At 69.2% G+C, this 47,243-nt stretch carries 42 protein-coding genes and 10 pseudogenes; 21 read left to right on the top strand and 31 right to left on the bottom strand.

Going from position 1 to position 47,243, the window contains the following annotated elements; genetic code table 11:
* Window positions 1-213: 213 nt before the first annotated feature.
* Both ACFV8T_RS30340 and ACFV8T_RS30335 read right to left on the bottom strand, forming a co-directional pair.
* A complete protein-coding gene (locus ACFV8T_RS30340; protein ID WP_385333762.1) occupies window positions 214-1,107 on the bottom strand; it encodes an oxygenase MpaB family protein in 894 nt (297 codons plus the stop codon).
* Between the two features lie 24 nt (window positions 1,108-1,131).
* Complete coding sequence (locus tag ACFV8T_RS30335) at window positions 1,132-1,983, bottom strand: 4-hydroxybenzoate octaprenyltransferase (RefSeq protein ID WP_385333759.1); 852 nt, start codon at window positions 1,981-1,983, stop codon at window positions 1,132-1,134.
* Window positions 1,984-2,152: 169 nt separating this feature from the next.
* Here ACFV8T_RS30335 and ACFV8T_RS30330 point away from each other — a divergent pair, with 169 nt between their 5' ends.
* Complete coding sequence (locus ACFV8T_RS30330) at window positions 2,153-2,551, top strand: transposase (RefSeq protein ID WP_385333757.1); 399 nt, start codon at window positions 2,153-2,155, stop codon at window positions 2,549-2,551.
* Window positions 2,552-2,867: 316 nt separating this feature from the next.
* Here the strand turns inward: ACFV8T_RS30330 and ACFV8T_RS30325 are convergent, their stop codons facing one another.
* Together ACFV8T_RS30325 and ACFV8T_RS30320 are read right to left on the bottom strand one after the other, a co-directional pair.
* Window positions 2,868-3,923, bottom strand: a complete 1,056-nt coding sequence (locus ACFV8T_RS30325; RefSeq protein WP_385333754.1) for an IS4 family transposase — start codon at window positions 3,921-3,923, stop codon at window positions 2,868-2,870.
* A pseudogene (locus ACFV8T_RS30320) lies at window positions 3,881-4,180 on the bottom strand (helix-turn-helix domain-containing protein); the annotation flags it as partial. The gene ACFV8T_RS30325 and the pseudogene ACFV8T_RS30320, both read right to left, overlap by 43 nt.
* A 217-nt stretch (window positions 4,181-4,397) precedes the next feature.
* On the opposite strand from ACFV8T_RS30320, the gene ACFV8T_RS30315 reads away from it, so the two are divergent.
* Window positions 4,398-4,655: a hypothetical protein gene (locus ACFV8T_RS30315; RefSeq protein WP_385333751.1), complete on the top strand. Its 258-nt coding sequence runs from the start codon at window positions 4,398-4,400 to the stop codon at window positions 4,653-4,655.
* A gap of 729 nt (window positions 4,656-5,384) precedes the next feature.
* Here ACFV8T_RS30315 and ACFV8T_RS30310 read toward each other — a convergent pair.
* Together ACFV8T_RS30310 and ACFV8T_RS30305 are read right to left on the bottom strand one after the other, a co-directional pair.
* Window positions 5,385-5,987 (bottom strand): annotated as a pseudogene (locus tag ACFV8T_RS30310) (transposase); the annotation flags it as partial.
* A 79-nt stretch (window positions 5,988-6,066) separates the two neighbouring features.
* The gene (locus ACFV8T_RS30305; protein ID WP_385333748.1) at window positions 6,067-6,432 is read right to left on the bottom strand and encodes an iron chaperone; all 366 of its coding nucleotides are present in this window, start codon (window positions 6,430-6,432) and stop codon (window positions 6,067-6,069) included.
* A gap of 136 nt (window positions 6,433-6,568) precedes the next feature.
* Here ACFV8T_RS30305 and ACFV8T_RS30300 point away from each other — a divergent pair.
* Window positions 6,569-7,697 (top strand): annotated as a pseudogene (locus ACFV8T_RS30300) (IS630 family transposase).
* 12 nt (window positions 7,698-7,709) lie between these two features.
* Here the strand turns inward: ACFV8T_RS30300 and ACFV8T_RS30295 are convergent.
* The gene (locus ACFV8T_RS30295; RefSeq protein ID WP_385333745.1) at window positions 7,710-8,243 is read right to left on the bottom strand and encodes a GNAT family N-acetyltransferase; all 534 of its coding nucleotides are present in this window, start codon (window positions 8,241-8,243) and stop codon (window positions 7,710-7,712) included.
* Window positions 8,244-8,644: 401 nt separating this feature from the next.
* The gene (locus ACFV8T_RS30290) at window positions 8,645-9,199 is read right to left on the bottom strand and encodes a MarR family winged helix-turn-helix transcriptional regulator (RefSeq protein WP_385333742.1); all 555 of its coding nucleotides are present in this window, start codon (window positions 9,197-9,199) and stop codon (window positions 8,645-8,647) included.
* A gap of 66 nt (window positions 9,200-9,265) precedes the next feature.
* Between ACFV8T_RS30290 and ACFV8T_RS30285 the strand changes: the two genes are divergently transcribed.
* Window positions 9,266-10,294 (top strand): alpha/beta hydrolase, encoded by a 1,029-nt coding sequence (locus ACFV8T_RS30285; protein ID WP_385333739.1) that lies wholly within the window; start codon window positions 9,266-9,268, stop codon window positions 10,292-10,294.
* A 429-nt stretch (window positions 10,295-10,723) separates the two neighbouring features.
* Window positions 10,724-10,986 (top strand): annotated as a pseudogene (locus tag ACFV8T_RS30280) (DUF664 domain-containing protein); the annotation flags it as partial.
* 1 nt (window position 10,987) lies between these two features.
* Here the strand turns inward: ACFV8T_RS30280 and ACFV8T_RS30275 are convergent.
* Window positions 10,988-11,333, bottom strand: a pseudogene (locus tag ACFV8T_RS30275) (IS1380 family transposase); the annotation flags it as partial.
* A gap of 167 nt (window positions 11,334-11,500) precedes the next feature.
* Here ACFV8T_RS30275 and ACFV8T_RS30270 point away from each other — a divergent pair.
* Together ACFV8T_RS30270 and ACFV8T_RS30265 are read left to right on the top strand one after the other, a co-directional pair.
* A complete protein-coding gene (locus ACFV8T_RS30270; protein ID WP_385333736.1) occupies window positions 11,501-12,349 on the top strand; it encodes an alpha/beta fold hydrolase in 849 nt (282 codons plus the stop codon).
* Window positions 12,350-12,485: 136 nt separating this feature from the next.
* Complete coding sequence (locus ACFV8T_RS30265) at window positions 12,486-12,623, top strand: hypothetical protein (RefSeq protein ID WP_385333733.1); 138 nt, start codon at window positions 12,486-12,488, stop codon at window positions 12,621-12,623.
* A gap of 43 nt (window positions 12,624-12,666) precedes the next feature.
* On the opposite strand, the gene ACFV8T_RS30260 is transcribed toward ACFV8T_RS30265, so the two are convergent.
* The 3 genes and pseudogenes from ACFV8T_RS30260 to ACFV8T_RS30250 all read right to left on the bottom strand — a co-directional run bounded on the left by ACFV8T_RS30260 (window position 12,667) and on the right by ACFV8T_RS30250 (window position 13,714).
* The gene (locus ACFV8T_RS30260; protein ID WP_385333829.1) at window positions 12,667-12,861 is read right to left on the bottom strand and encodes a hypothetical protein; all 195 of its coding nucleotides are present in this window, start codon (window positions 12,859-12,861) and stop codon (window positions 12,667-12,669) included.
* Window positions 12,862-12,935: 74 nt separating this feature from the next.
* A pseudogene (locus tag ACFV8T_RS30255) lies at window positions 12,936-13,160 on the bottom strand (transposase family protein); the annotation flags it as partial.
* Window positions 13,161-13,180: 20 nt separating this feature from the next.
* Entirely contained in the window at window positions 13,181-13,714 is a 534-nt protein-coding gene (locus ACFV8T_RS30250) for a GrpB family protein (protein WP_385333730.1), read from the bottom strand.
* A gap of 333 nt (window positions 13,715-14,047) precedes the next feature.
* Between ACFV8T_RS30250 and ACFV8T_RS30245 the strand changes: the two are divergent.
* From ACFV8T_RS30245 to ACFV8T_RS30230, 4 genes and pseudogenes are all read left to right on the top strand, one after another.
* Window positions 14,048-15,238: pseudogene (locus ACFV8T_RS30245) on the top strand (IS4 family transposase); the annotation flags it as partial.
* 254 nt (window positions 15,239-15,492) lie between these two features.
* Complete coding sequence (locus ACFV8T_RS30240) at window positions 15,493-15,933, top strand: hypothetical protein (RefSeq protein WP_385333727.1); 441 nt, start codon at window positions 15,493-15,495, stop codon at window positions 15,931-15,933.
* A gap of 522 nt (window positions 15,934-16,455) precedes the next feature.
* Entirely contained in the window at window positions 16,456-17,043 is a 588-nt protein-coding gene (locus ACFV8T_RS30235; protein WP_385333725.1) for a hypothetical protein, read from the top strand.
* A 283-nt stretch (window positions 17,044-17,326) separates the two neighbouring features.
* On the top strand, window positions 17,327-17,503 hold the full coding sequence (locus ACFV8T_RS30230; protein WP_385333826.1) for a hypothetical protein: 177 nt from the start codon (window positions 17,327-17,329) through the stop codon (window positions 17,501-17,503).
* A 28-nt stretch (window positions 17,504-17,531) separates the two neighbouring features.
* Here the strand turns inward: ACFV8T_RS30230 and ACFV8T_RS30225 are convergent.
* The 9 genes and pseudogenes from ACFV8T_RS30225 to abc-f all read right to left on the bottom strand — a co-directional run.
* A pseudogene (locus ACFV8T_RS30225) lies at window positions 17,532-17,810 on the bottom strand (DegT/DnrJ/EryC1/StrS family aminotransferase); the annotation flags it as partial.
* Between the two features lie 54 nt (window positions 17,811-17,864).
* Window positions 17,865-18,374, bottom strand: coding sequence for an NUDIX domain-containing protein (locus ACFV8T_RS30220; RefSeq protein WP_385333722.1), 510 nt, complete (start codon window positions 18,372-18,374; stop codon window positions 17,865-17,867).
* Window positions 18,375-18,385: 11 nt separating this feature from the next.
* Window positions 18,386-18,715: a hypothetical protein gene (locus ACFV8T_RS30215; protein ID WP_385333719.1), complete on the bottom strand. Its 330-nt coding sequence runs from the start codon at window positions 18,713-18,715 to the stop codon at window positions 18,386-18,388.
* Window positions 18,716-19,210: 495 nt separating this feature from the next.
* Entirely contained in the window at window positions 19,211-19,747 is a 537-nt protein-coding gene (locus tag ACFV8T_RS30210) for a phosphotransferase (protein ID WP_385333716.1), read from the bottom strand.
* 118 nt (window positions 19,748-19,865) lie between these two features.
* Window positions 19,866-21,158, bottom strand: a complete 1,293-nt coding sequence (locus ACFV8T_RS30205; RefSeq protein ID WP_385333713.1) for a cytochrome P450 — start codon at window positions 21,156-21,158, stop codon at window positions 19,866-19,868.
* Between the two features lie 395 nt (window positions 21,159-21,553).
* Complete coding sequence (locus ACFV8T_RS30200; protein ID WP_385333710.1) at window positions 21,554-21,718, bottom strand: hypothetical protein; 165 nt, start codon at window positions 21,716-21,718, stop codon at window positions 21,554-21,556.
* 498 nt (window positions 21,719-22,216) lie between these two features.
* Window positions 22,217-23,506 carry an erythromycin esterase family protein gene (locus tag ACFV8T_RS30195; RefSeq protein WP_385333707.1) on the bottom strand — a complete coding sequence of 430 codons (1,290 nt, stop codon included), beginning with the start codon at window positions 23,504-23,506 and terminating at the stop codon, window positions 22,217-22,219.
* Between the two features lie 126 nt (window positions 23,507-23,632).
* Window positions 23,633-24,304: a CatB-related O-acetyltransferase gene (locus ACFV8T_RS30190; protein ID WP_385333705.1), complete on the bottom strand. Its 672-nt coding sequence runs from the start codon at window positions 24,302-24,304 to the stop codon at window positions 23,633-23,635.
* 43 nt (window positions 24,305-24,347) lie between these two features.
* A complete protein-coding gene (gene abc-f, locus ACFV8T_RS30185) occupies window positions 24,348-25,967 on the bottom strand; it encodes a ribosomal protection-like ABC-F family protein (protein ID WP_385333703.1) in 1,620 nt (539 codons plus the stop codon).
* 153 nt (window positions 25,968-26,120) lie between these two features.
* Between abc-f and ACFV8T_RS30180 the strand changes: the two genes are divergently transcribed.
* A complete protein-coding gene (locus tag ACFV8T_RS30180) occupies window positions 26,121-26,768 on the top strand; it encodes a TetR/AcrR family transcriptional regulator (RefSeq protein ID WP_385333700.1) in 648 nt (215 codons plus the stop codon).
* Window positions 26,769-27,296: 528 nt separating this feature from the next.
* Window positions 27,297-27,905 carry a signal peptidase II gene (locus ACFV8T_RS30175; RefSeq protein ID WP_385333698.1) on the top strand — a complete coding sequence of 203 codons (609 nt, stop codon included), beginning with the start codon at window positions 27,297-27,299 and terminating at the stop codon, window positions 27,903-27,905.
* A 57-nt stretch (window positions 27,906-27,962) separates the two neighbouring features.
* Here the strand turns inward: ACFV8T_RS30175 and ACFV8T_RS30170 are convergent.
* Window positions 27,963-28,175, bottom strand: a pseudogene (locus ACFV8T_RS30170) (prolipoprotein diacylglyceryl transferase); the annotation flags it as partial.
* Between the two features lie 159 nt (window positions 28,176-28,334).
* Window positions 28,335-28,487 (bottom strand): annotated as a pseudogene (locus ACFV8T_RS30165) (transposase); the annotation flags it as partial.
* 1,094 nt (window positions 28,488-29,581) lie between these two features.
* On the opposite strand from ACFV8T_RS30165, the gene ACFV8T_RS30160 reads away from it, so the two are divergent.
* From ACFV8T_RS30160 to ACFV8T_RS30140, 5 genes are all read left to right on the top strand, one after another.
* On the top strand, window positions 29,582-31,162 hold the full coding sequence (locus ACFV8T_RS30160; protein ID WP_385333695.1) for an alpha/beta hydrolase: 1,581 nt from the start codon (window positions 29,582-29,584) through the stop codon (window positions 31,160-31,162).
* A gap of 469 nt (window positions 31,163-31,631) precedes the next feature.
* Window positions 31,632-32,837 (top strand): NAD(P)/FAD-dependent oxidoreductase, encoded by a 1,206-nt coding sequence (locus ACFV8T_RS30155; protein ID WP_385333693.1) that lies wholly within the window; start codon window positions 31,632-31,634, stop codon window positions 32,835-32,837.
* Window positions 32,838-32,985: 148 nt separating this feature from the next.
* Window positions 32,986-33,882: an RNA polymerase sigma-70 factor gene (locus tag ACFV8T_RS30150; RefSeq protein ID WP_385333690.1), complete on the top strand. Its 897-nt coding sequence runs from the start codon at window positions 32,986-32,988 to the stop codon at window positions 33,880-33,882.
* Between the two features lie 395 nt (window positions 33,883-34,277).
* Complete coding sequence (locus ACFV8T_RS30145; protein WP_385333687.1) at window positions 34,278-34,685, top strand: YciI family protein; 408 nt, start codon at window positions 34,278-34,280, stop codon at window positions 34,683-34,685.
* 6 nt (window positions 34,686-34,691) lie between these two features.
* The gene (locus ACFV8T_RS30140; RefSeq protein ID WP_385333685.1) at window positions 34,692-35,849 is read left to right on the top strand and encodes an RNA polymerase sigma factor; all 1,158 of its coding nucleotides are present in this window, start codon (window positions 34,692-34,694) and stop codon (window positions 35,847-35,849) included.
* Between the two features lie 271 nt (window positions 35,850-36,120).
* Here the strand turns inward: ACFV8T_RS30140 and ACFV8T_RS30135 are convergent, their stop codons facing one another.
* From ACFV8T_RS30135 to ACFV8T_RS30125, 3 genes are all read right to left on the bottom strand, one after another.
* Window positions 36,121-36,651: a DoxX family protein gene (locus tag ACFV8T_RS30135; RefSeq protein ID WP_385333818.1), complete on the bottom strand. Its 531-nt coding sequence runs from the start codon at window positions 36,649-36,651 to the stop codon at window positions 36,121-36,123.
* A gap of 484 nt (window positions 36,652-37,135) precedes the next feature.
* Window positions 37,136-37,990 carry an ABC transporter permease subunit gene (locus tag ACFV8T_RS30130; RefSeq protein WP_385333682.1) on the bottom strand — a complete coding sequence of 285 codons (855 nt, stop codon included), beginning with the start codon at window positions 37,988-37,990 and terminating at the stop codon, window positions 37,136-37,138.
* Entirely contained in the window at window positions 37,987-38,907 is a 921-nt protein-coding gene (locus ACFV8T_RS30125) for an ATP-binding cassette domain-containing protein (RefSeq protein ID WP_385333679.1), read from the bottom strand. Before ACFV8T_RS30125 ends, ACFV8T_RS30130 begins: the two co-directional genes overlap by 4 nt.
* A 225-nt stretch (window positions 38,908-39,132) precedes the next feature.
* On the opposite strand from ACFV8T_RS30125, the gene ACFV8T_RS30120 reads away from it, so the two are divergent.
* On the top strand, window positions 39,133-40,290 hold the full coding sequence (locus tag ACFV8T_RS30120) for a sensor histidine kinase (RefSeq protein WP_385333676.1): 1,158 nt from the start codon (window positions 39,133-39,135) through the stop codon (window positions 40,288-40,290).
* The gene (locus ACFV8T_RS30115) at window positions 40,287-40,949 is read left to right on the top strand and encodes a response regulator (RefSeq protein ID WP_385333674.1); all 663 of its coding nucleotides are present in this window, start codon (window positions 40,287-40,289) and stop codon (window positions 40,947-40,949) included. The genes ACFV8T_RS30120 and ACFV8T_RS30115 overlap by 4 nt, the downstream gene beginning before the upstream one ends.
* Before the next feature lie 393 nt (window positions 40,950-41,342).
* On the opposite strand, the gene ACFV8T_RS30110 is transcribed toward ACFV8T_RS30115, so the two are convergent.
* From ACFV8T_RS30110 to ACFV8T_RS30095, 4 genes are all read right to left on the bottom strand, one after another.
* Window positions 41,343-42,356: a hypothetical protein gene (locus ACFV8T_RS30110; protein ID WP_385333671.1), complete on the bottom strand. Its 1,014-nt coding sequence runs from the start codon at window positions 42,354-42,356 to the stop codon at window positions 41,343-41,345.
* Between the two features lie 217 nt (window positions 42,357-42,573).
* Window positions 42,574-42,723, bottom strand: a complete 150-nt coding sequence (locus ACFV8T_RS30105; RefSeq protein WP_385333668.1) for a hypothetical protein — start codon at window positions 42,721-42,723, stop codon at window positions 42,574-42,576.
* A 300-nt stretch (window positions 42,724-43,023) separates the two neighbouring features.
* Window positions 43,024-43,695, bottom strand: coding sequence for a response regulator transcription factor (locus tag ACFV8T_RS30100; protein WP_385333665.1), 672 nt, complete (start codon window positions 43,693-43,695; stop codon window positions 43,024-43,026).
* Complete coding sequence (locus ACFV8T_RS30095; protein ID WP_385333662.1) at window positions 43,692-44,855, bottom strand: sensor histidine kinase; 1,164 nt, start codon at window positions 44,853-44,855, stop codon at window positions 43,692-43,694. Before ACFV8T_RS30095 ends, ACFV8T_RS30100 begins: the two co-directional genes overlap by 4 nt.
* Window positions 44,856-44,967: 112 nt before the next feature.
* Here ACFV8T_RS30095 and ACFV8T_RS30090 point away from each other — a divergent pair, with 112 nt between their 5' ends.
* Window positions 44,968-46,500, top strand: coding sequence for a hypothetical protein (locus tag ACFV8T_RS30090; protein WP_385333660.1), 1,533 nt, complete (start codon window positions 44,968-44,970; stop codon window positions 46,498-46,500).
* Between the two features lie 147 nt (window positions 46,501-46,647).
* Here the strand turns inward: ACFV8T_RS30090 and ACFV8T_RS30085 are convergent, their stop codons facing one another.
* Window positions 46,648-47,064, bottom strand: a complete 417-nt coding sequence (locus ACFV8T_RS30085) for a hypothetical protein (protein ID WP_385333658.1) — start codon at window positions 47,062-47,064, stop codon at window positions 46,648-46,650.
* Window positions 47,065-47,243 lie beyond the last annotated feature (179 nt).

Genomic DNA, 47,243 nt, shown 5'->3' with positions numbered 1-47,243 from the left:
CTATTGCCCCCCTCTTGCACCGCAGCTCCCTCATATCTTTTTTTTGTGGGAGGCTTGGGGGGAGGGGGGGGGAGGGGGCGGCAGGGCCCCCTCCCCCAGGGACACTAGGGGGCGGAGGTGGAAGCCTGACCGCGCCCGGTCATGAAACCCGGTGAGCCGCCGGTTCCCCTCCACCGAAGCATGCTGCCGCCGGACGCCTCGAAGACCTCGACGTCATCCCTGCCGCGCCCCCGCCAGCCGCCCCCGTGCGGCGGCCTGGATCCGGGAGGGCCCGAGCCCCCACTGGAGGGTGCGTCCGACGGCCGTCGCCAGGGGCCGGTCCCAGCCGGTGCGGACGGGGGCCGGGCGGTGGATGCCGAGTTCGGTGCGGGCCCAGTCGGGGAGGAGTCCGACCGAGGCGTTCGTGAGCAGGCCTACGACCAGCCGCTCCCGTTGTGTGCGTCCGAAGCGGCGGAGGAACAGTACCGAGTCCAACGCGGCCGGAGTGGCGTGGAGTTGGGGGCGGAGGCGGGCCAGGTACCGCTCGGCTTCGAGGGACGTGCGCGGTATGTTCCGTGCGCCCAACGCCTCGGCCACGGGGGCGGCTTGGCGGTAGTAGGCGTCGCACTCGGCGGGGGTCAGTCGGAGCGGCCTGGGTGCGTAGGTCTGGTGGCCGGCGAGGAAACTGCGTACCTCGGCGGTGTGCACCCAGGTGAGCAGGTCGGGGTCGTCCGCGCGGTATGGCCGGCCGTCGGGGGCGGTGCCGTGCACCCGGGTGTGGATCCGCCGGACGAGGTCGATCACCTCGCGGGCGGCGGCCGAGGAGCCGAAGGTGGTCGTGGTGATGAACCGTACGGTTCCGTTCAGCCGCCCGACCGGATCGGCGCGGAAGTCGGAGTGCTGGTCGACCCCCGCCATGGCCAGCGGATGCAGCGACTGGAGCATGAGCGCGGCGAACCCGCCGGTGAGCATCCCGGTGGCCTGCCCGTGCACCCGCCACACCGGATCCCCCGGCGCGATCCCGAACAGCCCGGGATCACCGGGCGGCCCCGCGTACCGCTCCAGCTTGAGATCCCCGCCGTGCATGGTCGCCGTGAGTTCCGCCGCGATCCGTTCCCGCAGTCCCACCAGTACCTCCAGGATCCGTATCCCTCAGCCGAGGGTACCGACCCGCCCGGCGAGCACGGCCACGAGGATGAGCAGTCCGCACAGAGGATTGGTGCCGAACGCCCGCCCGCAGGCTCCGACATCCGCAGGGTCGGCCCGCCATACCTGCCATCCCAACTGCCCCGCGACTGCGCACAGTCCGGGCCAGTACAGCGGCCCGAGCCCGGCCACGATCCCGAACCAGGCGAGCAGCACCACACACCCCGCGTACACTCCGCCCACCACCACCCGGCTATGCCGCCCCAGCAGCACGGCGGCCGACCGCACCCCGGCCCGCACATCGGCCTCCCGGTCCTGGCACGCGTAGATCACGTCCGTCCCCACGGCCCAGCAGATCAGCGCCCCGTACAGCACCCCGCCCCCGAGCCCGAGCCCTCCGGTGAGCAGGCCGTACACCAGCGGCACCGTCCAGTTGATGGTGATCCCCAGCCACACATGCGGCCAGTGCGTGACCCGCTTCATATACGGATACACCGCCGCGAGGGGCGCCCCGGCCGCCGCCCACACCACGGCCTCCACACTCCAGAACCCCATCACCAGCGGAGCGACGGCCCCCACCACGACACACAGCACCAGTCCCCGCCCGGCCCCCAGCCGCCCGGAGGCGACGGGCCGCCCCGCCGTACGCGGCACCTGTGCGTCGAACCGTGCGTCCAGCACATCGTTGAGCCCGCAGGCGGCCCCTCTCGACAGCACCCCGTACACCAGGAGCAGCAGCCCGAGCAGGCCCCCGTCCCAGGGCCCGGCGATCGCTCCCAGGGCGATCCATCCGGGCACCACCAGCAACCAGGCCCCCACCGGCCGGTCCAGCCGCAGCAATTCCAGATACGGCCGCACCCCAACGGGGGTCCGCCCCACCAACCGGGCGGCACGGCCTTGGGTCGGGACTTGGGCCGGGGCTTGTGAGGCGACGGTCATACCGATTCATGTCCCTTTCCAGGGGGATTGCATGCCGATCGGTCCAACCTAGCCCCGGCCAGGTGGTGCCTTCAAATGATCTGGAGCGGTGGATCACGGTCGGGTGATACGTCGACATGAACTGTCGGGCGCCGAGGGGGAGTTCGTCCGGTCGCTGTTGCCCAAGTCGTTGCGGGGAAGGAAGCGGCTGGCTGACCGCACAGTGCTCAACGGGAACGTGTGGAAGTTCCGTACCGGGACGGCTTGGCGGGACGTCCCTGAGCCGTACGGTGCGTGGGCCACGCTCCACACTCGGTTTCGCCGGTGGGCCCTGGACGGCACGTTCGAGCGGATGCCTCAGGCCGCCCAGGCAAGGGTGGACTCGACCGGCGGCATTGACTGGCTTGTGTCGATCGACTCAACCGTGGTCCGTGCCCACCAGCACGCTGCCGGGGCCCGAAAAGAGGGCTCCGTAACCGAGGGCTCGGCAGGTCCCGAGGTAGCCTGACCAGCAAGATTCACCTGTCCTGCGATGCCCTGGAGCGCCCGCTCGCCTTCACTGTCACAGGCGGGAACACCAACGACTGCACCCAGTTCACCGCCGTGATGCATGCGATACAGGTGTCCCGCCCCGGTGCTGGCGATTTAGGTGCTTTTCTGGTGCTTGCTGGTTGGTTTGGTGGGTGACCAGTGTGATTGTTGCTGCGGGTGGTCGGGGTGGGTTGCGGTGGTGGGTGTGTTTGAGGCGCCAGTTGGCCATCTTGCGTTTGATGACAAGGGGGTTGGAACGTTGCCTGCGGGGTGGCAGGAGTCGTTCCAGCAGCTCACGGATGGTGTGAGTCAGGGCTCGACTGAGTCGTGAGGGGGGAAAGCGCCGCCTGGTCGGTGACGTGGCGGCGAGCGATGCGAAGGGTGCGGGTGAAGGACAGCCTGTCGGGGTCGAGGCCGGCTTGGTGAGCGGTGCGGTGCATGACGTCCCGGAGTGCGTGGTGGACAAGAAGGAAGCCGTAGATTTCCTGCTCGACGCCATCGGGGTACTGGGAGCGGAGGACGAGGTGGTGTCCGCCCTGAAAGGTCTTGATCTCGTCCAGGGTGTTCTCGATCTCCCAGCGTTGGTGGTAGAGGCCCGCCAGGTCGGCCGCAGAGGCCTCCTGCGGGTTGCAGATGGTCGTGATCAGCCGGTAGACCGTGTCGTCGTCCTCACGGCCGAGGGTGTACTCGATGACGCGGACCCGGACCGGATCCCGGCGCTTGCGGTCGCCTGCCGCAACGATCTCGGACAGGTAGGAGCCGTCGTCGAAGGCTTCGAGGGCCGGGAGCACGATGTTCTTGCGGACGCGCCACAACAGGTCCGCACCCGTGTCCGAGGCGGCCCGCCACAGCTCGAAGCCGGTGATGCCGCGGTCGGCCATCAGCAGCATTCCCGGCTCGAGCCGGCCCAGCAGGCCGGGAATCAACCGCCGTTCATGAACCGACAGCGGGCCGGTCACCGCGGCGAACACCGCGTGTGTCCCACACTCCACCAGTGCAGCAACCCTCACCTGCGGGTAGGCACCGCGCTGCTGTCCCCTGCCCGAGCCGGGCCGGCCGAAGAAACCGCTGTTCGCCCCGGTGTCCGGCACATCGAAGACCGTGCCGTCCACCGCAACCAGACGCCACCGCCGATACCAGGCACCAGCAGTGTCCGGGGCGGCCACCGGCCGACACACCCGCGCGAACAGCACCTTCAACGGCTCCGGCCCCAACCGTCGGCGGGCGCGGCCGATCGCCGCTTTCGTCGGCATCCGCCACGGCTTCTCCCACCGCCGCACCCGCTCCAGCCCCTGCGTCAGCAGCCGGGCCGCCTCCCGAGCAGGTGAGCGATGCGGGCAGGTCCCCACCGGCGTGCGAGGCGGACCTTGATGATCCGGCGTTCGGTGCGGGTCGGGGTGCGGCGCGGTCTGGTGTGAGGGCGCAAAGAGCGGTCGGCCATGCCCGCCTCGCCGAAACGGCGGTAGCGGGCGGCCCACCGCTGGGCCGTGGTCGGCGAGGCCTGGAAGCGTTCGGCGGCCCGGCACAGGGGCCAGTTGTCCTCGACGACACAGCGGGCCAGACACAGGCGTCCGGTCTCGGACAGGGCTGCATTGCAGTGTGGCACGAGGGCCTTTCAGTTCGTGTAGATGTCGCAATCCACACCGAACCGGAAGGCCCTCACCTGTTCAAGATCCCTCAACCGAGACCTGAATCACCCGTCCACAACCTCCCGAGACAGAACAACTGGCACGGGGGTTCCCGGGAGAGACGGTCTCCGCCGGCGCCGAGTACGGTGCGGCGCTCACACCTCGTCCGGGGCGCAGAGCGTGATCTTCCGCAACATGGACGGCAGTCCGGGCACCAAGACCGCCGCGACCAGCACCGTGACGCGGGACGACTCCGCCAAGAAGACGCACTACCGAATGACCCTGCCCTGGGCGGAGCTGGCACCGATCGCCGCGGACCAGCGCCTGCTGAGCGTCTCGGTCCTGGTGAACGATGACGACGGCGGGGGCCGCTCGTTCCTCGCATGGGGCGGCGGCAGCATCTCCAATGTCAAGGACTCGAGCCAGTACAACGCAGTGACTCTGATGGACTGACCATCCCCTTCGGCATTCCGCCGTCGCGGCTCCTGTTGCGGCGGCGGAATACTGTCGTTGGGGAGCATTCACGGAATCGAACCGGTCGCGGACCGAGGCGGCCTCGGAGCCGGTCCGCGAGGCACGTGAGCGAGTGTCACTGCTCGGCCCGGAGAACGTCGATCCGACGTGCTCCCAACTGGCCGACGCGCTGACCGGATCGGTCGAGGCCACACGTCTACCTGCGGGGCGACCGGGGGTGGCGCCTGCCAGAGGGGCCTGCGAAGAGGCTCGGGATCGGGCGGAGGCGGAGTACGCCGCCCCCGGGCCATGGAGCTCGGGCGGCCGGCCCCACTGGAAGCCGAGGTCCAGGAGGACGTCGGTGATCCGCGCGGCTTCGAGGTCCTGATGGTCGCCGGCGGCCCCAGGAACCGATTGCGCGGGTCCCAGCGGCGGACATTCATCGCGCGGTACTCCACCACCAGCTGGAGCAGCTGGGCAACCTGCGGCCGTTCAGCGGGTGTATCTCCACCCGCGTCCCGCCACCACTGTTGAGACGGCGCAGAAGGTGGGTGGCCACACTCTGGCGGCGCACAACCCGAGCCCGCCTCACTGCTCGACCTGCGGGCCGCGGTGCACGCGATGCTGCCCCGCGCCGACCTCCGAGGTCCTGCTGGAGGTGATCTCCTGGACCGGCGCCGACCAGGCGTTCACCTGTCCAGGCCCGGCGGCACACCCTTGACGACGGACGGCGCGGGAGGAGCACGCGCGGTCGGCGAGCACATGGTCGGGGCGGGTGCGGGGACGTCCACCACTGATCCGGGGCATCCGGATGCGGTCCATGACCTCGGTGAACGCCGGTGCATCGCCGCGCCGTCCGGCGGTGATGACGGCGGCCAGAACGTGGAAGGAGGCATCGACCGCGAGGTGAATCTTGGTGGTCAGGCCGCCGCGCGAACGGCCGAGCGCGCGGTCGTCCGGCTCGGCCGCCAGCCCGTCGGGATACGTCCGGCCCGTGCCGGGAGCCCGCTTTTTCAGGCCCCGGCTGCGTGCTGGTGGGCCCGGCAGACGGTCGAGTCCACCGAGACCTCCCACGCAATGTGCCCGGCGGCATCCGCTTCGACCTGCAGTTTCTTCAAGACCTTCGCCCAGGTCCCGTCGATCTGCCATCGCCGGAAGAGCGTGTACGGTCTCCCAGGGTCCGTACCGCTCGGGCACGTCCCGCCACGGCGAACCTGTCCGTGCTCGCCACCAGATCCCGTCGAAGCACTGCCGCCGATCCAGCAGCTTGCGCCCCGTCCTCGGCAGCGGCGGCAACACCGCCTTCAGCCACTCCCACTGTGTATTCGCCAGATCGCCACGAGATATCCGAAGATCGTTTCACGGCCTTGATCGATGCACGTGTCCGGGTGGCGGCCTTGCACCGCGGCAGTCAGCAGATCTTGCCCGTCCTGGCCGCCGTGGCCCGCAGCAGATCCCGGAGGAGCACGAAGTCGATCTTCTCCGGCTTGCGGAAGCGCAGGCAGCCCTTGCCCATGTCCTGACCCGCCAGCCGCTCAGCGAATGCCTCGCGGACATCGCTGCGCAGCAGATAGAAGGAGATGTACTGCTTCTGGCTCGCGAAGGCGATCTCCCCGATGCCGTCCCGCTCATAGGCGGGCATCCCGTACGCCATCACCTCGGTGAATCCCTGCAGCTCGGCACGGCACAGCTCACACAGCCGAGTCAGAGCCTCTTTGCGTTCCTCGGGCACCTCGGCGAGATAGCCGTCGACATCTTCCGCCTGGCTTTGCACCATGCTCCGAGCGTAAGCGACACGAGACATTGATCCACATCTCAAACACGTCCCAGTGCCGCATCAGGCAACGTTCGCCGTGCCGTGACTCGCCGTCCAGGGGCAGGTCCGGGCGGCGTGGATCCGCCACTCTGTCCTGGTGGCTGAGCGGGTACGGGTACGGGTACGGAGATCGATGACGACGAGGGCGCGCGGCTGCTGCGGATTATCCGCGGAGCACCGGGTCGGTGGTGACCTGGCAAAGGGCTCAGATGGTGCTGCTTTCCGCGCAGGGCATGCCGGTGGCGAAGATCGCCGGGGTGTCGTTCACCAGTGACGACCGAGACCGGGACGTGATCCACAACTTCAACGCCGACGGCTTCGACTCTCTGCACCCGAGATATTCCGGTGGCCGGCCGAAGACGTTCACGTTGCCGGAGCGCCGTGAGATCGCGAAGTCCAAGCCCACCGAGCACGACCTGCCGTTCTCGACCTGGAGCCTGTCCAAGCCGGCGGACTCCCTGGTCGCCGAGGGGGTGGTCGACGACATCAGCCACGAGGGCCTGCGCATCCTGCTCCGCGAGGAGGGCGTCTCCTTTCAATGCCTGAAGACCTGGAAGACCTCCCGCGATCCGGACTACGCGGCCAAGAAGGCGCGCGTCGAACACTTGTACGCGATCACCGACGGCGAGGTCATACCCGAGGATGGCGAACCCGAAGTCATCTTCTGCATGGACGAGTTCGGGCCGCTCAACCTGATGCCCCACCTGAGCCGGCAGTGGGCCGAGCGAGGCGGCAAGCGCAAAGACCCAGATCGCGAACCGCGCCGGCGGCGGCGAGCGACCTACAACCGTTACGGCGGGGTGCGGCACCTGTTCGCTGCTTTGGATCTCTCCAAGGACAAGCTCTACGGCCACGTCAAACCGGTCAAGCGGCGCACCCAGTTCCTGGAGTTCTGCCGCTGTCTGCGCAGCCTCTACCCGACCGACGTCAGGATCGCGATCGTGGCCGACAACTTTTCCCCGCATCTGACCACGAAAAGGTGTCAACGGGTCGGCATCTGGGCTGCCGCGAACAACGTCGAGATCGCCTACACACCGACCAACAGTTCCTGGCTCAACCGCATCGAGGCCCAGTTCACGGCCCTGCGCTACTTCACCCTGGACGGCACGGACCACGCCGACCACAAGGAGCAGGGCAGCGTGATCAGCCGCTACATCATCTGGCGGAACAAGCACGCCACCGACGAGCGCCTGCGGAGAGTTGTGCGCAGGGCGAATGTCGCCTGACGTGCAAGACCATCACGTGGTTGCAACTCGTGGCTCGTCGTTGACGAAGCCGAGCCGTCGGTTCATGCCGATGGCCGCTGCGTTGTCAGGGTGGTGGAAGGTCCGCAGCCACTGCATGCCGTGAGAACGCGCGAAACCGATGGCCAGGAGCTTCATGGCCAGCGAGATTCCCCTTCCCCGGTGGCTGGCCAGCAGCCCGGTCATCTCGCTGAGGGCGTGCCCTTCGGGTTGGAGCGACGTGGTTGCCATGCCGACCCACGACCCGCCGTCCAGGGCGAGAACGACGCCTTGGGGATCGTAGGTCGGAGTCTCGATGCGCTGAGCGAGGTACTCGTCGAACGTGTAGAACTCCCCCCGCTCCGGGATGTCGGCGGAGCACGTCTTGTTCAGGTCGTACAGCGCACGCCGATGTTCAACCGTGTCGCCGGCAGCTGCCATGGTCGTAAACTCGATACCAGTCTGCTGGCAGCGTCGGAGGTAAGGCTCGAATCGGGCATCGTCGAACGCATCCAGATCCAGCTTGAGTCGAACCCACTCGATGGCCATGAGGGTACCTCCAGTATCACTGGCCTGAACACGTTCTCGAAGCCTATCGATCAAGGGCACGTCACATCACAGCAGGGCGAACGTCGTCTGATGCGGCACTAGTTGACCAGTGGCTCTTCCGCTGTCTCAGGTCGATGGCACGGCCGCCGTGTCTCACGAACGTGGCATTTCCTCACGATCTCGGCAGGCCCGCCGCAATCGGCGGGCCGCTTGTCCCGTCGCACTGCATCTGGCAGAGCGTGAGCTGCTTTCGCGAAAGTGCCCCGGCGGTGGGCAACGGCCGTGGGACCGAGTGGCTCATCGGTGAACTGGCTGAGGGCGATCGTGGCGTCCCGCCCGCCGATCTCCTTCGGGCTGGAGGAACTCGTCGAAGGGTCCGGCTGAGTGGTGGTGCTGGAGTTTCAGTCGACGTGCGGCATGAGGGGCGGGCCGTCCTCCTCGACGGCGAGAGCCACGACCCGCAGAAGGGCGGCCAGGTGCCCCAACTCCTTCTCGCCCAGGGGCGCAAGCAGTGTGGCCTCGGCCTCCCGTTGGTCGTCGATCACCGCCGCCCACGTTGCGGCCCCCTGGGGAGTCAGGCCGACGAGAAGGCTGCGGCGATCCTCAGGCGCGTGCTCGCGAGTGATCAGCCCCGCCAACTGCAGGCGGTCGAGGCGGTTGGTGAGGGTCGCGGGGTGGACGCCGAGTCCCTGAGCGAGACGTGTAGGTGTCATGCGGTAGGGCTCTCCCGCGGAGCGCAGGCGCCATAGGATCTCGTACTCCCACAGCTTCAGGCCGTGCCGTGCCAGGGCGGCCTCCTTCTTTTGCTGCAGGTGCCGCACGAGCTTCTGCATGCGGGTGACGGATCCCTCCAACTCCGGCACCAAGCCGGGGACTTCACGCCCCCAGCGGGCGATGTGCCGGTCGATCGAGTCCCGTGGCTGCGCTGATTCCGCCGCCGAGTGCCATGTTGTCACGGCGTCACCCTACCCTCCAGAAATTATGGATTCAGATATTTTGAAATCGTAGTACTGTCCCGAGGCATGTCGACCTTCACGCTCGCCGGACGCATAGACGAACACGTCATCGACAGCGCGCTGCTCCGCGGCAATCCCCTCAACGACCCAACACAACGACCGTTGTGGGTCTACACCCCGCCCGGCTACGACGATGCGCCCGAACGCCGCTACCCCGTCACGTATCTGCTACTCGGCTACGCGGGGACGCTCCCGGTCTGGCGCAACCGCACAGCCTTTCGGAAGCCAGTCCCCGAGCTCGCCGACGAGATCTTCGCCCGCGGGGAGGCACCCGGGATGCTGCTGGTATTCGTGGATGCCTGGACCACCTACGGCGGCAGCCAGTTCATCGACTCACCCGGCACCGGCTGCTACCACTCCTACCTGTGCGAGGAGGTCGTGCCATACGTCGACGCCCGCTACCGCACGCTTCCCGCGCGCGACCACCGGGCCATCGCGGGCAAGTCCAGCGGCGGACTCGGCGCCGCGGTCACCTCGATGCTCCGCCCGGATCTGTTCGGCGCCTTCGCCACCCACTCCGGCGACTCACTGTCCGAGGCCCAGTACCACCCGCACTTCCTCACCGCGGCCCGCCAACTGCGGCCCTACGGCGGCGACATCTTCCGCTGGTGGGATGATTTCCGCTCGCGGGTCGCCTTCACCAAGGAGGAGGACCTGAATCTTCTGGAGATTCTCGGCGTCTCCGCCTGCTTTTCTCCAGGCCCCGACGGCTCTCCCACCCTTCCCTTCAACCCCCGCACCGGGGCCCTGCGGGATAGCGAGTGGCAGCGGTGGCTGGCCTGGGATCCGGTACGAATGACCACCACGCACGCCGACGCCCTCCGTTCCCAGCGGGGGATCTGGATCGACGCCGGCATCCGCGACGAGTGGTTCCTCGACCTGGGCGCATTGGCCTTCCGGGATGCGCTTGCCGAAGTCGGAGTGGCCGACGACATCGTGCATTTCGAGCTGTTCGAGGGCGGCCACCACGCCGTCGAATACCGGATGCCGCCCGCCCTTGCCTGGCTGGCGCACCGCATCGCCGATCGGCCTTGACCTCCCGGGTTGGATCACCGCTGAACTGCGGTTTCCGTGCTCGGCGCCGCGGTCGACGCCAAGATCGTGAGCCCGTGCCACGAAATTTGAGACGCTACAGGAATGTGGGATCTCGTTGGCTCGTGGCACAGGCTGGGCTTCTGACCAGCGGCTTTCAGGCAGTCTCAGCGATGGCACACGGATCAGTCTCACGAAACGCGCATTTCCTCGGCTGCTTCGCGAGACCGACACCTCTTGACCTTCATGTCTCACGGAATTGCCGTCACGTGCCGCGATCAAACGAGATTTTGCCGCGAAATTTGAGACCCTACAAGGAAGTGGGAGGACCCGCCCCGTAGACGTCGTAACAAGATCTTGTAGGGATGGCCCGGTTGGGCGTGTGAGGGTTCCGGCACCGGTCCCTCGCCCGTCATGGCAGAGTGGTCTCGCATGATCGATAATTTCGCAAAAGAGTACCTGCACAGCGATCTGCGAGAGATGCGCGAGGCGGTCCTCTGGAAGCTCGACGGGCTCGTTGAGTACGACACCCGACGCCCCTGACCTCGACTGGAACCAACCTTCTCGGCCTGGTCAAGCACTTGTCGATCTGGGAGTCCAGGTACTTCGGCGAGGTCTTCGACCGACCGTTCCCCGGACCTCTCCCCCGGTGGGACAACACCGGAAAACGTGCCACCGACATGTGGGCGACCGAAAAAGTCGGAGGGCATGGCCGTGGGTGAACGCGCGCAGGAAAGTGCCGAGCGTGGAGGGGGCACGGATACCGCCGAACATAGTCGGCATCGCACCGTGCCGCAGGACGTCGAGGTCGTCGATGCTGTCTGCGCCTGCGGTCATGCCGCCCACGATGCTGGTGACCTTCGCGTCCGCCGCCGCACCCGCGCCGGTTCCTCACCCCGGTCAACTTGATCTTCTCCGTCACCAGTCGCGGCAGACCACACTGCTCGGCCAGCCGCATCACCGGGACCAGCCCGGCCTGCGCAATCAGATTCGGGTCATCGAACACGGCGAAGACCGCCGCCGGCGTATGGGAAACCTGCATCTCGGAAGTGCCCTGCTGATTGCGCGTGCTGGAAGCGTGAAGAACTCCCATCATCGCAGGCCACAAGACACTCCTCCATTCTCCCAAACGTCATCCACGGGCATCAGCCGTGGATCGAGGTTTAGTCTCACGGGAGTTGATGTTCCTCAGCTTCGGGAGGATGACCTATGGCAGCCGTGCACGTGACCGTGTGGGATGACCGCGATCGGGTCGGAGGAGGCCGGGCCCCGACAGCTTCGGGGGCCCCGGCGGCTGCTGCCGCCCCCGCCCTCTTCATCCACAACATCTTCACCTGGGGCAGCGACTCCACGTACGGGTTTGCCGGGCAGCGGCCCCTCGCGGACAGCCGGCGGCTCCTCATGACAGATCGCCGGGGCTACGGCGACAGCCCGGACACCCCGCGCAGCGACTTCGACGTCGACGCCGAGGACATCGTGGAGGTTCTCGGCGACGGGGCCTCCGCCGTGGGGCTCGGCGGCGCCCACCTCGTGGGGCACGGGAACGGCGCCGTCGCCGCGCTCATCGCCGCCGCGCGCCGACCCGACCTCGTCCGCTCCCTTGCCCTCATCCAGCCCTCCGCCTTCACCGCCGCCGCGCACCATCCAGTCGTCGCCGACCTCCTCGACCGGGTGCGCGACGGTGCCCCGGGCATCCCGGACGGCGTCACGCCGGAGCAGTATCTACGTGCGTCCACCGAGGGGTTGGGGATGGCTATGCCCGAGCCCACGTCGCGCCGGCTCCGTGCCGTTGCCACATCTATGAGGGAGCGGCCCATCTGGGAGGCGGAGATCCCGCTGGAGGTGGTCCGGGGCGCCGCCCTGCCGATTCTGGTGATCTGCGGAACCTGGGAGCGCGCGCCGGCCACGTACCGCGAGCACGTGGGGCTCCCCCTCATGGCCGTGGCCGAGTCCCTCACGGACTCCCTCGGGGGCCGCCTCCTGCGGGTGCCCGGTTACTACCCGCACACCCAGGAGCCCGCCGCCGTCAACGCCGCCCTGCGGGAGTTCTGGGGCTGACCCAGTGCCGCATCGGCTGCCAGTCCCGCGCGGCCCACCCTTGCCTGGCGGTCCGTCTCATCAGGTGCAAACCGCACGTGGAGCTTGGACTATCTGATGCCCGGACAGATTGCCTCGGTGAGAGGCTGGGATGCGGATGCCGCACAGGTTTCCGCCGGGGCGGCTGCTCTACGGGATGCAGCTGCCCACCCAGTCGCAGAGCTCCCCCTACGCGGAGGGTTGGGGGGCGGACGCCACCGCCGACGACCTCGCCGTGATCGCCCGCACCTGGTGACCTTCGCGTCTGCCGCCGCACCCGCGCCGGTTCCTCACCCCGGTCACTTGACCTTCTCCGTCACCAGTCGCGGCAGACCACACTGCTCGGCCAGCCGCATCACCGGGACCAGCCCGGCCTGCGCAATCAGATTCGGGTCATCGAACGCAGCGGAGACCGCCGCCGGCGTATGGGAAACCTGCATCTCGGAAGTGCCCTGCTGATTGCGCGTGCTGGAAGCGTGAAGAACTCCCATCATCGCAGGTCACAAGACACTCCTCCATTTTCCCAAACGTCATCCACAGGCATCAGCCGGTGGATCGAGGCTTACGACTCGGTGCGCATCGCGGTCTGGTCGTGCATTCTGCCGGGCCGGTCGGCCCCGGACCACAGCAGGCGTCCCGAGCCGTCGCTGATGGTGGTGGTCTTGGCGGTGTTCTGCTTCTTCTTGCCGGATACGAACGCCGTGCGGCCGGGACGGCCGGCCCGGGGGCGGCGGACCTGGGTCTCGGTGCCGTCGATGCGCAGCTCGACACCCTCGGCCTTGGCGTAGGCGAACCCGTGCGGCCACCGTCACGTCACGGTTCTCCGGCGGCCCGAGCGACGTAGGACTTCGCGACCAGTTCCTCCACCAGAGCGCTCTTCGCCCTCGAGTAGTCCCGTCTGCCCTGGCTGTCGGCACGGAACCGCTGTGCGAGGGCCACCTTCAACGCGCTGTAGCGCCGGACTTCATCGGGCCGCTGACGTAGGTAGTCACGGAGCAAGACGTGATCAAGGTGGGGTCTGGAGCCCGTGACCACGCTATACAAGTGATGTTCAGGAGCCGCAGGAGGGGCTTGAAAGGCCTCCCGCCCCGGAATCCCCAGATCGCCTTCGTGCCGGTAGCCCTGCTCGGTGAGCCGGGAGATCAGCTCGGGCATGGTGGCGTCCTCGGCCACCACAATGTCGAGGTCGATGATCGGCTTGGCGGCACATCCGGGCACGGCTGTGCTTCCGACATGCTCGATGGATACAGCCAGGTCCGCGATGTGAGGTGCAAGCCGCTGCCGCAGGTCCTCAAACCGCTCGGGCCATCGGAGGTCGTAGTCGCCGACCACGATCATGCCAGTCATGTCAGCAGTCTCGCAGGATCGCCAGGGCCCATCGAATCGCTCTGACGGCCCTGGCTATCGCGTACCAAGTCGTAGGCGGCTGCTGGTGGAGCGGGAAGCCACAGACCGGACGGATATTCGTCGCAGCGGCCTGACCTGCGCGGCTCACCGACGTCGACCTGCTGCAGCAGCGTGCGTCAGTAAGCGACCAGGTTCTCCACGATCTCCTGCTGCTGACGGCGGATCTCCTCCAACTCCTCCCGGGCGTGGGAGCTGCATCCTGCATGGTCAGCCAGGGAGTGGGGCTAGGCCCAATACCGGTGACTTTGGTGGTGATGTGTCGTTGGTTGTGGTGTGCCGAGGCCTGGACAGGTGAAGTCGTCGTGTGCGCGTTTGTCGGACCGGATTGCTCCGGGGGTGCTGACTCAGGTGTTTCCGCCGGGGCTGGTGGATGAGGCGGTTGCGGAGTGCGGGCGTGTGGAACAGCGGTCACGGCTGCTGCCGGCCCGGGTCGTGGTCTATTTCGTGCTCGCCATGTGCCTGTTCTCCGGGCAGGGCTATGAGGAAGTCGCGAGGCTGCTGACTCACGGTCTGGAACGGGTGCGGCAATGGGAGAAGCCGTGGAGGGTGCCGACCACGGCGGCGATCGGCCGGGCCCGTCGGCGGCTGGGGCCGGAGCCGTTGAAGGTGCTGTTCGAGCGGGTGTGCCGGCCGGTCGCGACCAGGGAGACGGCCGGTTCCTGGTACCGGCGGTGGAGGCTGGTCGCGGTGGACGGCACGGTCTTCGATGTCCCGGACACCGAAGCCAACGCCAACTTCTTCGGCCGGCCCGGCTCGGGCCGGGGACAGCAGCGGAGCGCGTATCCGCAGGTGAGAGTTGCCGCGTTGGTGGAGTGCGGGACACATGCGGTGTTCGCCGCGGCCACCGGTCCGCTCTCCGTGCACGAACAGCACCTCGTTCCCGGACTGCTGGACCGGCTCGGGCCCGGGATGCTGATGATGGCCGACCGGGGCATCACGGGCTTCGAACTGTGGCGGGCCTCGTCCGGCACGGGCGCCGACCTGCTGTGGCGGGTCCGCAAGAACATCGTGCTCCCGGTTCTCGAACAGCTCGGTGACGGCTCCTACCTGTCCCGGATCACGGCCGCCGATGACCGTGCCCACCGTGACCCGGCCCCGGTCCGGGTGATCGAGTACACCCTCGACGGAGACGACGGCACGGTCTACCGGCTCATCACCACCGTCTGCGATCCGGACCAGGCCCCGGCCGCAGAACTGGCAGCCCTCTACCACCAGCGGTGGGAGATCGAGAACACCCTCGACGAGATCAAAACCCACCAGGGCGGCCGCCAACTGGTCCTGCGCTCGCAACACCCGGACAGCATCGAGCAGGAGATCTACGGATTCCTCCTGGTCCACCACGCCCTCAGAAACGTCATCCACGACACCGCCCACCAAGCCGGTCTCGACCCGGACCGGATCTCCTTCACCCGCACCCTGAACGCCGCCCGCCGCCACGTCACCGACCAGGCGGCACTTTCCCCCCTCACGGCTGAAACGAGCCCTCTCCCACACCAGCAGCGAACTGCTGGAACGACTCCTGCCACCCCGCCGACCACGCGCCAACCCCCGCGTCATCAAACGCAAGATGTCCAGCTGGCACCTCAAACACCCCCATCACCACAACACACCAGCAGACGCCAGAAGAGTCCTTAAAGCAGCGATATTGCGGCTAGGCCCACCCCGTCGTGTGTCCAGGCCCGTACCGGGGCGAACGGGCGCCTCGTAGCGTCGTAGCCATGGAAACCAACGCGCACCCCACGACCGACGCAACGCCCCACCACACGCCCCAGACCCTGCGAGCCTTCGGCACAGCGATGAACAGCATCACGGTGTACGGCGCGCTTGGCGCCATCGCCTTCCTGGCGGTCGCCGTGGCAGCGAGCAGTGGTCATATGGTGAACACGTTCATGTGGGTCCGGGCAGTACTGCTCCCGGTGGTCGCCGTACTGATCTACCGGATGGCCATTTCCGCTTCCCAGGGGTCTCGACGGGCCTTCGAGCGCGTGGGTACCCTCGCCGTGATCATGCCGATTGCGATCATCGGCGTCGACCTGATCCCAGGTGTCTGCCCGCCGTGGTACGCCGCGATGCAGGCCGTCTGTATGCTGCCCGTCATCCACGTCGCCCTCATCACCCGCGGCTCCGCACTGCGCGCCGCTTTCCTCAGGGGACGCTGACCGGGAAAGCACCATGACCACGGTGCAGATCGTGACGGAGTAAACGCGGTCCAACGGCGCCAGGCCCTCCACCACCCGGGGGGAGCCCCATCTCCTTCGCGGCGACCCGGTATACAGCCGTCATCATCGCCAATTCGGTCTCCATCGGCGCCAGGGCCGCCACCGAGTCGAGCTTCCGCACCGACACGGACGGCTCCCCCAGCTCGCCTCGACACTCACGCTGCCGGGCGTGCGACGCGAGCGCCGGGGCCCCGTGCGGGGCCGCCCCGCTCTGCTCCCTCACCGCTTCGAATTGGGCGCAGTCGGTCCGGCGTGATGACCGGCGACGGCAGCCGGTGCCTGCTGTCCGTGACGCCATCGCTGCGGGCTCCGGCGTACCGTCGCCCTGGCAGGGATCGCTGACTGAATCGGGCCCGTGGCAGATTGCGGAACTCCGGCTGACGGACCGCGTACTCGATGTCAGTGCTCTGCGATAGACACTCCGGCAGTAGCGTAAGCGCGACCGCGGAAGAGAGACCCACCATGGCAGACAACGCAGTCTCAGACACCACGCCGGGAGACGGCGTAACAGATCCGGTGCCGGGGCTGACCGGGCGCATCGGCGTCGTCGGCGGTATCGAGTCGCTGGCCCTCGACGGCCGCCGCCTGTGGTTCGGCTTCGATTTCACCTCCGACCAGGTGCTCTCCCCTCTGATCGACGACGCAGGGGCCATGGCTCGGTACGCCGCACGGCACATGCGCCAGCGCACAGGTGCCCACGACGAGTCCTACTGGGCCCAGCTCGTCCAGGCCGCCGTGGAGAACTCAGATCTGGTGCGGTACGACGAGCAGCGCACCTTCACCACGCAATCACTGGAAGCAGGGGACGCCGGCCCCGCACACGGGCACCTGCTCTACCTCCTCGACGCGGCGACGGAGGACCCTGCTGACGGCGACCCCGTCCACACCGGGACCGGATCCCAGGAGCCGGCCACTCAGTCCGGCCTCCGGCCCGACGAAGTGACCCCCGACGACGAGGACGGGGAGTCGGGAACGGCACTGGCCCGGACCACGGTCGGCAACTGGTCGCTGCTGTTCGCGCCGTACGCCCGCAGCGCACAAACCGTCTGACCGCCGACCCGGACCCGCCGCTGTGTCGGCCTGCGGATGTCCGTAGAGGCAGTTTCGGCGTTCGACGCGCCACCACCAGTCGGCCGCCCGGCGCGCAACTGGCGCCGGGCGGCCCTGCCCCACCGGGCCGACATCTGGACGGAACAGCCGCTCCGTATACGTCGTACGTCAAGCCGGAGCACTCTGGATTTGGCCGTGGTCCGCCCTGGTACGCCGAGCGGCCCGGGGTCGGACCCGTTCGAGGCCGCGCGTCCGCTCGGGCGACGAGCGCACGCTGCCCGAGATGACCGACGAGCAGCTCGGCGCCGCGATCCGGCCCGGAGTGCACGACGAGCGCGACCTCGACCGCATCGGCACCGAAGGCGACGGGCGTGACGAGCAGGCCTGCTCAACCGCATCCGGCCGCACGGTCGGCTCGTCGACAACCTCGCCGAGTTCAGCGACGACGAGCTCGCCGTGATGTCGGCGAAGACCGGGGTGGCTCGGGTGGGGCGGACAGCGGCGGCCGTGGCGGCGAAGGTGAAGGAGGGCAGGATCACCTCGTCGCCGGGACCGATGCCCAGTGCGAGGAGGGTCAGCCACAAGGCGGAGGTCCCCGAGTTGATCGCGATGCAGGAGTGGCCGTCGACCAGGTCCGCGAACTCGTCCTCGAAGGCGGCGACCTCGGGCCCCTGGACGAGCCGGCCGGATTCGAGGACGTGGACCGCCGCGGCGATGTCGGCCGCGTCCAGGCGCGGTGCGGCGGCCGGGATCGGTGGTGTGTTCACGGCGGTGTTCCTTCCGGTGGACGCCTGGTCGCCGACCGGAAAGGTGGCGGGGCGTCAGGGATGGTGTCGGGTGGGGTCGAATCCGTGGTGCAGGTAGAGGGTGGTGTCGTGGGTCAGCGCGCGGGCGCAGGCGTGGAGGCGGCGGGCCATGTGGGGTGGGAGGAGGGTGTTCCACTCCTCGGGTGCCGCCAGCGTCCACTCGGTCAGTTCGTCGGTGTCGAGGTGCACCTGCCGCTGTGCCTCTTCCTGCGTGGTCAGACCGCCGTCGAAGATGAAGTTGCACAACGGGGGGCGGCCGTCGGGCTGCTCGGGTGCCCAGTCGACGACCAGCAGTCGGCCCGGGGTGAGGTCGAGGCCCAGCTCCTCCTTGATTTCGCGCTGAACCGCTCGCCTCGGGTCTTCGCCCTGGTCCAGCCCGCCGCCCGGGACCTCCCAGTAGTCGCGGTAGGACGGTTTCACCAGGAGGAACCGGCCGGCGGTGTCGCGGATGGCCGCTCCTGCCCCACCAATGATCTTGGGGAGGGCGGCGTAGTACTCGGCGGGAGGCAGATGTGCGGTGCTCATGGAGCGGGACGCTATCCGTGCCGCTCGTACGACTCGGAGAGCATTACTTGTCTGGCACAGAACAGTGACAAACTGGTGTGATTCTCACTCCAGTGACACGGGCTGGTGCCCGGCGGCCAGTCCGTCCCCGTCGTGCCGCGGTTGGTGCAGCGCAGTTCCGTGTCCAGGGAGTGGCCGCACCGGCATGCCCGGCCGACGTGTCGAGCGGGGTCTCCGATCACCAGGCCGTGCGCGGGGATGTCGCGGATGACGACTGCGCCGAGCGCGACCAGTGCGTGAGGGCCGACGGTGGCGCCGGGCGCGATGACGGCCACAGCCCCGATCGTGGCCCCGGTGCCCATGGTGACGGGGTGACGGGGTGACGGGTCCAGACCTCGGGGCCCTTGCGCCGCCCATCGCGCCGTCGGCGACCTGGGACTGATGCCGCAGACGTGTACCTTCTCCGAAGCTCGCTTCGGCGTCGAACCAGCCCAGTTCCGGAGTGTCGTAACGATGTTCCTGATGCACGGGAACACTCCTGTCGGTGGTGGGCGGGCGACTGGCCAGGTCGGCGGGAGCGGCGGCGTGGGAGAGAGCCGGGCAACACCGACTTCCGGCAGTTCGTCAACGAGCTGGAGCAGTGCCGGGGCGCAGTTCCATGCCTGCGGCGGCCAGGTCCATCCAGTGCTGGGTGACGACTCCCCGGACCGGGCGTACAGGAACACGGTTTCATCGGTGCGGCGCAGCACTGTTCTGTGGCCGTCGTTCTCCAGACTTCGGTATGTCCCATGAGAAACGAAGTGACCTTTTGGCGGGTGGCGTTGGGCGGTGAGGGAGTACGCCGGCGTCGGGCCGGGTCACGCGAAGCGCTCGTGGTCGGCCAGCACCGCGTCGATCACATCGAGATGGATGGCGACTCGCCCGTCCCTGGGATCGGGGCACTGGGTCAATGTCAGCAGGGACTTCCACAGTGCCCAGCCTCTGGCCCTGGCCCAGGTGCCGTCATCCTGGCCGACTGTGTGCCGGAATACCTCGCGGCTTTCCTCACAGAGCATCGTCCAGGCGATCACGAGATCGCAGGCGGGATCGCCGATGCCCGAGGTGACGAAGTCGATGACGGCCGACAGCTTGCCGTCGGTGACAAGCAGGTTGTTGCCGCCGATGACGCCGTGGAACCACACCGGCGTTCCCCACCGTGGGGCCTCGAGTGCCGCTCGCCAGGTCTCGGTGGCCCTCATGGTGTCGATCCGGCCGCTCAGGGCGGTGATGCAGCGACGCGTCTCGTCGTCGTAGTGGGCGGGTGACGTGCCGCGATATCCGCTGTGCGCCCCGGCGAGAGGACTGCCCTCTGGAGAACCGTCGTTCCCCAGACTACGACATGCCTCATGAGACACGCGGGGAGGAGATTTCCCCCAGCGCCGGACTCCGGTGCTCCCGGGAACACTATTCATTCGGAAGCCCTCCTTCGGCTGTCGGGCTACGTGCCGTCTGCCGCACACCATGTCTGATCCATCAGACAGCCCCTGGCCAGGACTGGGGTTGCAGGCGTACAGGGAAGACTTTCAGGTGCCAGTTGACAGGGTTGGTGCCGCGTTGCAGGTGTTTCGGGTCGGTGGCGAGCTGTAGGTCGGGGACACGGTTGAACAGCGCGGTCAGAGCCACGGCGGTCTCTTCCTGGGCGAGGTGCGCGCCCAGGCAGCGGTGTGCGCCGTGCCCGAATCCAAGATGAGATTCCTTGCTGCGGCGGGTACGGCCGAGGTCGAGGCGGTCGGGGTCGGTGAAGGCGGCCGGGTCGCGGTTGGCCGCGGAAACGATCGGGAGAACAGCTTCCCCGGTACGCACGGGGGTGCTGCCGACAGTGGTGTCGCAGGTGGCGTAGCGGGGCAGCGCGCGCACGACGGGGCCGCAGTAGCGCATGAGTTCATTGACGGCGTGCGGCATGAGGGTGGCGTCTTCACGCAGCAGGGCGAGCTGGTCCGGGTGGGTGAGGAGTGCTTCGGTGCTGTTGGCGATGAGGTTGACGGTGGTGATGTGCCCGGCGACGACGAGGTTGGTGATGAGTGCAACCAACTCGTCGGTGCTCAGCGGGTCATGGTGATGGGGCGCGAGCAGTTCGGAGATGAGGTCGCTCCCGGGGCGGTCGGCATGGTGGTCGACGAGGGCGTGCGCGTCCTCGACCATGCCGGCGAGCGCGGCTCCCAGTTCGTCACCGCAGATACCGGCGGTCAGTGTGGCGCTCCGTGCGCGCCAGCGGTCCCGGTCGGCTTCAGGGACGGCGATGAGCTCACAGATGACGGTAATGGGCAACGGCCGGGCGAAGTGCTCGATGAGGTCGACGACTCCGTTCTCCGCGTGGCCCGGCAGGCGGTCGAGCAGTTGGTCAGCGATTGCCTCGATCCTGGGGCGCAAAGCGGCCACACGGCCTGGGGAGAACGCGGCGGTGACCAGGCCGCGGAGACGTCGGTGATCGGCTCCATCCGTGTCGAAGATTCCAGCACGCAGGTATTTCTCGTGCCCTGGGCACATGCCGCGGGCCTGCCAGGTCTGCTCGGTGCGATGGGCCACCGGCGCGCCGGGAACGGTCGCGGCGTCAATGGTGAAGCGGGAGTCGCTCATGATCGTACGGATGTCGTCGTGGCGGGTGGCCACCCACATCGGGTCGACTCCTTGCACGCGTCCCCGCACCATCTGTTCCCGTTCACGGACGGGCGCGTAGGCGGTGAACGGGTCACGAACCAGCTCTTGATCGGCCAGGTCCAGCGGTTCGCCGTCAGGCTCGGTGGTGCCATGGTCCTGCGCAGTCACTTCGGAGCCTCCAAAACAGGTGATCGTTCAGTGACGGCATCATGCGCAAAGGCCGCCGTCCCCATCCCTCTGGGGGCGCCAATCCCCCCGAACGAACGCAATTGCGGCAAGCGCGCCATCATCAATGCCGCAAGAGGAAACCTGGGTGACTCAAAGGGACTTGCTTCCACATCAGGTGGAGGTGATCGACGCGTCTACCGGGCCGGCTCGTCGTACGTAGGTCGCGCACGGGCTCCAGGGCGGGTCGGCGCGTGAGCCGGGCGCGGCGGTATGGGCTGGATGCGATCGATCCGGGGCGGTACCAGGCCTGGGGCACCGGGTGGCAGCGCTGCTTCCGCCACGTCCAGAACCACGTCCAGGCCGGTGGCCCGGTGCCGGCGCCCATGGGCGGAAGTTCAGGCCTGGCGCTGGGGAGCGAGCGCATCGGTCAACATGGTCACTTCGGTGAGCAGCTGCTGGAGTGTCGTTTCGTGGTGCTCGGTGGGCCAAAAGGTCGTGCATGCCTCGAAGTCGGTCTTCAGCGACAGGTGGAGCTGGGTGTGCACGGCAGCCAGTTGCACCGCTCCGGCGATGTGTCGCAGGGGGTCAAGGGGTAGTCGGCGATGTCGACGAGTTCGAAATCCGCGTCCCGGCGTGAGCGGGCGGTCTTGTCGATCCATTCGGCTATCTGCGGACACGGCCGGGACGGGTAGAACCGACGATGATGCCGATGTTGGTCATGGCTGTCTCCGGTGTGCGCTGCGAGTCAAGGAAGGGCAGAAGCAACGTGGTTGAGCACGGTAGAACCCACCGTGCCCAGATCCGGCCGGTGACGATGTCGCATCGGGTGAAGGCGCCCGCTACGGGCCTCGGTCGGCGGCGATGGACCCGGCAGCGCCGTCCGCGAGGCTCACCCACTGCCGTTCATGAGGCGCACTGGATGCTCGACGGACCCGCCGTTCGCCCCGCGCCGCAGCACGGCGTGCAGCACGGCGTGCAGCACGGCGTGCAGCATGACGTCGGTGATGGCCGGCGGCCGCCCACGGTGGCGTCCGTGCGAGAGGCGGAGGCCGGGATCCTCAGATCTGGATGTGCCCGGCGACGGTGGAGGCCGGGGTGTTGAGGATGGCGTCGAACGCGTCGAGGACGGGAGTGTGTACGTAGGCGCTCTGTATCCGGATGCGGTCGGGCCCCGGAGCGTGGCCGGCGTCGTCATGGGCCTCCGCCTGGCGGAGATCGGCGATGGCGAGCCCGAGTCCGGCGTCGGCGAAGGCGGCTTCGACGCTCCCCGGCTCGGGCGGCTCCAGCGCGGTGGTGTCGATGGTGAAACCGAAGCGTGCGTTCTCGTCGCGGCTCATGTCCGCGGTGTGTCCAGTGACGCTCGTCAGGCCGAGGGCGACGTACTCGTCGCCGAGTACGCGGTGCAGGTGCTGTCCCATCGGGAGCCCCGTGAGGTGGCCGTCGAAGGAGACCGGTGTTTTCTGGATGTGGGCGTTGTGAGCCGCCAGCACGATGCGGGTGCCGGGTTCGAAGCGCTCCAGGTGCCAGCGGACCGACTCGGCCATGTAGACGTCCCGGGCCGAGGTGTCGGCGGTCAGCCCTTTGCCGGCGAACAGGTCGGCCATGGCGCGGAAGGTGTAGTCGCCGTGGCAGGCGCCTTCGAGGCGTCGCAGGGCGATGTCGTAGCTGTGCTGGTCGCCGCGGGAGACGTAGAGCGGTTCCACGGAGCGGAACCGGATGAGCAGGCGCGTCAGGATCGCGCTGAGGGCGTCCTGTTCGGCGGTGGCCAGGCGTGCCCACGCGGGCGCGGCGTCGGCACCGGAGCCACCGGCGAACGATTCGGCGATCCGTATCGCGGTCCTGACCGCGGGCAGGGCTTCGGGATCGATGTGCCGCAGGTAGTCGGCGACCGGGGTCAGGGCGGGAAGCAAGGACCCACCGGCCGCCGGGATGTCGATGCCGGCGAAACGCACCGGTGGGGAAGCGGTGCGGTTATGTCGGCGCATCCAGCGCAGCGGCTCGTCTACTCCCACGGGGATCGATGTGGCGAGGTGGGCCGACAGGTCATTGTCCGTCTCCTCACCCTGGGCCCATGCGTCGAGGGAGAAGCCTTCGCTGAAGCCGTATTCGAAGGCCAGGACGGTGAAGCCACAGCGTTCGACCAGGAACCGCAGGATGCGCTCCCGCATGGCTGCGAACTCGTCGATGAAGTGGGAGTTCTCACCGATCGCGACGACGCGGGCTTCGCCGATGATGGTGCGGAGCGGCTCCAGGTCATCCAGCGGCGCCTCACGGTCGAGGTGGGTGAGGGGGACGGCATGGGCTCGAAGCCAGTCGGCGAACGGGTTGTGAGGAGACGGAGCAGGCATGCTGACAGCTCGATTCTCGGTGTTGGAATGTGTATGGATCGCCGGTACGACGGCAGGGCACAGCGCGATGCGGATGATCTCTGCGGGGCACTGGCCGGCCGTTCAATGGCCCGTGGTGGTGCGGGTCTATGGCTCTTGACGTGGCCTTTCCGGGTGCCCGGCCGCGGCGTTCTCCAGGTCGTCGATGCTGCCGGACATGATCGTGCGCATGTGTTCGGTGATGTGCTGGAGCGGCCAGTCCCACCAGGCCAGGGCCAGGAGGCGGTCGACGTCCGCGTCGCTGTAGCGGCGGCGGAGGAGACGGGCGGGGTTGCCGCCGACGATGGAGTAGTCGGGGACGTCGTCGACGACGACGGAACCGGAAGCGATGACCGCTCCGTGTCCGATGCGGACGCCGGGCATCACCAGGGACCGGTAGCCGAGCCAGACGTCGTTACCCACCACGGTGTCCCCCCGCCCGGTCAGGCCGGTGATGAGGTCGAAGTGCTGGGCCCAGGAACCGCCCATGATCGGAAAGGGGAACGTCGAGGGGCCGTCCATGCGGTGGTTGGCACCGTTCATGATGAACCGCACGCCCTCGCCCAGGGCGCAGAACTTCCCGATAACCAGCTTTTCCGGCCCGTAGTGGTACAGCACATTGCGGGTCTCGAAGGCGATCGGATCATCTGGATCGTCGTAGTAGGAGAACTCTCCGACCTCGATCAGCGGCGAGGTGACCAGCGGCTTCAGCAGTACCACCCGCGGCTGCTCGGGCATGGGATGTACCACGGTCGGATCGGCGGGAACAGGCAGCGTCATGTATTGCGTCCTTTCTGCATGGGTGTTCGAGATCTCGGGGGCGTCAGGCCCTGGCGGCGGACGACTCGGTCGCCCGCATGGCCAGGCGGGCGCCCCGCCAGCGTCGGCGCAGCCGTCGATCGTGGCTGACGATGACGAGGGCGCCGTCGTAGTCGGCCAGGGCGGTTTCCAGTTCCTCGACGAGAGCGGGCGACAGATGGTTGGTGGGTTCGTCGAGCAGCAGGACCTCGGACGGCTCGCTGAGCAAACGTGCCAGGGCGAGACGCTGCGCCTGCCCGGTGGACAGTCGGCCGACCGGCACCGTGAGCTGGTCGCGGTCGAACAGGCCGAGGGACAGCAGCCGTTCGGCGTGCCCGGCGGCGTCCCCGGCCCGGCCGCGGGCGAACGCGGCCAGCACCGTCTCGTCCGGCTCCCCGGGCTGCGGCTCCTGGGGGAGGTAGCCGATCCTGCCGCGCCGGGTGACGCTCCCGCTGTGGGGAGCGATGTCCCCGGCCAGAGCGCGGAGCAGAGTGCTCTTGCCCGCTCCGTTCGGCCCCGTGATCAGCAGGCGTTCGCCCGCCGCGACGGTGAGGCTCGTACGGTCGAGTCGGCCCGTGACGGCGATGCCTGCGGCGTCGAGGACGGCACCCTCCAGGCGGCGGGTGCGCAGTACCGGGGTGAAGTGCAGCGGCTCCGGCGGAGGCGGGACCGGGTCGGCGAGCAGGCGGCGCAGCCGTTCCTCGGCGTTGCGAACCCGGCTGGCCAGGGACTGCTGCACTCGGCCGCCCGCCCGGTCGTAGGCCATCTTGTTACCGTCCTTCATCGGACGGCCGGGGGCCACCTGGCGGGCGGTGGTCGCGGCGGCCTCGCGAAGCCGGTCGGTGTCGGCCCGCCACTGGTCGTGTGCCTGGGCCCAGCGCTGCCGGGCGGCGGCTTTCTCAGCGAGGTAGCCGGTGTAGCCGTTGCCGTACCGGACGACGCGGCGCCGGTCGGCGTCCACCTCCAGCAAGCTGGTCGCGACACGTTCGAGGAAGACCCGGTCGTGGGAGACCGCCACCGTGGTGCCGCGGCGGGCGCGGAGATGTTCCTCCAGCCAGGTCAGGGCGCCGTCGTCGAGGTGATTGGTCGGCTCGTCCAGCAGCAGCACCTCCGGCGCGGCCGCCAGGACGGCCGCCAGCCGCAGCCTGACCCGCTCTCCGCCGGACAGGCTGCCCACGGTACGGTCACGGCCCACCAGCCCCAGGCCGAGGCCGTGCAGGGCACGTTCCACCCGGGCGTCGGCGTCGTAGCCGCCGCGCAGTTCGAAGACCGTCATCAGTTCGCCGTACTCGGCCAGGCCCGACGCGTCGCCGTCGGCCATCGCAGCCTCAAGACGCCGCATGCGCCGCTCGACGGCGCGCAGGTCACTCAGGGCGCGGTCGATGATCTGCTGGACGGTCGCCTGCGGGTCTGTCCGCTCGTCCTGGGCGAGATAGCCGACACCGCCGGCGGCCTGGACAACGACCTCACCCTCATCGGGCTGTTCGCGCCCGGCGAGCAGGCGCAACAGGGTGGTCTTGCCGGATCCGTTCTCTCCGACGATCCCGGTGCGCTCGCCGGCGGCGAGCGAGCAGGTCACCGCATCAAGGACGGGCCTGCCATTGAAGGACTTGCTGACGGCGAGCACGGTGATCTGGGTAGGCATGCGGAGACTCCAAAACATTCGAGAACGAGGCGGCCGTCAAGGGCCGCGCGGCCGGGCGAACGCTTCGGAAGAGCATCGATCACTCCACTAGTGCGACAACTGATGCTTTAAGATGTTGCCATAGCGTCGATCCCCTGAGCAAAGGGAATACCAGTGACTACTCCCACAGGCCCAGAACCGGAAGGCACCAGGTCGCCACCCCTGCGCCGCCCCGGGGGCCGCACCGCCCGTATCCGTACGCAGGTGCTCGACGCAGTCCTCGCGGAGCTCGGCGAACACGGTTATGACGGGCTCACCACGGACACCGTCGCCGCCCGCGCCGGCGTGCACCGCACAACGGTGTACCGGCGCTGGGGGGACGTCGGCGGGCTGCTCGCCGATGTCCTCGACGCGGCGAGCGACGACGACTGGCAACCACCGGACACCGGCTCACTGGAAGGCGACCTGGCAGCGCTGAACCAGGAGATCCAAGCAGCCCTGACTGCACAGCCACCGATCGTGGCAGCTCTGATCGCCGCCTCGTTCCGCTCCGAGAAGGCCGCCCACGCCCAACAGCGGCTCTGGGAGGACCGATACGCCCGCTGCGAGATCGTCGTCAGCCGGGCCGTCCGACGCGCCGAACTCCCACCGCACACCGCCGCTCGGCGACTGCTCATCGCCGCCACCGCGCCCCTGTACCACGAGCTGGTACTCCTCCGCACGCCAATCGACCCGCAACTGCCCGGCCATGCAGCCAGAACCGCCGCCCTCGCCGCAGCCGCCGGTGCCTTCGCCGAGCCCCCGTCAGCACGCGACACCTGAGTGAGAATTCACCACTGTCCCGAGCCAGAGGCTCTCTTGCAGTACGTGTCGACTTCGCCGAGGATCTCGTACTGGACGATCCTGCCTACAGGGGATCGGTCGCTCGCCGTACGCCCGGTATCCGACCCGCACCACGAACGTGCATGGCGAAGAGGCGTGCGTCAGCGACCTCGCCGAGTACTTCGATGAGACCGTCGATGCCTCGAATACCACCACGCCGACGTGCTCACCGCCCGGACCTCACCTGGAGCAACGGCCGCTGGATCGCCCACCCCGACCAATATCTACCGCGTCTTGCTCACCCGCGGCACCCACAGCACCCGCATCCACGCCACTGACCGCGAAACCCAGAAATTCCTCGGCCAACTCATCAGCCCAGCCTCCACCAGCTGACACAAGCAGCCCAAAACCTCCTCGCGCCACGTTCGGTGACGGTGTTCCAGCCCTTCGAGAGCCGCCCGTCACACCAGAGGTGCGTAGCGGCGTGGCGGCGTGCGGGGGTTCATCGGTCACGCGTAGAGCGTACAGATGACCCTCGCCTGGGAAGGCGGAGAAGACATCGCAGGAGGGGCCGCGCCGATAGTCTCAGGAATCTTGGTTCAGATATCGCTACGCACGGAGGTCATGATGATGCGGTTGGAGCGGGGCTCAAGCCGACTGTACGGCGTGATGCTCATGCTGGCGGCGGTGGTTCTGCTCACGGACCAGCTCACCAAACTGTGGGCGGTCTCCGCGTTGTCCGACAGCGAGCGCCTCGCCGTGATCCCCCCTCTGATCCACTTCCGGCTGATGTACAACGCTGGCGCCGCGTTCTCCATGGGCACCGAGGCGACATGGGTGTTCACCCTGGCGGCGGCAGCGGCAGTGGTCGGCATCCTCTACACCGCACGCCGACTGGCCTCTGCGGGCTGGGCGCTCGTGCTGGGCGCGCTGCTCGGCGGTGCGGTATCCCACCTGGGCGACCGGCTCTTCCGTGAGCCCGGCTTGGCCCGCGGGCATGTTGTGGACTTCATCGACTACGGCCCGTTCGTGGGTAACGTCGCCGACATCGCGCTCGTCTGCGGGTGCGTCGCGTTGGTGCTGCTCAGCCTGCGTGGTGTGCAGCTCGCCAAGGTGCCGGGCGAAGAATCCGCCTAGCTTCACGAGCGGGCCAGGTGTGCAGTCGCCGGACCCATGTCGCTGGTGCCGCCGGTGATGAGGATGATCTATCACGACAAGGCAGGCGATGGCGCCGAGGAAGACCACGGCAGAGGTCCAGTTGTTCAGGCGCAGGCCGAGGAACGTACGGGACTCGTCGATGCACAGGTACTCGGTTCAGAACCGGCCGGCCGTGTAGGCGTGGAGGAGGGGATGTTCAGTTCCCGGAGTACGGGCTCGACCCCCAGATGCGGGTGCTCGTCGACGAGCGCCGTCACCTGGGCCGGGTCGGGTCGAGCTGGGCCGCGAAAACAACCGAGGCTGTCCGCAGGACCTCGTTCGCCCGGCGAAGTTCCCGCACCTCGCGCCGCAGCTGGGCGAGCTCGTCCTTCTCCTCGCTGGCGAGCAGGTCGTCCGCTCGCCGGCGTCGGCCTCGGCCTGCCGGATCCAGTTGCGCAGGGCCTCGTGGTGCACGCCGAGCTCCTCGGCCATGCGGCGGATCACGGGCTTCGGCTCGGCGGTCCGGTACATCCGCACCGCCCGCTCACGCAACTCCAGCGGGTACTTCCTCGGCGCAGGCATCGTCCGGGCTCCTCTCATGAGACCCATCTGACCTTCTGTCACCCATCCCCGCATCTCGGGGGAACCTCAGAGAGTCGCCTGGCGTCTTCCAACGCCGGGTTCTGCAGCCGCTGATTACGAACCATCGGGCGGCTTCAACCTTACGAGACATCAACAGGGGTTCACGCGGTTCACCCATCCAGCCTTTCCCTCACCTGTCGTTCCCCGATGGCCAGGGAACCCTTGGGCTTGAACGCTCAGCTTCACACCCCGCCGTTAACTGGCAACGCATGTGAGCGCGGGAACCGATTTCGGACACTGATCCGGGGTCAGCACAGTTCTCCTCCCATCGTGGCTTTCCCACTTAACGTGTGCGACTTCGTGTCGCACCTTCAGCCTGTTGAAACAGCGCTCGACAGCATTGCGGAACTTGCGGAGCTGCGTATCGGAGGCCGGGGGCCTGCCGCTGTGACCATCCCGGTTGCGGCGGTTGGCCCTTGAGCCGGAGCGCTCCCGGATGGTGTGGGCGATGCCGCGTCTGAGCAGACGTGCGCGGATCTTGCGGGAGCCGTGGTTCTTCTCAGCCCTTGTCGCGCAGAACGTGGTCGGGCCGGGTGCGCCGGCGGCCCGGATCGGGGCGCGCGATGCGGAGTATGTCCATCACCGCGTCCAACTCCGCCTGCACCACCCGGACCATCCGTGTGTCGGTATCCGAGAGCTCAGGACGACGCACCCGTGCTCTGCGCGATCCCCTCGACCCGCATTGGAGACAGGCCGTAGGACCACTGACGTATGCGCACAGTACTGCCGAAAGACGATGACGCGGCGTCAGATGTGGTGAAAGGCTGGCCCGCATGACGAGAACAGCCGGGGCAGCGGGTGGCTGCGGGCGCGCTCCGCGTTCCCTGACCCCTTTGTGCGGCCACGCCGGCCCGATCCGCCCCGCTGACGGGCCGGGCCGGACAAGCCGGTATCCGGGCGTGCGGTCCAGGCGCCGGAGTCTCGGGGCCAAGGTCCGATGCAGCCCCGGACGGGTCGGGCCGGGCCGCCACGCTCTGCTCGCCCTTGCCACCACCTTCTGCCCCGCCGCCTCACGCACCACTCAAGGAGACCGTGTGACCACCATCAGCACAGCCGTGCGCCGCGCATCGGCCGTGGGCCTCGCCCTCACCGCCTGCTTCACCGCGCTGCCCGGCGCGACGGCGACAGCAGCGGGCCGCGACGGCGCTGCGGTGTCGGCCGGGGCGGGCCTCGACCGCTTTTACCACCAGCGCCTCGACTGGCGCAGTTGCGTCCTGGGCCCGGACGATGCCGCGGGTCGTGATCTGGAGAAGGCCGGTGCACGCTGCGCCGACGTGACCGTCCCACTCGACTACGCCGATCCCCGGGGCCGTACCCTCAAGGTCGCGATTTCGCGGCTCGCTGCCACCGACACCCGTCACCGGGTCGGCTCGCTGTTGTTCAACCCCGGAGGACCGGGCGGGCCCGCCCTCGGCTACGCCCCGCTCATTCGCCAGATGATGAAGGAGACCGGTGCACGCTACGACGTCATCGGCTTCGACCCGCGTTTCGTCGGCCGCAGCGCCCCGCTCGACTGCGACTGGCCCGTCGGTTCCTCCATGTTCTCGGCCGGTCAAGGCCGGGCGGGCTTCGAGCGCCAGGTCGCCCTGCAGAAGGACCTGGCCGACAGGTGCCGGGCGACCAACGCGTCCGTACTGCCGTACGTCACCACCCGCAACACGGCCCGCGACATGGACGTCATCCGGGGCACACTCGGCGAGCGCAAGATCTCCTACCTGGGCTGGTCCTACGGCACCTACCTGGGCACGGTCTACACCCAGATGTTCCCCCGTCGCTACGACCGGGTGGTCCTCGACGGGGCACTGGATCCGCGCCGCTACAACCCGCGGCTGATGCGCGGCGTGGAGCGCGAGAACGATCAGGCCCTCGCCGACTGGGCCACCTGGGCGGCGCAGCGACACAGCGCCTACGGTCTCGGCCGAACGCGCGGACAGGTGCTCGCCACGATCGACCGCGTCGTCGCGACCTCCGCGCGCCACCCCCTGACCATCGGCACCGGCGCGGATACGTTCCGGCTCGACGACACCCAGGTGCCCTTCGTGGTCTTCTCCGGAACCGCCGACGACACCGATGAGGCACGGGCTGCGGCCGGGGAGCAGATGTCCGTGCTCGCAAGGGCTGCAGCGGGTCAACCCACCCAGCTGTCGCCGCAGTTCGCCGCGATGCTGCGGGGCACGCTCACCGACCAGGGATCACGCAACGGCAGTGTGCAGTCCGCCATCCTCTGCGGCGATGTCTCCGTGCCTCGCAACCCCGAGAGCTATTGGCGGGACATCGAACGCAGCCGGGCCACGCACGCGCTGTTCGGCCCTCTCACCAACAACATAGGGCCGTGCGCCTTCTGGGACCGGCCCCGCGAGAGGCCCACCCAGGTGCGTCGCGACACCCCCGCGCTGATCGTGGCCGCCACCGGTGACCCGCGCACCCCGTACACGGGCAGCGTGGCACTGCACAACCTGCTGCCGAGCTCCAAGCTGCTCACTCTCAAGGGTGCCAACCGGCACGCGATCTACGGCCAGTACGGCAACGCCTGCGTGGACAATGAGGTCAACCGGTACCTGGCCACAGGAAAGCTGCCCGCACGGGACCGGACCTGCCTCAAGCAGAGCCGCTGACCGCCCGTCGCCGCTCCGTGTCGGTCCCCGAGCGCACGCCGGCGGGCCGGGGCTTCAACGGGGCGGCGACCTCGTACTTCACTACGGCTGCGGTGCAGTCCGTGTCGAATGCCTCCAGCACGCTTCGTGTCCCAGCGCTGCGACGACGGTCCACCGCCACGTCCGCGAAGCAACAGAGGTCAAGGCCCACGCCACCATGTGGCCGATCAGATCGATGGCGTGCAGTGCGTACGTGGTGGGCCACTACAGCTTCGCCACCTCCGTCCCGCACAAGGGGCTGCGAATCAGAGTGATCCTGATGCTGCGGTCCGAGTACCTGCTGAGCAGATGAGGGCGCCGGTGACGCCCCGCAGTCGGGCCGGAATCCGTCCGGGCTGCCACACCCATGAAGTGACCTGCCTCACATGCTGTCACAGGGGTCGATCAGGCGGTGTCTTTAGGCCGAACGCCTGGAACCGGAGGAGACACCATGACTGAGAACACCGATGTGGTCGTGATCGGCGGCGGATACGCCGGCGTCATGGCGGCCAATCGTCTGACGCAGCGCGGCGACGTGACCGTGACGCTGATCAACCCCCGCCCGTCCTTTGTCCATCGGGTCCGCCTGCACCAACTGGTGGGTGGGTCCGACGACGCGGTCGTCGACTACCGAGAGGTCCTGGGCGAGCGCGTCCGTCTGATGGTCGACACCGTGACCCGGATCGGCGCGGCCGAGGGCAACGTGACGTTGGCGAGCGGCGGCACGGTCGGCTACGACTATCTGGTTTACGCGGTGGGCAGTGGCAGCGCCGAACCGCGCGTGCCCGGGGCGGACGAGTTCGCCTACCCGATCGCCACCCTGGAGGAGGCGGGGCTGCTGCGGCCGGTCCTCGACGCCGCGCCCGCGACGGCCGCGGTGACAGTGGTCGGAGCCGGTCCGACCGGCATCGAGACCGCCGCCGAGCTGGCGGAGGCGGGCCGCACCGTGACCCTGCTCTGCGGAGGGGTGCTCGGCCCGTACCTGCACCCGCGGGGCCGACGCTCGGTCGCCAGGCGGCTGACCAAGCTCGGTGTGACCGTGCTCGACGGCCCCGACACGAAGGTGACGGCGGTGACCCGCGATGCTGTGCAGCTCAGCGGCGGCCGCGAGCTGCCGAGCGCGGTGACCATCTGGACCGCAGGGTTCGGCGTGCCGGACCTGGCCGTGCGCAGCGGGCTGAGCACCGACGCCCTGGGCCGCCTGCTCACGGACGAGACGTTGACCAGCGTGGACGACGTACGCATCGTCGCGGCCGGCGACTCGGCGGCGCCGTCGGACCTGCCGCTGCGGATGAGCTGCCAGGCCGCGATGCCTCTGGGCGCGCGGGCCGCCGACACGGTGCTCAGCCGGATCGCGGGTGAGCAGCCCACGCCTCTCAATCAGGCGTTCGCCGCCCAGTGCATCAGCCTGGGCCGACGCGACGGTATCTTCCAGTTCGCCCACAGCCACGACGTCGCGTTGTGGTTCCACATCGACGGGCGCCCTGGCGCGAAACTCAAGGAGCTCGTGTGCAAGGGCATCGTCAAGCACATGGCCGACGAGGCAGGCAAGCCCGGTTCGTACCGCTTGCACCGCGTCTCGGGAAGTGGCAGGCGCCGTCAACTGCTGCAGGCCGGCCGCGGCGAGGCGCCGGCCACCGCTGAGCGGACTGTCTAGCGTCATGCGCCGGGTGGCGTCCCGCTCTCAATCGCACAGACCGGGTGAGTCAGAGTCCAACAGCACCGATATGGAAGGACCTTGCTGTGGATGCAAGCTTGAAGGCGGTCGGCAACCAGGGCCGGCCGCGAGGGAAGGGGGTCGGGATATGAGCGTCCACGTCACCGACCCGGCGACCGAGACTTTCGTCGCCCACCACAACCTGCTCTTCACCGTCGCCTACGAGATGCTCGGATCGGCGGCCGACGCCGAGGACGTCCTCCAGGAAACCTGGCTGCGGTGGGTCAAGGTCGACCTGGCGCAGGTGCTCGACCACCGCGCGTACCTGGTCCGGATCACGACCCGGCAGGCACTCAACCGGCTACGCACCATGAAACGCCGCAAGGAGGCGTACGTCGGCCCCTGGTTGCCCGAGCCGCTGCTCACCGCGCCGGACGTGGCCCAGGACGCCGAGCTCGCCGAGAGTGTGTCGATGGCGATGATGCTCGTCCTCGAGACACTGTCGCCGACCGAACGCGCCGTCTTCGTGCTGCGCGAGGTGTTCGATGTCGGCTACGACGACATCGCGGCCGCCGTCGACAAGAGCCCTGCGGCCGTTCGTCAGATCGCGCACCGCGCCCGCCTGCACGTAGATTCCCGTCGTCCCCGCAAAGTGGTCTCCCCGCGCGAGACCCGGGCGGCCCTGGAGTCGTTCCAGCGCGTACTCGAGACCGGGGACCTGCAGGGCCTCCTTGACGTGCTCGCCCCCGATGTCGTCTTCGTGGGCGACGGCGGCGGCATCAAGCAGGCCGCACTGCGGCCGACCATCGGCGCCAACAAGGTGGCCCGCTACATGGTCGGTGCTCTCGGCAAGAACAACCGCCCGATCACTGTCGCTCCCACCGTGGTCAACGGCAACCCGGCTCTCCTCGTACGCCTGGCCGGAGAGGTCGACGGTGTCATGGCGGTCCATGTCGAGAACGACCTCATCACCGGCATCTACTACGTCCGCAACCCCGAGAAGCTGAACCGTGTCGACTCCGAGACCCCACTCACCGTGCGATGACCACAGACGGCGAAACAGCCACTCGGGGACGTTGTCCATCGGAAGCGGGCGGCCTCGTCGAAGCCGTTCAGGGCCGCACCAAGTCGCCCATGGGGCCATTTCATCGCGGATCGGTGGCATCGGTCCGAGTGCGCCACGACGCGCCAGGACATCGCGTAATGACGTGCGCGAGGCCTTCTCTTGATTCAGTTGCCCGGTCGCTGCCGATCTTGGACGGCCTCGCTCCGTGTCCGCCCTCGCACCGTGCCGTGGCACCGGACATCGCGAGACGGCTCACCCGAGTTCATCCACGAGAGCAAAAGACGGACGGTGATGATGTCGAGAACCCGTCACCGGCTCCGTCCCTGCAATGAACGCGGCCACAATGGGTCGCACCAGCACCGAGGAGAACCACCATGGCGAAGTACTTGCTGCTCAAGCACTACCGCGGCGCCCCGGCTCCGGTCAACGACGTACCCATGGACAAATGGACGCCTGAGGAGATCTCGGCCCACATGCAGTACATGCAGGACTTCGCGGACCGGCTCGAGGGGACCGGTGAGTTCGTCGACGGCCAGGCGCTCGCTCCCGAGGGGACGTTCGTCCGGTACGACGGCGTCGGTCGCCCACCGGTCACCGACGGCCCGTTCGCCGAGACCAAGGACCTCATCGCCGGTTGGATGGTGATCGACGTCGACAGCTACGAGCGGGCCATCGAGCTGGCCGGAGAACTGTCGGCCGCCCCTGGGGCGGGCGGGAAGCCGATCCACGAGTGGCTCGAGGTACGGCCGTTCCTGGGCGCGTCGGCCACCATCACGGACTGACGTCTGATGCCCTCCGAGGTGAACTCGGACCTGCTCCGGAGCCTCACGCCGAGCGTGCTCGGCATCCTCGTCCGCCGCGGAGCCGACTTCGCGGCGGCCGAGGACGCCGTGCAGGACGCGCTGGTCGAGGCGGTCCGCGTCTGGCCGGCCGATCCACCACGGGACCCGAAGGGCTGGCTGGTCACCGTGGCCTGGCGGCGGTTCCTCGACACGACCCGGGCTGACACGGCCCGCCGTCGGCGTGAGGACCTCATCGACGAGGAGCCGCCGCCCGGCCCCGCGTCCGCGGTGGACGACACGCTCCAGCTCTACTTCCTGTGCGCCCATCCGTCGCTGACGCCGTCGTCGGCGGTCGCGCTCACACTGCGCGCCGTCGGCGGGCTCACCACCCGGCAGATCGCCCGCGCCTACCTGGTGCCCGAGCCGACCATGGCGCAGCGCATCAGCCGGGCCAAGCGCACCGTCTCCGGTGTCCGCTTCGACCGGCCCGGCGATGTCGCCACCGTGCTGCGCGTCCTCTACCTGGTCTTCAACGAGGGCTACTCCGGCGATGTCGACCTCGCCGCCGAGGCCATCCGGCTCACCCGGCAGCTCGCGGCCGCCATCGACCACCCCGAGGTGGCGGGGCTGCTCGCCCTCATGCTGCTCCACCATGCCCGGCGCGCCGCCCGGACCGCACCCGACGGCAGCCTGGTGCCGCTGGCCGAGCAGGACCGCGGCCGGTGGGACACGGAGTCGATCGCCGAGGGCGTCGAGATCCTGCAGGCGGCCCTCGCCCGCGACCGGCTGGGCGAGTTCCAGGCCCAGGCCGCCATCGCGGCACTCCACGCCGACGCGCCCACCGTCGAGGAGACCGACTGGGTGCAGATCGTCGAGTGGTACGACGAGCTCGCCCGCCTGACCGACAGCCCGGTCGTCCGGCTCAACCGCGCGGTGGCCGTCGGCGAGGCCGACGGACCGCGCGCCGGTCTGGCGGCGCTCGTGGCGCTGGACGACTCACTGCCCCGCTACGCCGCGGTGTCGGCGTACCTCCACGAGCGCGACGGCGACCTGACGACGGCGGCACGTCTGTACGTCGAGGCGGCCCGGAAGGCGCCCAACCTCGCCGAGCGCGACCACCTGACGCGCCAGGCCGCCCGGCTCAACGCCCGCGGGCGCCACTGACGGGCGTGGCTGACAGGCGTGGCTGACGACTGTTGCCGACGGGTGTCGCCTCCCCTCCCCGTCCTCTGTGGCCCCATTGCCGAACAAGCTCTGTGGCCCCACAAGCCGTACAAGGTGCGCGGCGTCCGGGCGTTCGCCTGGCCGGCGCAGCGCGGACGAGGGAACCGTCCGCGCCGTGATTCACCGCGCCGCGGTGACCTTTCAGCGACAGGATCAGACAGCGGCTTGATTTCGCCGCAGCCTGATCGGCGTCGGTATCCTCTGCCTGCATTCACAGGCTCAGCACGATCGCGGCGCCGAGGCCGCCGACACCCAGGGCGAAGGCGGCCTCCGGCCAGCCGCCCTTCCCCCAGCGGAACGGTCTGTCGAGTGCGAACCGCCCGGGACCGATGGCCGCGACGGCCAGCACCACGACCGCGATGCACACGTTGTACTCGACGCCGCCTTCTGTCTCCCACAGGCCGTGTGCCGCGGTGACCGTCACCATGGCATTGATCATCACGCCGATCAGGGCAGCCGCTGCCAGTGGGGTGAACAGCCCCAGAGCCAGGCCGAGACCCCCGACGAACTCGGAGCCGCCGCCGATGGCGGCATAGACCACTCCTGGGTGGAAGCCCAGACCTGCGAAGCCCTTGCCCGTGGCGGCAAGGCCGTCACCACCGAATATTCCGAAGAGTTTTTGGCTTCCGTGCCCGGCCATGAGGAGGCCGATGGTGATCCTGACAAGGAGCAGGCCGCAGTCACCGGCGGAGACCGAAGTCCTTTCCGGTACGTGGGCCGCCGACCGGGGCGGGGCACGCAACTTCTCGCTGATGATGTATTTCACCGGAGGCTCCTTCTGCTCCGATGCCCCTGGGCGGTGTCGACTGACCACGCGGGACACGGAGGGATCGGCCGCACGGCGACGCCTATGAGCACACGCCGGGCACGGAATACCGCGGCGCTGCCGGGAGGAATCCGGACCACAATGAAACAACTGGGCTGCCGACCCCCGGTCGGGCCGCCGGTCGTTTTCGCATTGACTTGCGTGACGTCGGCTTGTCATTCCCATCGTTCCCCCTCCCCCGGCCGCGATCGACCCTGGAGCGGTGGAGTGCGCGCGGTATCAGCAGATACAGGGAGGCGTGACCGCTTCTGGCGCGGGGCCCGGGTGACGCATTTCCTCGCTGGACGAGGGCCTGGGTGCTGCTCGTCCCCGGCCGGCCTCGGATGCGCGGAGGCTGGGCCGGTCCTGGGCGGGCCCGGTCCGTGCAGGGGAGGCTGGTTGTCTGCTTCCTGTCGCGGGTTCACACGTCGCGGCGCCGTACGACGACCACCGCGAGTACGACCGCGACGAGCGGCCACACCGTGTACACGATCCAGGAGCCGGGCACAGTGGCGGTGTACGCGAGGGAATCGGGATCCGGCGGCCAGTTCTGGACCAGGCGCTTCCAGGCGGTGACCGGCATCGCGTGGTTGATGTCGGCGGACCAGAGCTCGCTCTGCGAGAAGAGTGTGGGGAACATCAGTAGCGTGAAGACGCTGGTGATCATGGTGGTGGCACTGTGCCGGATCAGGGCACCGAGGCCGAGGCCGATCAGCGCGCAGACCGGGGCCAGCAGGGCGGACGCCACCATGGCCCGTGCCACGCCGGGGTGGGTGATCGGGACCCCGGCGTGCCGTCCGTCCAGGATGGCCTGGGAGACCAGGAAGGAACCGGAGGAGATGACCGTACCGACCGCGGTCCAGAGCGTGGCCGTGACGACCGCCTTGGCCAGTACCACTCCACCACGGGCCGGGACGGCCGCGGTGGTGGTGCGGATCAGTCCGCTGCTGTACTCGCTCACGACGGTGCTGGCACCGATGGCGCCGGCGACGAGAATCAGCAGCCAGTAGCCGGCCGGCGGGAAGGCGGTGAAGGCGAGGAAGTCGTGCGGCTGACGCGTGCTCGGGCCGGAGTCCGCGATGTTGTCGTATTCCGCCAGCGCCGCAGCCGCGGCGGACCCGATGACGAACACGGTGGTGATCGCGAGCGTCCAGGGGGTGGAGCGCAGGGACCGCATCTTGATCCACTCGGCGGCGATCAGGTCGCGGAAGCGGGCGGGCGGGCCGGCGACGGGCGCGTACGAGGTGGTCGGGGGAACGGAGGTGGATGTGGTCATCGGTGCTGCCCTGCCAGGTATTCGACGCTGTCGGCGGTGAGTTCCATGAAGGCCTCTTCCAGTGAGGCGGTCCGGGTGGTCAGCTCGTGCAGCATGATCCGGTTCTCGAAGGCGAGTGCTCCGATCCGGTCCGCCGAAAGCCCGGTCACGGCCAGCCTCTCGGCGCGCTCCGGGCTCTCCGGCTGGACGGACGCGCCTGCGGCTGTCAGCACCACTGTCAGCTCGGCGGCCTGCGGAGTGCCCACCAGGACGCTGAGGCGGGTGCTGCGGGCCGCGAAATCCCGTACCGACTCCGCGGCGATGAGCCGCCCCCGGCCGATGACGACGAGTTGGTCGGCCGTGTTCTCCATCTCCGACATCAGATGGCTGGAGAGGAAGACCGTGCGGCCCTCGGCCGCCAGGCGCCGGAAGAGGCGGCGCATCCAGAGCACGCCCTCCGGGTCCATACCGTTGACCGGCTCGTCGAACATCAGCACGGGTGGGTCGCCGAGGAGGGCGGTGGCGACACCGAGCCGCTGTTTCATGCCGAGCGAGAACCCACCGATGCGGCGGGCCGCCGCATCGGCCAGCCCCACCTCCTGCAGCACCTCGTCCACCCTGCGCAGCGGGATGCCGTTGCTGCGGGCCAGGGCGGACAGATGAGCGGCGGCGCTGCGTCCGCCGTGGACCTGGGTGGCGTCGAGGAGGGCGCCGACGTGCCGCAGTCCGCGCGGGTGGCTGCGGAAGGGGACAGCGCTGACGGTGGCAGTGCCCCCGGTGGGCGCGTCCAGGCCGAGGATCATGCGCAGGGTGGTGGTCTTGCCGGCGCCGTTCGGGCCGAGGAATCCGGTGACCTGGCCCGGCCGCACGGTGAAGGACAGATGGTCGACGGCGGTCTTGCCGCCGTAGCGCTTGGTGAGCTCGTTGACTTCGATCACAGGAACAACGCTGCCGGGAGGCCCCGGCCCGGACATCGGGCCGGGGACGGCAATCGCGCGGCCGGGTTGGCCCGTGGGCGTACGTCCCCGGGCCGATGCCGCGCGGGCGGCGCCTGGCTAGGCTCGCGGCATGAACCTCACACCGACCACTCCGTTGCCTGCGTGCGTCGCGCATCGCCGCCTTCCTCAAGAGACCGCATGCCGCCGATGACGAGGACAGGGGGCATGGCCTGGGTCGGGGGTGTCCTGTACCTCGTCATGCTGGTTCTGCTGCTGGGGGGCGCGCCGCGGGCTTCGGGCACGGTGCACGCTGTCGGGTCGCTGCTGGCCGTGAGCCTGCTCGTCGGTGTGCTGCGACGGGCGCCGTTGTCGGCTCTGGCCCTGACGCTCTTCGGATCCACTGCCGTGGTGGTGTTCACGCCCGCTTCCGCCCATGCGGACCTGACGGTGTCGTACCAGGGCCAGTTTCTGTCGTATCTGGCGGTGGACCTTGTCCTGGGCTTCATCGTGGCAACCCGCACACGACGCGTTTCGGTCATCGCCGTGTCCGTGTCCCTGGTCGTGCAGCTCCTGCTGATCGGCGGCTTCGCCCACGGGGACAACGTGACCGTCAACGCCGTGATCGCCGTCCTGGCGATGAGCGCGTCCTGCATGATCGGGCTGCTGAGTCGCGAGCGACGCGAGCACGCGTCGGCGTTGCGTTCGCAGGAAGTGGCCGAGGCGGTGACCGCCGAACGGCTGCGGATCGCGCGGGAGCTGCACGACATGATCGCGCACAGTATCGGCATCATCGCCATCCAGGCCGGAATGGGCAGCCGGGTCATCCAGACGCAGCCCGCGGAGGCCCGCGAGGCACTGCGGGCCATCGAGGTCACCAGCAGAGAGACCTTGTCGGGCCTTCGGCGCACTCTGGTGGCGCTCCGCCAGGCCGACCCCGGGGCGGCGGCCTCGGGGCAGCCATCTCTCGCGCCCGCACCGGGGCCGGCGGACATCGAACGGCTCGCGACGGCGACCGCGGACGCGGGAGTACGTGTCGACGTGCGTTTCAGCGGGAAGCAGCGGCCCTTGCCGGCCGAGATCGACCTGTCCGTCTACCGTATCGTGCAGGAGGCGCTGACCAACGTGGTCCGCCACGCGAGCACCGGGCACTGCCGGGTGACCGTCGGCTACGGGGACGAGGAGCTGTCCGTGGAAGTCGTCGACGACGGGCGCGGCGCCACCGAGAACCGCTCGGCCCATGGTTTCGGCCTCGTCGGCATGCGGGAGCGGGTCGGCCTGCTGCACGGCCACCTCAGCGCCGGACCGCGTCCCGAGGGCGGCTTCCGGGTGGCGGCGCGGCTGCCACTGCCCAAGCCCGTCGAAGTTCCGGTGGAGACCCGATGAAGATCCGAGTCGTGCTCGCCGACGATCAGCCATTGGTGCGGTCCGGTCTGCGTGTGATCATGGCCGACCATCCCGACCTGGAGGTCGTCGGTGAGGCCGCCACCGGCACCGAGGCGGTCCAGCTGGCCGGGGAGGTCAGCCCCGACGTCGTGGTGATGGACATCCGGATGCCCGGCATGGACGGGATCGAGGCCACGCGCCGGATCATGGCCGGTCCGGCGACGGCCCGCGTCCTCGTGCTGACCACCTTCGACGAGGACGACTACGTATACGGTGCGCTCCGGGCCGGTGCAAGCGGCTTCGTGGTCAAGGACATGGCGCTGGACGACATCCTCGCGGCGGTCCGTGTGGTCGCCGCCGGTGACGCACTGATCGCACCGGGCGTCACACGGCGTCTGATCGCGGACTTCGTGCAGCGCCCCGGAGCTGTTCCGGAGCGCTCCCCACGGCCGGTCGACGGCATCACCGAACGGGAACGGGAGGTTCTGACCCTGATCGGGCGCGGCCGGTCGAACACCGAGATCGCGGAGGACCTCTTCATCACGGTGGCCACCGCCAAATCGCACGTGTCACGTCTGCTGACCAAACTGGGCGCCCGGGACCGGGTCCAGCTCGTGATCACCGCCTACGAGATGGGGCTCGTCACGCCGCCTCGCTGAGCGCATCCCCGGGCCCGGAAGGACGCAGGAAGCGTCGAGCCGCCCGGCATCACCACGGCAACACCACGGCTTCGCCAAGTCCGGCATCGACGCCTTGAACCCCTCCGCACTGCGACGCCGCCGGGACCACCTGCTCCGAAGTGCACGGCTGCCGCCCGCTCCCGCCCGGTCCCGCTCGGAGCCGGAGGCTCCAGCCTGCTGTCATTCACGACCAACAGCAGGCCGAAGCCCGTCAGCACCCATCAGCCAAGGCCGTGGAGTGGGCAGGGGCCGGACTTCAGCTGCAGCTCACGTAGACCGCGTCCGCCGCGTGGTGTGCGTCCGTCGAGCCGTGGGAGTTCCAGTCCTTGCCGCGGTCGTGCAGCACGACCGACAGCCTCCCGCCGCTGATCTTCACGTTCGGGGCCGCGACCCACTGCCCGTTGTGGTCGACCTGGTCGATCGTGAAACTCGCGAGCTGCTCCCGGAGGAGCTGCTCCCGGCGTGGACGGTGTAGTAGGACGGGGCGCCGCCGACGTGCCGGATGTCGCCGGAGCCGGGAATGTGCACGCTGATGCGGCAGGTGCCCGAGGTGACGGAGCCGGTGGTGAAGGACCAGGTCGCGTAGTTGCCGGCGTCGCTGCCGTCCCCGGACATGGGGATCGAGCGGAACCGGCCGTTGCAGCCGTTGGACGAGTAGCCGCCGGTCGCGGTCGTCCACTGGTCGTCGTCGTCGGGGACCCTGGACGAGCCATGCTCGCTGTACGAGACGCCGGAGCCCGAGCAGTGCGGGCCCGCGTAGGCGGAGAACTGCTGGACGGCAGTGGATTTGACGGTGGCTCCCGACGCCGCTCCTCCGGACGCGGCCTTGGAGCCGGATCCCGACTTGGCGGGTGCCTTGTGGCTCCCGGCGGGTGACGGTTCGTCGGCCGCCCTGCCCTTTCCGGCGGAGTCGGCGACGGCGTTGTTCTCCGGCGCGGGGGGCACCTTCGAAGCCGGTCCGCCCTTGCCGACCGGTGCCTTCGCGCCGGGAGCCTTGGCGCCGGGGGCCTTGGCGCCGTCCTGCTCGGCCTTGGGCACGTATCCGGACGGAGAGGTGCCCGGACCGTCGTATCCGGCGGCGGCGTTGTGGCTCTTGCTGTCCTTCGGGTCGTCGCCCCAGTTGGCGCCGATGATGAAGGGAGCGGCGAGGAGGACCACTCCGCCGATCGCGGCGTCGGCGACCATGGGACGGGATATCCGGTTCGGGTTCCCTGAGGCACCACCGGCCTCGGCGTCCGGTCCGCCGTCGCCCGAGCCGCCGCCGGACGCGACGGCAGTGGCGGTCCGTCCGGCGCGCAGCCAGGCGAACCGGGCGTTGGGGGCCGCGGCCGGAGCGGCGGCCGTGCCGGCGGCGGCTGCGGTGGTCGCGGGCGGGGGCGTGGACACAGCCGTTTCCCCGGACGACGAGGTCTCGGCCGCCTCCGGCCTCGCCTCGCTCTCGGCCGTCGGGGGCTCGGGCGCGCTGCTCCCCCGCAGCGCGGAGGCGACGACTACCGCATCGCGCTGCGCACCTCGTGATTGGCCCTTTTGCCGGTCCTTCGCCCCGGCACCCGACCCGGAGTCGCGGCAACCGGGTCGGGCACGGAACCCCACCCCGTCGTGGTCAGCAGCCGGTGAGGACGGGCTGCGCGGTGAAGGAGATGTGGAAGCCGATGGTGCAGCCAACGGCGCGGACGTCGGTGAGGCGGGTGGCCATCGCCGTCACCTCCGCCGCCGTGGCGGCCGTCCTCATCACGGCCTTCGTCGCGTTCACCCTCCCCCGGGCCCGCCGCAGAGGCTGGCGCCCGGGAGGTTCGGCGCCGTAGGCAGTGCGCCGGTGTACGCGGCACCGGGCTCCGTCCGCTCGGATGACCAGGGTGGCCTCGGTCGTGGAGCTTTCGGTGACATGCGGCCGGTGAGGCTGTCGGTGACATGCTGGCGAGGAAAGTGTGCCGGGGTGCGCGGAGATGCGTCGTGTGCCCCTCCCCTGGTCTCGGGCGACGGGGCGGGACCGGACAGGTGTGGCCCGGGGCATGGGACTGTTGATGGCCCGGCTTCGTAACGCTCCGTCGCGTCAGACGGCCGGAGCATCGGCGATGCGATAGCCGACTCCGGGCGTCGTCGTGATGACCGGTGGGCCGCCCAGCTTGCGGCGCAACCGGCCGACGGTGACGGTCACCGTGTTGGTGAACGGGTCGGCGTTCTCGTCCCAGACCTGTTCCAGGAGGTCCTCGGCGCTCAGGAAGCCCGGACCGGCACGCAACAGCGCCTCCAGGACGGCGAACTCCTTGACGGACAGCTCCAGCGGACGGCCGTCGCGTACGGCTGTCCGGCGCACCGGGTCGAGTTCGAGGCCGGCGGCGCGCAGCGTGCGGGCTCGGGCGGCCGGCCTGCGGCGGGCCAGGGACCGGATGCGGAGAATCAGCTCCGGGAAGTGGAAGGGCTTGGCGAGGTAGTCGTCGGCGCCCAGGGTCAGACCGCTGACCCGGTCACCGGGCGCCCCGGCCGCGGTCAGCATCAGCACCATCGCGCGATCGTCCTGCTCCGTGATCATCTGGCAGAGCGTGTCGCCATGGATGCCGGGCAGGTCGCGGTCGAGGAGCACCACGTCGTACGCGTTCACATCGAGCTTGGCTGCGGCGGCCAGACCGTCGTGCGCGATGTCGACGGCCATCCCCTGGTCCCGGAGCCCCTCGGCAACGACCTCGGCGAGCGACCGCGCGTCCTCCACGACCAGAACCCTCACCGTGTCACCCTTCCGATTCCGGCCGCCGACGGCAGCGCCGCTCCGACGCACAGACCGCCCTCCGGGCGGGCCAGGAGAGCGAGGCGACCGCCGTGTGCTGCCACGATCGCGGCGACGATCGACAGTCCCAGGCCGGAACTCCCCTCCGCCCCCGTCCGGTCGGCGCCGAGCCGCTCGAACGGCTGCGTCAGCCGGTCCACCCGGGCCTGGTCGAGGACTCGCCCGCCGGTCTCGACGACGAGGCGTGCCTCGGTGTCGTCGTGTTCGGTGGTGATCCGGATCCAGCCGCTCTCCTTGTTGTGCACGATCGCGTTGTCGACCATGTTCTCCACCATCCGGGACAGCAGCGCCGGACTGCCTCGCGTCCAGGCGTCCGGCCGTACCTCGTCGTCGACGGTCAGCGTCTTCGCGGCGATGTCCGCGGCCCGGTCGGTCAGCGCCGCCCGCGCCAGCTCGCCGAGCGACACGGGGGTCCGGTCGGCGAGGGTGCCGTGCTGGGCTCGGGCAAGGACGAGGAAGCCGTCCAGCAGGTGATCCACCCGGTCGAGCTCGGTCCGCAACCGGCCGGCGAGCGCGACGGCCTGTGGCGCGGGCTCAGGTTTGGCGACGGCCACGTCCAGCGACGCCCGCATCGTCGCCAGCGGCGTACGCAGTTCGTGCGAAGCGTTGCCGACGAAGCGGCGCTGCGCGACGAACGAGGCTTCGAGGCGTTCCAGAAGTCCGTCGACCGTGTCGGCGAGTTCCTTGACCTCGTCGACGGGTCCGGCCACGGCGAGCCGCTGATGCAGGTTCTCCGCGGAGATCCGCCGTGTCGCCGCGGTGATCAGTCGCAGCGGGCGCAGGACCCGGCCGGCGAGGACCCGGCCGAGCAGGAGCGAGACGCCCGCCATCACCACCAGTGCGATCAGCGAGCCGACCAGCAGTTGGTGGCTCTGCTGCGCATGCACGTCCGCGAGTTGCCTCTGCAGATCCCGGATCTGCTGCTCGGCGGCGGCGAGGTCGGGCCGTCCGGTCGGGGGCTGTTGAGGCGCGACTCCGGTCACCCGGCCACCGGACATCAGGTAGGTCAGGGCGAGCAGCACGATTCCCGATCCGAGGAACCCCGTGGCGTAAAGGATCGTGAATCGCCGTCCGACGGTCCCGCTCCGCAGCTTGTCCATGTTCCTCTTCCCTCTCGGGTCCGACCGAGCACAGGTTGCCCCAACGCACCTAACAGCGGCATGACAGAGGCGGTTCGGACCACGTTATGGCCCGATCCGTAGAACCGGGACCATGCTCACTACCAACGAACTGCTCCGGCGGGAGTGGACCGGGTTCCGGCGTCCGGGGCGGCTGATCGCGATGGCGGCGGCTGCTCTGGTCGTCGTCGCCCTCGGTCTGCTCGCCGCGTTCGGCAACCACACGTCCTGCGACGGCCCGTGCCCCGCCGAACCAACCGGGCCGGACGGGTCCCTCGTCAACGACCAGTTCTACTTCCTCCATCGCGACCTGGGCGAGAACGGCAGCATCACGGTCCGGATGACGTCCATGACGGGCACGATCACCTATCCGCCGCCGACCCATGACCGGATCGTCCCGGGCCTGGTGCCGTGGGCGAAGGCCGGGATCATCATCAAGGACGGGACCCGCCGGGGATCCTCGTACGCGGCGTTGATGCTCACCGGCAGCCACGGCGTGCGGATGCAGTACGACTACCGCCATGACATCGCAGGCAGCGCCGGCGGGGTCTCGGCCAATTCGCCGCGCCGGCTGCGGCTGACGCGGTCGGGCGACACCATCACCGGCTACGAGTCGGTCGACGGCGAGCGGTGGGCGAAGGTCGGCACGGCGCACCTGACCGGGCTGCCCGAGACCGTGCAGGTGGGCCTGTTCGCCGCCTCTCCCGGCGACCTGACACTGCGTTCCGTCGGCCTGGGCGGTGCCACGGAACAGGTGCGCTTCACGCAGGCCGGTGGTGTCTTCGACCATGTCGTGCTCAAGGGCGCGGCCTCCGCCGGTGGCTGGCGCACGGACGCCGTCGGCGAGATGAACCGGACCGACTGGGAGAAGTACCACAAGGCGTCCGGGGCGGTGCAGAAGAACGGCACGATCACCGTCACCGGCATCGGCGACATCGGGCCGGGAGGTACGGAGGGCGGCGGTCGCCCGGTGGAGCGCACCCTCGGCGGTCTGACCCCCGGTCTGCTCATCGTGCTCGTGGTCGCCGTGCGGTTCGCCACCTCCGGCCCCCGCTCCGATCCCGCGCGCGGCACGCCGGTCACCCGCCGGGGGCTCGCGGCGAAGGCGTTCGTCGTCGGGGCCGTCACATTCGTGACCGGTCTCCTCGCCGTGGGCATCGTGGTCCTGGTCGGCGTGGCGATCCCGACGGGGAGCGGGACCTCCGTCATCGGGGTGTCCGCGCTCACCGGAGTGCGGGTCGTCGTCGGTACGGCCGCCGTGCTCGCCCTCGCCGGCGTGCTCGCCCTCGCGCTGGGTGCCCTGTGTCGGCGCGCCTGGCTCGCGATTCTCGTCGCCGTCCTGGTAATCGCGGTTCCCTACGTCGTGACCTCCGTCCCGCTGCTGGCCGACGGTCTGTCGGAGTGGCTGCTGCGGGTCACTCCGGCCGCCGGCTTCGCCGCCCAGCAGACCCTCATCCAATACCCGCAGGTCATCGCCCACTACGCGCCCTCCGCCGGATACTTCCCGCTTCCGTGGTGGGCCGGGATCGCCGTGTTGTGTGCGTACACGGCGACACTTCTCGGAATTGCCCTGAGCCGCTTGCCGCAGGGCCGTCAGCAGGCCGAGCAGCCGGCGCACTGGAGCTGACCCATGACGGCGCAGGAGCAGACGGGTTCCTGCGCCGTCAGCGCGGGCTGCCCGCGCGATGCGGGGATTCCGGAAAGCGGTCAGGGCTGCTCATGTCCACCAGTCCGTCACGCTTCGGCCTCGGGGCCGGTCGTATGCCGGACCGCGTCAGGTGGTGATGGTGAGGATCGCCGAGCCGGTGAGCTGGTGCGCCGCGTTCTCTGCGTTCAGCCGGAAGTAGACCGTCTGTCCCGCGGCCCGGTGGAACGTGAACGAGTTGCCGGTCAGCAGCGGACCCGACGCCCGGACGAAGCACGGCCCGTCGGTGGTCGAGGGCCCACTGCAGTACGTCTCGCGGTAGCCGGTCGTCACCGTGTCGGCCGGGTCCTTGGCGTCCCAACCGACCGTCACCTGCTCGGTGGCCGCGTCATAGCTGTACGTCAGGCCGGTCGGCGCCGGTGCCGGCGCGGTTCGGGTGATGCCGGTCGGCGCGGCCACCGCCGGGACGACGGTCGCTCCCCCCGTTGCCACCAACGCAATGGCCACCGCCGCTGCGCGGCAGGCGATCCGTACGCGGTCTCGCATGTCCCCTCCAGGATGTCGGTCGAGCCGAAGGACCGGACGGTACGAGCCCGGCCCACTGCCTGGGTGGCGGACAACGGGCGGCGGGGTGGCTAGCAGCTGAAGTCTTGCCACGGTGTGCCTGGACGTGGCCACGGCGCCCCCCCCCCCCCCCCCCACCCCGGGGCACCGACACCACAAAC

Origin of the sequence: Streptomyces sp. NPDC059832, from assembly GCF_042731715.1 — a bacterium.
Lineage (GTDB): Bacteria > Actinomycetota > Actinomycetes > Streptomycetales > Streptomycetaceae > Streptomyces.
This window is presented reverse-complemented; position numbering and strand designations above follow the sequence as displayed.

Excerpts from the sequence above, each read along its gene's own strand:
- ACFV8T_RS30140 (WP_385333685.1), top strand. The coding sequence starts at position 34,692 with ATGCCCTCCGAGGTGAACTCGGACCTGCTCCGGAGCCTCACGCCGAGC.
- ACFV8T_RS30265 (WP_385333733.1), top strand. The coding sequence starts at position 12,486 with ATGCCGCACAGGTTTCCGCCGGGGCGGCTGCTCTACGGGATGCAGCTG.
- ACFV8T_RS30085 (WP_385333658.1), bottom strand. The coding sequence starts at position 47,064 with ATGCGAGACCGCGTACGGATCGCCTGCCGCGCAGCGGCGGTGGCCATT.
- ACFV8T_RS30175 (WP_385333698.1), top strand. The coding sequence starts at position 27,297 with ATGACCCTCGCCTGGGAAGGCGGAGAAGACATCGCAGGAGGGGCCGCG.
- ACFV8T_RS30095 (WP_385333662.1), bottom strand. The coding sequence starts at position 44,855 with ATGGACAAGCTGCGGAGCGGGACCGTCGGACGGCGATTCACGATCCTT.
- ACFV8T_RS30235 (WP_385333725.1), top strand. The coding sequence starts at position 16,456 with ATGGCAGACAACGCAGTCTCAGACACCACGCCGGGAGACGGCGTAACA.
- ACFV8T_RS30315 (WP_385333751.1), top strand. The coding sequence starts at position 4,398 with ATGGACGGCAGTCCGGGCACCAAGACCGCCGCGACCAGCACCGTGACG.
- ACFV8T_RS30195 (WP_385333707.1), bottom strand. The coding sequence starts at position 23,506 with ATGCCTGCTCCGTCTCCTCACAACCCGTTCGCCGACTGGCTTCGAGCC.
- ACFV8T_RS30220 (WP_385333722.1), bottom strand. The coding sequence starts at position 18,374 with ATGAGCACCGCACATCTGCCTCCCGCCGAGTACTACGCCGCCCTCCCC.
- ACFV8T_RS30190 (WP_385333705.1), bottom strand. The coding sequence starts at position 24,304 with ATGACGCTGCCTGTTCCCGCCGATCCGACCGTGGTACATCCCATGCCC.
- ACFV8T_RS30270 (WP_385333736.1), top strand. The coding sequence starts at position 11,501 with ATGGCAGCCGTGCACGTGACCGTGTGGGATGACCGCGATCGGGTCGGA.
- ACFV8T_RS30230 (WP_385333826.1), top strand. The coding sequence starts at position 17,327 with ATGACCGACGAGCAGCTCGGCGCCGCGATCCGGCCCGGAGTGCACGAC.
- ACFV8T_RS30130 (WP_385333682.1), bottom strand. The coding sequence starts at position 37,990 with ATGACCACATCCACCTCCGTTCCCCCGACCACCTCGTACGCGCCCGTC.
- ACFV8T_RS30115 (WP_385333674.1), top strand. The coding sequence starts at position 40,287 with ATGAAGATCCGAGTCGTGCTCGCCGACGATCAGCCATTGGTGCGGTCC.
- ACFV8T_RS30250 (WP_385333730.1), bottom strand. The coding sequence starts at position 13,714 with ATGACTGGCATGATCGTGGTCGGCGACTACGACCTCCGATGGCCCGAG.
- ACFV8T_RS30155 (WP_385333693.1), top strand. The coding sequence starts at position 31,632 with ATGACTGAGAACACCGATGTGGTCGTGATCGGCGGCGGATACGCCGGC.
- ACFV8T_RS30215 (WP_385333719.1), bottom strand. The coding sequence starts at position 18,715 with ATGGGCACCGGGGCCACGATCGGGGCTGTGGCCGTCATCGCGCCCGGC.
- ACFV8T_RS30145 (WP_385333687.1), top strand. The coding sequence starts at position 34,278 with ATGGCGAAGTACTTGCTGCTCAAGCACTACCGCGGCGCCCCGGCTCCG.
- abc-f (WP_385333703.1), bottom strand. The coding sequence starts at position 25,967 with ATGCCTACCCAGATCACCGTGCTCGCCGTCAGCAAGTCCTTCAATGGC.
- ACFV8T_RS30240 (WP_385333727.1), top strand. The coding sequence starts at position 15,493 with ATGGAAACCAACGCGCACCCCACGACCGACGCAACGCCCCACCACACG.
- ACFV8T_RS30295 (WP_385333745.1), bottom strand. The coding sequence starts at position 8,243 with ATGGCCATCGAGTGGGTTCGACTCAAGCTGGATCTGGATGCGTTCGAC.
- ACFV8T_RS30285 (WP_385333739.1), top strand. The coding sequence starts at position 9,266 with ATGTCGACCTTCACGCTCGCCGGACGCATAGACGAACACGTCATCGAC.
- ACFV8T_RS30090 (WP_385333660.1), top strand. The coding sequence starts at position 44,968 with ATGCTCACTACCAACGAACTGCTCCGGCGGGAGTGGACCGGGTTCCGG.
- ACFV8T_RS30120 (WP_385333676.1), top strand. The coding sequence starts at position 39,133 with ATGGCCTGGGTCGGGGGTGTCCTGTACCTCGTCATGCTGGTTCTGCTG.
- ACFV8T_RS30260 (WP_385333829.1), bottom strand. The coding sequence starts at position 12,861 with ATGATGGGAGTTCTTCACGCTTCCAGCACGCGCAATCAGCAGGGCACT.
- ACFV8T_RS30305 (WP_385333748.1), bottom strand. The coding sequence starts at position 6,432 with ATGGTGCAAAGCCAGGCGGAAGATGTCGACGGCTATCTCGCCGAGGTG.
- ACFV8T_RS30150 (WP_385333690.1), top strand. The coding sequence starts at position 32,986 with ATGAGCGTCCACGTCACCGACCCGGCGACCGAGACTTTCGTCGCCCAC.